47 protein-coding genes, 1 other RNA gene, 1 pseudogene and 1 CRISPR repeat array are annotated in these 46,949 nt (G+C 45.4%); of the genes and pseudogenes, 12 read left to right on the forward strand and 37 right to left on the reverse strand.

The features are described from left to right. The first annotated feature begins 214 nt into the window (after positions 1-214). On the forward strand, positions 215-2,017 hold the full coding sequence (ftsH3, locus tag P5683_RS04495; protein ID WP_006623490.1) for an ATP-dependent zinc metalloprotease FtsH3: 1,803 nt from the start codon (positions 215-217) through the stop codon (positions 2,015-2,017). 431 nt (positions 2,018-2,448) lie between these two features. On the opposite strand, the gene P5683_RS04500 is transcribed toward ftsH3, so the two are convergent. Further along, on the reverse strand, positions 2,449-4,077 hold the full coding sequence (locus tag P5683_RS04500) for a calcium-binding protein (protein WP_315641782.1): 1,629 nt from the start codon (positions 4,075-4,077) through the stop codon (positions 2,449-2,451). 176 nt (positions 4,078-4,253) lie between these two features. Between P5683_RS04500 and P5683_RS04505 the strand changes: the two genes are divergently transcribed. After that, positions 4,254-5,444, forward strand: coding sequence for a glycoside hydrolase family 10 protein (locus tag P5683_RS04505; protein ID WP_006669337.1), 1,191 nt, complete (start codon positions 4,254-4,256; stop codon positions 5,442-5,444). Here the strand turns inward: P5683_RS04505 and tatC are convergent. Both tatC and queC read right to left on the reverse strand, forming a co-directional pair. Next, on the reverse strand, positions 5,400-6,161 hold the full coding sequence (gene tatC, locus P5683_RS04510) for a twin-arginine translocase subunit TatC (RefSeq protein WP_396442554.1): 762 nt from the start codon (positions 6,159-6,161) through the stop codon (positions 5,400-5,402). The genes P5683_RS04505 and tatC overlap by 45 nt on opposite strands. A gap of 428 nt (positions 6,162-6,589) precedes the next feature. Further along, entirely contained in the window at positions 6,590-7,270 is a 681-nt protein-coding gene (gene queC / locus P5683_RS04515) for a 7-cyano-7-deazaguanine synthase QueC (protein WP_315639357.1), read from the reverse strand. 282 nt (positions 7,271-7,552) lie between these two features. Here queC and P5683_RS04520 point away from each other — a divergent pair, with 282 nt between their 5' ends. Next, entirely contained in the window at positions 7,553-8,077 is a 525-nt protein-coding gene (locus P5683_RS04520) for a DUF4149 domain-containing protein (RefSeq protein ID WP_006623485.1), read from the forward strand. A gap of 174 nt (positions 8,078-8,251) precedes the next feature. On the opposite strand, the gene P5683_RS04525 is transcribed toward P5683_RS04520, so the two are convergent. The 24 genes from P5683_RS04525 to P5683_RS04640 all read right to left on the reverse strand — a co-directional run bounded on the left by P5683_RS04525 (position 8,252) and on the right by P5683_RS04640 (position 26,872). Then, entirely contained in the window at positions 8,252-9,418 is a 1,167-nt protein-coding gene (locus P5683_RS04525; RefSeq protein ID WP_006670687.1) for a cysteine desulfurase family protein, read from the reverse strand. A 10-nt stretch (positions 9,419-9,428) separates the two neighbouring features. After that, positions 9,429-9,842, reverse strand: a complete 414-nt coding sequence (locus tag P5683_RS04530; protein ID WP_006623483.1) for an HNH endonuclease — start codon at positions 9,840-9,842, stop codon at positions 9,429-9,431. Then, positions 9,835-10,185: a hypothetical protein gene (locus P5683_RS04535; RefSeq protein WP_315644837.1), complete on the reverse strand. Its 351-nt coding sequence runs from the start codon at positions 10,183-10,185 to the stop codon at positions 9,835-9,837. Before P5683_RS04535 ends, P5683_RS04530 begins: the two co-directional genes overlap by 8 nt. Then, positions 10,137-10,433, reverse strand: a complete 297-nt coding sequence (locus P5683_RS26395; RefSeq protein ID WP_006623481.1) for a hypothetical protein — start codon at positions 10,431-10,433, stop codon at positions 10,137-10,139. The genes P5683_RS04535 and P5683_RS26395 overlap by 49 nt, the downstream gene beginning before the upstream one ends. 158 nt (positions 10,434-10,591) lie before the next feature. Further along, positions 10,592-10,804, reverse strand: a complete 213-nt coding sequence (locus P5683_RS04545) for a DUF5615 family PIN-like protein (RefSeq protein ID WP_006623479.1) — start codon at positions 10,802-10,804, stop codon at positions 10,592-10,594. Positions 10,805-10,911: 107 nt separating this feature from the next. Next, on the reverse strand, positions 10,912-11,253 hold the full coding sequence (locus P5683_RS04550) for a DUF433 domain-containing protein (RefSeq protein WP_006623478.1): 342 nt from the start codon (positions 11,251-11,253) through the stop codon (positions 10,912-10,914). Positions 11,254-11,433: 180 nt separating this feature from the next. After that, on the reverse strand, positions 11,434-12,489 hold the full coding sequence (locus P5683_RS04555) for a macro domain-containing protein (protein WP_315644836.1): 1,056 nt from the start codon (positions 12,487-12,489) through the stop codon (positions 11,434-11,436). Positions 12,490-12,524: 35 nt separating this feature from the next. Next, a complete protein-coding gene (locus P5683_RS04560; RefSeq protein ID WP_315644835.1) occupies positions 12,525-13,151 on the reverse strand; it encodes a DUF4433 domain-containing protein in 627 nt (208 codons plus the stop codon). Positions 13,152-13,308: 157 nt separating this feature from the next. After that, positions 13,309-13,584, reverse strand: coding sequence for a hypothetical protein (locus P5683_RS04565; RefSeq protein WP_228116406.1), 276 nt, complete (start codon positions 13,582-13,584; stop codon positions 13,309-13,311). A gap of 80 nt (positions 13,585-13,664) precedes the next feature. Further along, positions 13,665-13,862, reverse strand: a complete 198-nt coding sequence (locus tag P5683_RS04570; protein WP_006623474.1) for a DUF2283 domain-containing protein — start codon at positions 13,860-13,862, stop codon at positions 13,665-13,667. Between the two features lie 122 nt (positions 13,863-13,984). Further along, on the reverse strand, positions 13,985-14,263 hold the full coding sequence (locus P5683_RS04575; RefSeq protein ID WP_006623473.1) for a hypothetical protein: 279 nt from the start codon (positions 14,261-14,263) through the stop codon (positions 13,985-13,987). Between the two features lie 276 nt (positions 14,264-14,539). Then, positions 14,540-14,959 (reverse strand): type II toxin-antitoxin system VapC family toxin, encoded by a 420-nt coding sequence (locus P5683_RS04580; protein WP_006623471.1) that lies wholly within the window; start codon positions 14,957-14,959, stop codon positions 14,540-14,542. Further along, the gene (locus P5683_RS04585) at positions 14,956-15,195 is read right to left on the reverse strand and encodes a DUF2281 domain-containing protein (RefSeq protein WP_006670690.1); all 240 of its coding nucleotides are present in this window, start codon (positions 15,193-15,195) and stop codon (positions 14,956-14,958) included. The genes P5683_RS04580 and P5683_RS04585 overlap by 4 nt, the downstream gene beginning before the upstream one ends. 236 nt (positions 15,196-15,431) lie before the next feature. Further along, a complete protein-coding gene (locus P5683_RS04590; RefSeq protein WP_315639346.1) occupies positions 15,432-15,773 on the reverse strand; it encodes a hypothetical protein in 342 nt (113 codons plus the stop codon). Positions 15,774-15,885: 112 nt separating this feature from the next. Further along, a complete protein-coding gene (locus P5683_RS04595; RefSeq protein WP_315641786.1) occupies positions 15,886-16,494 on the reverse strand; it encodes a hypothetical protein in 609 nt (202 codons plus the stop codon). 101 nt (positions 16,495-16,595) lie between these two features. Continuing rightward, the gene (locus P5683_RS04600; protein WP_315639344.1) at positions 16,596-18,926 is read right to left on the reverse strand and encodes a DNA sulfur modification protein DndB; all 2,331 of its coding nucleotides are present in this window, start codon (positions 18,924-18,926) and stop codon (positions 16,596-16,598) included. 1 nt (position 18,927) lies between these two features. Next, positions 18,928-19,611: a hypothetical protein gene (locus P5683_RS04605; RefSeq protein WP_315639343.1), complete on the reverse strand. Its 684-nt coding sequence runs from the start codon at positions 19,609-19,611 to the stop codon at positions 18,928-18,930. A gap of 33 nt (positions 19,612-19,644) precedes the next feature. After that, positions 19,645-20,448 (reverse strand): phosphoadenosine phosphosulfate reductase family protein, encoded by an 804-nt coding sequence (locus P5683_RS04610; RefSeq protein ID WP_315639341.1) that lies wholly within the window; start codon positions 20,446-20,448, stop codon positions 19,645-19,647. A 67-nt stretch (positions 20,449-20,515) separates the two neighbouring features. Then, on the reverse strand, positions 20,516-21,124 hold the full coding sequence (locus P5683_RS04615) for a Uma2 family endonuclease (protein WP_315641783.1): 609 nt from the start codon (positions 21,122-21,124) through the stop codon (positions 20,516-20,518). A 23-nt stretch (positions 21,125-21,147) separates the two neighbouring features. Beyond that, positions 21,148-24,663: a hypothetical protein gene (locus P5683_RS04620; RefSeq protein WP_315639339.1), complete on the reverse strand. Its 3,516-nt coding sequence runs from the start codon at positions 24,661-24,663 to the stop codon at positions 21,148-21,150. 4 nt (positions 24,664-24,667) lie between these two features. Beyond that, positions 24,668-25,594, reverse strand: a complete 927-nt coding sequence (locus P5683_RS04625; protein WP_006623463.1) for a DUF4007 family protein — start codon at positions 25,592-25,594, stop codon at positions 24,668-24,670. 321 nt (positions 25,595-25,915) lie between these two features. Next, positions 25,916-26,068: a hypothetical protein gene (locus tag P5683_RS04630; protein ID WP_006623462.1), complete on the reverse strand. Its 153-nt coding sequence runs from the start codon at positions 26,066-26,068 to the stop codon at positions 25,916-25,918. After that, positions 26,065-26,319 carry a hypothetical protein gene (locus P5683_RS04635; RefSeq protein WP_006618799.1) on the reverse strand — a complete coding sequence of 85 codons (255 nt, stop codon included), beginning with the start codon at positions 26,317-26,319 and terminating at the stop codon, positions 26,065-26,067. Before P5683_RS04635 ends, P5683_RS04630 begins: the two co-directional genes overlap by 4 nt. Before the next feature lie 280 nt (positions 26,320-26,599). Next, positions 26,600-26,872, reverse strand: coding sequence for a DUF4007 family protein (locus P5683_RS04640; protein WP_008054236.1), 273 nt, complete (start codon positions 26,870-26,872; stop codon positions 26,600-26,602). An 85-nt stretch (positions 26,873-26,957) separates the two neighbouring features. On the opposite strand from P5683_RS04640, the gene P5683_RS04645 reads away from it, so the two are divergent. Further along, a complete protein-coding gene (locus P5683_RS04645; RefSeq protein ID WP_111892843.1) occupies positions 26,958-27,350 on the forward strand; it encodes a Fur family transcriptional regulator in 393 nt (130 codons plus the stop codon). Positions 27,351-27,367: 17 nt separating this feature from the next. On the opposite strand, the gene aspS is transcribed toward P5683_RS04645, so the two are convergent. After that, the gene (gene aspS / locus P5683_RS04650; protein WP_006623459.1) at positions 27,368-29,161 is read right to left on the reverse strand and encodes an aspartate--tRNA ligase; all 1,794 of its coding nucleotides are present in this window, start codon (positions 29,159-29,161) and stop codon (positions 27,368-27,370) included. 87 nt (positions 29,162-29,248) lie between these two features. Beyond that, positions 29,249-30,367 carry a hybrid sensor histidine kinase/response regulator gene (locus P5683_RS04655; RefSeq protein ID WP_006623458.1) on the reverse strand — a complete coding sequence of 373 codons (1,119 nt, stop codon included), beginning with the start codon at positions 30,365-30,367 and terminating at the stop codon, positions 29,249-29,251. 303 nt (positions 30,368-30,670) lie between these two features. Here P5683_RS04655 and P5683_RS04660 point away from each other — a divergent pair, with 303 nt between their 5' ends. Next, positions 30,671-31,381, forward strand: a complete 711-nt coding sequence (locus tag P5683_RS04660; RefSeq protein WP_006670859.1) for a response regulator transcription factor — start codon at positions 30,671-30,673, stop codon at positions 31,379-31,381. 350 nt (positions 31,382-31,731) lie between these two features. Next, the gene (locus P5683_RS04665; RefSeq protein ID WP_187758143.1) at positions 31,732-32,175 is read left to right on the forward strand and encodes a response regulator; all 444 of its coding nucleotides are present in this window, start codon (positions 31,732-31,734) and stop codon (positions 32,173-32,175) included. On the opposite strand, the gene P5683_RS04670 is transcribed toward P5683_RS04665, so the two are convergent. Beyond that, on the reverse strand, positions 32,166-34,100 hold the full coding sequence (locus P5683_RS04670; RefSeq protein ID WP_315641784.1) for an adenylate/guanylate cyclase domain-containing protein: 1,935 nt from the start codon (positions 34,098-34,100) through the stop codon (positions 32,166-32,168). The two genes, P5683_RS04665 and P5683_RS04670, sit on opposite strands and share 10 nt — an antisense overlap. A 113-nt stretch (positions 34,101-34,213) precedes the next feature. Here P5683_RS04670 and rnpB point away from each other — a divergent pair. Continuing rightward, positions 34,214-34,596: RNase P RNA component class A (gene rnpB / locus P5683_RS04675), an RNA gene on the forward strand. Between the two features lie 48 nt (positions 34,597-34,644). On the opposite strand, the gene P5683_RS04680 is transcribed toward rnpB, so the two are convergent. Further along, positions 34,645-34,848 carry a hypothetical protein gene (locus tag P5683_RS04680; RefSeq protein WP_006623454.1) on the reverse strand — a complete coding sequence of 68 codons (204 nt, stop codon included), beginning with the start codon at positions 34,846-34,848 and terminating at the stop codon, positions 34,645-34,647. Between the two features lie 72 nt (positions 34,849-34,920). Here P5683_RS04680 and P5683_RS04685 point away from each other — a divergent pair, with 72 nt between their 5' ends. Next, complete coding sequence (locus P5683_RS04685) at positions 34,921-35,487, forward strand: acireductone dioxygenase (RefSeq protein ID WP_006623453.1); 567 nt, start codon at positions 34,921-34,923, stop codon at positions 35,485-35,487. Positions 35,488-35,549: 62 nt separating this feature from the next. Continuing rightward, positions 35,550-36,920 carry a protein kinase domain-containing protein gene (locus tag P5683_RS04690; RefSeq protein ID WP_006623452.1) on the forward strand — a complete coding sequence of 457 codons (1,371 nt, stop codon included), beginning with the start codon at positions 35,550-35,552 and terminating at the stop codon, positions 36,918-36,920. On the opposite strand, the gene P5683_RS04695 is transcribed toward P5683_RS04690, so the two are convergent. From P5683_RS04695 to P5683_RS04705, 3 genes are all read right to left on the reverse strand, one after another. Continuing rightward, on the reverse strand, positions 36,921-37,667 hold the full coding sequence (locus P5683_RS04695; RefSeq protein WP_108615221.1) for a WecB/TagA/CpsF family glycosyltransferase: 747 nt from the start codon (positions 37,665-37,667) through the stop codon (positions 36,921-36,923). It abuts the gene before it with no gap. Positions 37,668-37,811: 144 nt separating this feature from the next. Then, positions 37,812-38,872: direct repeats of the CRISPR family, unit length 37 nt; unit sequence GTTTCCGTCCCCTGACGGGGAATTGGTAGGGTTGGAC. Positions 38,873-39,247: 375 nt separating this feature from the next. Next, positions 39,248-39,991, reverse strand: a complete 744-nt coding sequence (locus P5683_RS04700) for a sirohydrochlorin chelatase (protein WP_315641785.1) — start codon at positions 39,989-39,991, stop codon at positions 39,248-39,250. A 17-nt stretch (positions 39,992-40,008) separates the two neighbouring features. Further along, positions 40,009-40,218, reverse strand: coding sequence for a hypothetical protein (locus P5683_RS04705; RefSeq protein WP_006670650.1), 210 nt, complete (start codon positions 40,216-40,218; stop codon positions 40,009-40,011). 268 nt (positions 40,219-40,486) lie between these two features. On the opposite strand from P5683_RS04705, the pseudogene P5683_RS04710 reads away from it, so the two are divergent. Beyond that, positions 40,487-40,615: pseudogene (locus P5683_RS04710) on the forward strand (4-alpha-glucanotransferase); the annotation flags it as partial. A gap of 135 nt (positions 40,616-40,750) precedes the next feature. Here P5683_RS04710 and P5683_RS04715 read toward each other — a convergent pair. Continuing rightward, a complete protein-coding gene (locus P5683_RS04715; RefSeq protein ID WP_008054892.1) occupies positions 40,751-41,563 on the reverse strand; it encodes a hypothetical protein in 813 nt (270 codons plus the stop codon). A 315-nt stretch (positions 41,564-41,878) separates the two neighbouring features. Between P5683_RS04715 and malQ the strand changes: the two genes are divergently transcribed. Beyond that, on the forward strand, positions 41,879-43,390 hold the full coding sequence (gene malQ / locus P5683_RS04720; RefSeq protein WP_315639320.1) for a 4-alpha-glucanotransferase: 1,512 nt from the start codon (positions 41,879-41,881) through the stop codon (positions 43,388-43,390). A gap of 73 nt (positions 43,391-43,463) precedes the next feature. Here the strand turns inward: malQ and P5683_RS04725 are convergent, their stop codons facing one another. Beyond that, complete coding sequence (locus P5683_RS04725) at positions 43,464-44,375, reverse strand: UTP--glucose-1-phosphate uridylyltransferase (RefSeq protein WP_006623439.1); 912 nt, start codon at positions 44,373-44,375, stop codon at positions 43,464-43,466. Between the two features lie 85 nt (positions 44,376-44,460). Next, positions 44,461-46,422, reverse strand: a complete 1,962-nt coding sequence (gene speA, locus P5683_RS04730; protein ID WP_006623438.1) for a biosynthetic arginine decarboxylase — start codon at positions 46,420-46,422, stop codon at positions 44,461-44,463. A gap of 437 nt (positions 46,423-46,859) precedes the next feature. Here speA and P5683_RS04735 point away from each other — a divergent pair. Further along, on the forward strand, positions 46,860-46,949 hold a 90-nt coding region (locus tag P5683_RS04735; RefSeq protein WP_187758728.1), incomplete at its 3' end, for a MerR family DNA-binding transcriptional regulator.

Below are 46,949 nucleotides of genomic sequence, written 5' to 3' on the forward strand. Positions count from 1 at the left end.
CTATCGTCGCATTGTCAGGCAATAGCCGGATAAATGTCGCGTAAATGTATCAGTCGAATATAGGTAATCTGTTCCCAGACCCCGTATTTCTGAAAAATACGTTAAGATTGGTAAACATAATATCAAAGATACCAGAGAATCTGGGATCGACAAAAAATCAGTAGGAGGATAGACCCCCGTGAATAAACGGTGGAGAAACGCGGTCTTATATGCAATGCTGGCTATTGTCGTCATCGCCTTAGCAACGACATTGTTTGACAAACAACCCCAAAGCAGGGAAACCTGGAAATATAGTACCTTTGTCCAGGAAGTCCAACAGAACCGGGTTGAACGAGTGAGTATTAGTGCCGATCGCACTAAAGCCCTAGTTACAGCCCAGGATGGCTCCAAAATCCTAGTAAATCTACCCAATGATCCAGACCTGATCAACATTCTGAGTGAAAACAATGTTGACATTGCGGTACAACCCCAAACCGAGGAAGGACTTTGGTTCAGAGCATTAAGTAGCCTGTTCTTCCCGATTTTGCTCCTAGTGGGCTTGTTCTTCCTATTACGTCGCGCTCAAAACGGACCAGGTAGCCAAGCCATGAACTTTGGTAAATCCAAAGCCAGAGTCCAAATGGAACCCCAAACCCAAGTTACCTTTGGAGATGTAGCAGGTATTGAGCAAGCCAAACTGGAACTGAGCGAAGTAGTAGACTTCCTCAAAAACGCCGATCGCTTCACCGCCATTGGTGCGAAAATTCCCAAAGGCGTGCTATTGGTAGGACCTCCGGGAACCGGAAAAACCCTCCTCGCCAAAGCCGTAGCCGGGGAAGCCGGAGTTCCCTTCTTCAGCATTTCCGGTTCAGAATTCGTGGAGATGTTTGTCGGTGTGGGTGCTTCCCGCGTCCGGGACTTATTCGAGCAAGCCAAAGCCAACGCTCCCTGTATTGTATTTATTGATGAAATTGATGCAGTTGGTCGCCAACGGGGTGCAGGTCTTGGCGGTGGTAACGATGAACGGGAACAAACCCTTAACCAGTTACTGACCGAAATGGATGGGTTTGAAGGCAATACAGGCATTATTATTATTGCTGCTACTAACCGTCCTGATGTACTAGATGCAGCCCTAATGCGTCCGGGAAGGTTCGATCGCCAAGTAGTAGTCGATCGCCCCGACTATTCTGGTCGCTCCGAAATTCTGCAAGTCCACGCCAGAGGTAAAACCCTTGGTAAAGATGTAGATCTCGATAAAATTGCCCGTCGGACTCCTGGTTTTACTGGGGCTGATTTATCTAACCTGTTAAACGAGGCAGCCATTTTAGCCGCCCGCCGCAACCTCACCGAAATCTCTATGGATGAGGTTAATGATGCTATTGATCGCGTCTTAGCAGGTCCTGAGAAGAAAGATCGGGTGATGAGCGAAAAACGCAAAACCCTAGTGGCTTACCACGAAGCTGGTCACGCCTTAGTTGGCGCGTTGATGCCTGACTATGACCCAGTTCAGAAAATCAGTATTATTCCTCGTGGTCGCGCTGGGGGATTAACCTGGTTTATGCCTAGTGAAGATCGCATGGACTCTGGTTTATATAGTCGTTCTTACCTGCAAAATCAAATGGCTGTAGCCCTCGGTGGTCGTTTAGCCGAAGAGATTGTCTTTGGTGAGGAAGAAGTGACTACAGGTGCTTCTAATGACCTTCAGCAGGTTACACGGGTAGCCCGTCAAATGATTACCCGCTTTGGTATGAGCGATCGCCTTGGTCCGGTAGCTCTCGGTCGTCAGCAGGGTAATGTTTTCCTCGGTCGCGATATTATGTCCGAGCGTGATTTCTCCGAGGAAACCGCATCCGCTATTGATGAAGAAGTCCGCGCTTTGGTTGATGAGGCTTATAAACGCGCTCGTCAAGTCCTCGAAGAAAATCGCCCTGTTCTCGATAGTTTGGCAGAAATGCTCATTGAGAAAGAAACCGTTGATTCTGAGGAGTTGCAGGAGTTATTAGCTTCTAGCGATGTCAAAATGGCTGCGATCGCCTAAGCCTCCTTTTTAACCCCATTTTTCCTTCATTCACAGGCTATCCACTTTCAGGATAGCCTTTTTTTTCATCGACAATCCATTCCCCCCCAAAACCTACCTACCATCACATAAACTTTACTAATTTATGCAGCCCCATCGATTTGAATTTCCAAAGAACGTTAAGAATTAATACATTTTTATTGAAAATCCCTCGCAAAAAGTTGACGAGATTATAGGGGTTATGCTATCATCTCAGAAATCGATACCAAGGGCTTGCTCTGTCCTTATGCAAACATAAAGGCTACAACCCCGATTATATCGCCAGATAAATTATTCTCTCAGCAAAATATTAAATTCACGATGCACGAGTTTTGAGGCAAAAAGCGATCGCTTTTTTTGTCCCTGTTGACAAAAGCGCCATTATGTGCATACAGTCACTCCCTACTATTTGGCTAGATAAACCTAATCGGTCCATCATCAAGATTAGTGCCATCAAATTGAAGATCTACGACCCCTTCTAAGATAGCAATCAACTCATTTTCGCCGGGAGTCCGACGGAAAATAGCAGTCCCTTGTGGGAGTGGTTGGGGGATATCAGTAGAGAATAAATAATCGTCATTACTCAGTAAGATGACATCAGTAGCGCTGTTAAAATTCAAAATCAAAGCATAGTCAGCCACACCATTAATATCATCATTACCGTTATCGTAAAACGGTCCTTTTTCATTGCCTAATACAAAAGTATCAAAACCTTCTCCCCCAACCAGGGTGTCAATAGTTGTCAGTCCTGGGAAATCAGCGCTAGTATCAACACCAACCAGGAAATCATTACCGCGATCGCCACTTAAATAATCCCTACCTCGACCGCCATAGAGAGTATCATTACCCTGACCCCCATAGAGAGTATCATCCCCATCTCCGCCATATAGGATATCATTTCCCTGGTTTCCTAGCAGTATATCATCACCCTGGCTACCCAACAGAGTATCATCACCCTTACCCCCATAGAGAGTATCATCACCCGGACCCCCATCTAGGCTATCATTTCCCTGATTCCCAAACAAAAGATCATTACCATTGCCACCCAATAAAGTATCATTATCCTGACCGCCATAGAGCGTATCATTACCATCGCCACCATCTAAGAAATCATTACCTGCTTCTCCAAATAGCAGATCGCGACCAATTCCCCCCAATAGGGTGTCATCATTTAAACCCCCATAGAGTGTATTGTTACCATTCCCCCCATCTAAGAAGTCGTTATTTTGACCCCCATATAGGAGATCATTACCCCCACCTCCGATCAGGGTGTCATTCCCCGTAAAACCATAGAGGGTATTATTACCACCCCCACCATAGAGCAAATCATTTCCTTCTGTTCCCAAAACTAAACTATTACCGTCGCCACCCTCAAACACATAATCTGCGCTTGGTAGAGTCGGCGTGGGTGTGGGTTCAGAAGGTGTGGGTTCAGAAGGTGTCGGTGTGGGTTCAGAAGGGGTAGGAGTTGGTGTGGGTTGAGAAGGTGTAGGAGTCGGTGTGGGTTGAGAAGGTGTAGGAGTCGGTGTGGGTGTAGGAGTCGGTGTGGGTGTCGGTGTGGGTGTAGGTGTAGGAGTCGGTGCGGGTGTGGGTGTGGGTGTGGGTGGTGGTGTAGGAATGGGAACCGGAGGCGGCGGTGTCGGTTGAGCAACCGGAGGAGGTGTGGGTTCAAAAGGTGCAGGTGTCGGTTGAGGAATTGGTGGCGCGGGTTCTGGGATAAAAGGGATTTCCTCCTCCTCCTCCTCCTCTCCATTATCGCCATTGTCCCCATTATCGCCATTGTCCCCATTATCGCCATTGTCCCCATTATCGCCATTGTCAACGGGGAGGGTGTCATTATCGCCATTGTCCCCATTATCGCCATTGTCCCCATTATCGCCATTGTCAACGGGGAGGGTGTCATTATCGCTATTGTCAAGGAGTCCGATCTCCGGGTCTTCTTCTTCCTCGCGTATGGATTCCTGATCAATAATATCGGTAAGGTCAGATAATGGTGATATATTTATATCCTGTGCCATTGTGCCAAACCCGAAAGCACTCATCCAACTTACCTCACGATCAATACTGCTAGAGCCATTTTTTTCAGAATAGCATATTCTCTCCGAGAGTCTACCACAAGAAGATGGCAACCGATTCCCAGCCGAAATTTTAATAATTGACGATCATCGTTGATAATTAAGAGTGATTCACCCACAGACACAACTACCCATTATCGGAGATGAGCAAAACACCCTATAGATTCTGGAAACTGTTGATTTCATTGGTGGTAGCTGTTAGTGTTTTTGTGGCGATCGCCATTTCCTCTACTTCTCCAATTCCAGCCAGGTCTGTCACGGAAATCAGGGGAGTTTGGCTAACTAATGTTGACAGTGATATTTTATTTTCAAAATCCGGCTTAACTCAGGCTTTAGACCGCCTACGAAATCTGAATTTTAACACTATTTATCCGACCGTGTGGCAGGGAGGTTATACCCTATATCCTAGCCGTGTAGCTGAGGAGGTTTTTGGTATTTCCCTAGACCCCCACCCCGGATTACAAAAACGAGATATGCTCTCGGAGGTGGTGCGGGAAGGACATAAACGGGGATTAAAAGTTATCCCTTGGTTCGAGTTTGGGTTTATGGCTCCCATTGATTCAGAATTAGCCAAACTTCACCCGAACTGGTTAACACAAACCCAAGATGGTAGTTTCACGAAACCGGGAGGAAATCCTGAGTGGGTGTGGTTAAATCCATTTCATCCCGAAGTACAACAATTCATTTTAAATCTAGTGACTGAAATTGTCAAGAACTATGATATTGATGGCATTCAATTTGATGATCATTTTGGCTTACCTGCTGAGTTAGGTTACGACCCCTTTACGGTCCAACTATTTCAGGATGAACACGGTCAATCACCGCCAGAAAATCCCCTAGATACCTATTGGGTGAGATGGCGAGCCGACCAACTGAATCAGTTTATGGAGAGGGTCTTTTATGGAGTTAAAGCGATTCAAGAAGATTGTCTGATTTCCCTGTCTCCGAACCCCCTACATTTTGCGCTTCCGGCTTATCTTCAGGACTGGTTTACTTGGGAGAGAAAAGGTTGGATTGAACAGTTAGTGCCGCAAATCTATCGTTCTGATATGTCTCATTTTATCAGAGAAATAGAACGAGCAGAAATCGAATTAGCCAAACATCATATTCCGGTTGTCATCGGGATTTTAAGCGGTTTAAACAATCGTCCCACCGCGACCCATATCATAGAAGAACAGGTGATAAATGTACGCGATCGCCATTTTGCGGGAGTATCTTTTTTCTTCTATGAAAGCCTGTGGAATTGGGCGGAAGACCCCCCAGAGGAGCGAGAAAATCGGCTGAAAAAGTTATTTTCCCAGGAGTTTAACCGCTCCCACGCCGCCAAAGTATAAGAAGACAATAGCGCCTCCCAACAAACTTTGAGTCAATGGGTCAGTAGAGGGGGTTAAAAATGCCCCCATAATAGCGGCTCCCATCACCACATATCGCCAGATAGATAACATTTTCTGAGAAGAGACAATACCTAATATCCCCAACAAAATCTGAATAATCGGCACTTGAAATGCGATCGCAGTTACCAACAACAATTTCAGGACAAACTCAAAGTATTCAGCAATTGACCATAGCTGTTCTACCACCTCAGAACCATAATTAATAAAGAAGGTCAGAGCCGCCGGAACGATAGCCAGATAAGCAAAAACCAATCCGATTAAGAACAGAAAAGTTGACCCCAGAAAAACCGGACCCAAAAATCGTCGTTCTCGGAGGGTAAGTCCTGGTAAAACGAACTGGATAATCTGAAAAATAATAAACGGACTCGCCACCAGTAAACCGCTATATCCAGCCACTTTCAGGGAGACAAAGAAATACTCTCCCGGAGCCAATTGTAAAAGTTTTACCCCTTGAGCGGGAACCTTTAAAATTTGGACAATTGGTTTAACTGCGATAAAACAAATAACTATCCCAACGACCACAGAAATTAAGGAGTAAAAAATGCGCTGTCTTAATTCTTCCAGGTGGTCAAACAGAGACATTTCTACCTCATCAGGAATTTGGTCGAGGTAGTCATCATCATCGGGGGAAATTTGAGGTTTTGGTGGCTTAATCAGAGTGGCTGTTGATGAACTTTTAGCCCTAGTAGAGGTGGCGGGTTGGGAACCATTAACTGAGCCATTCCCGTTCAAGGGTGCTTGACCATTTTTGCCATTAGTATCGGCGGGTCTGGAAACCTGTTGAGGAGTCGCAGACATAGTCAAGCTATCTGGTTGAATTACGGGAGTTTTTGGGGGAGTGGGGTTCTCAGTTTTGGCAGTCTCTTTCGCCTCCAATTCCGCGCGTAGTTTCTGATTCTCCCGTTCTGTTTCTGCGAGAAGTTGTTTGAGATTGGTAATTCTTTGATGCAGAACAGTCGCCTCTTGACACAGAGCCTCATAAGCATCAGAATTAGGAGATTGTGAAAATTGGTCTTCCATAGAATTAACTGTTAGGGAACTGTTAGGGAGTGTTTGGCGCTATGAACAAGAGAGTGAGTTAGATGTTATCTTTTAGCATAGGAAATGGGATCAGTTAACCCCAAGGCTTCAAAAGCAGCCAGACGCAAACGACAAGCATCACATACCCCACAGGCTTGGGCTTCTCCCCCATAGCAAGACCAGGTATATTCCCAGGGAACCCCTAAACTGTTCCCCAATTGGATGATATCTGTTTTCTTGAGGTCAATTAGGGGAGTGTTGATGGTAATAGCATTACCTTCGCGTCCTTGTTTGGTTCCCAGACGGAACACGGACTGCATGGCGGCGATATAATCAGGGCGACAGTCGGGATATCCTGAGTAGTCTAGTGCATTGACTCCAATATAAATGCGATCGGCTCCGATGGTTTCCCCGTAAGCCAGCGCAAAACTCAGAAAAATGGTGTTTCTGGCGGGGACGTATGTAATGGGGATGGTTGCGGACATTTCTGCCAAAGTGCGATCGCAAGGTAAATCGATGTTATGATCCGTTAAGGCTGACCCTCCCCAACGCTTGAGGTCAAACTCTACCACTTGATGATCTGCTACCCCCGCCGCCTCGGCAATTTTGGCCGCCGCCTCCAATTCTCGTAGGTGTCGCTGCTGGTAGTTGAAGGACAGTGCATAGCATTCACAGCCATCAGCTTTCGCCTGATACAGCACTGTGGAAGAATCAAGTCCACCAGAGAGTAGAATTACTGCTTTCACGTTTTCTCGCCTTTACCCAACTTCATCTTTGTTACTTAAATTATAGAATTAATTGTAACAAAAGTTAATAACAATTACCTAGATCTATGGGCTATGACCCTAAGAGGGGAGCAAATCACCATCTGCTAGGGGATAGAAGGCGATCGCCTTTAGTTAAATTACTACAAACTTCTTAACAATTCTCTGCCGACGGCAAATCGCAAAAATACTTCATATTCACTTCCCCAAAAATTCGCTACACTGGTTAATAAGTAAACGACAAGTTACGAGGTATTATTAATCATGACATTTATACCTAAAGTTCAATACAGTCCCTCCCGCTGGCTAACTCTGGTTCTGATCACCATGGCATTTTGGGTCGGTGGCAGCCTGATTTTGGATGTGGTAATTATGCCAGCGATGTATGTATCTGGGATGATGCAAGAACCTAGTTTTGCCTCCACAGGCGGAATAGTTTTCTCGGCATTTAATCATATGGAAATCCTTTTCGCCGCCTTAGCCTTAACCGGAATGATGGTGTTAGGAATGACTCTACCTGAAGGGTTCAGTAATCGGATTCGTACCCTGACGGTGTTATCTTCTATCTTGTTGGCGATCGCTCTACTGTACACCTACAGCCTCACCCCCCAAATGACTGCCCTAGGGGTGAATTTGAATCTATTTAACCCTGTTGAATCGACTCCAGAGGGGATGAACCAACTACACTTTGGCTATTTAAGTCTGGAATCCTTAAAACTGTTCGCCGCCGGGACTATTTTAGCTTGGTGTTATCATAATCATAATTTTGCTGAAACCATCGAACAGTAATGACCCTAATATTACTATTAGGAATTGACTAGGTTATAACCCGCCAATATATCAGGATTGTAGCCTAGTTTTTTCATGGTTGACGTGATTTATTAGTGGATAATAGCACAGGATATTTGAGGCAAAATAGCCCCTGGGTGAGTGTGGCGTAGTTGAGGGAATTAGGCGATCGCCCTAGGCTTCCATCAACTGGCGGATAGTACCAATAGCACCCGCTAAAATCTCGGCGGCGCGATGAATTTCCGACTCGGTGGTAAATTTGCCAATACCAATTCGCAAGGCTCCTTCCATGGCATTTGGGGATAAAGCGATCGCCCGCAAAACATGGGATGGTGCTTCCACTCCAGAGGAACAAGCCGCCCCCGTAGAAATCGCCAGGCGATCGCGCACTCGTGCTATAATCGCACTATTCGGAACATCTGGAATCGAAATATGCAGATTTCCCGATAAGCGATGATTAATATCTCCATTAACCACCAAACCGGGTATTTTTTCAAGTAGTAAATCCTGTAATTTATCGCGCAAATTAGCAATTCTTGCCTCATCTTCTGCCATTTCCAAACCTCGCAGGCGACAGGCTTCTCCCAACCCCACAATTCCCGGCACGTTGAGAGTACCAGACCTCATTCCTCCTTGATGTCCGCCGCCAAACATCATCGGCTTGAGTGGATAACCTTTTCTAGCCACCAACGCACCGACTCCTTTTGGTCCGTAGAGTTTATGACCAGAAATCGCCAAATAAGTGATTCCCCATTCCTCAAAATTGATAGGTATTTTACCCACAGCTTGGGAGCCATCGCACAAAAAAGCGACCTGGTGAGTTTGGGCAATTTTGCCGATTTCTGCTATGGGATAAATCGTCCCAATTTCGTTATTAGCAGCCATCACACATAACAGAGAAACCCCATCCCGGCACACCTTATCCACGGATTCCAAGTCGATTTGACCCTGTTTATCAACGGACAAATAAGTGATATCAATTAACCCTTGTTTAACTAAAGCCTGACCGGTATCTAAAACGGCTGGATGTTCCACGGGAGAGACGGCAATTCTCGGCAAATATGGGGATTGATGATTAATGATGCTACCTTGAATAGCCAAATTAATGCTTTCAGTAGCGCCAGAAGTAAAGATGATTTCTCTTGGGGAAGCACCGACTAATTCCGCCACTTGTCGCGCCGCTTGGGATACAGCTTTTTGGGTGCGATCGCCATAAATATGGTCTATACTGTTAGCATTCCCAAATTCTACCGTCATATAATGCAGGATTTTCTCAGCCACTCTGGGGTCAACTGGAGTGGTAGCATGGTAGTCGAGATAGATGGGATAAGAGTCAGTCATTGAATATCTATCAAATCAAGTCTGAACTATTATACAATCGCCGTCTTTCGGTCAGCCGATCCTGGGTATTCATTTGAAGCAGTTTAACCGTCGTGCGTCCTTCTGGAGTCACCCCCAAAATTGTCAATTGTTCCCGAGTAAAGTGTTCTATCCACTCCTGGGTTCTAGGATTGAATAGAAAACTGAATTCTCCCGTTTCTGGATCGAAAGAACCCAGATCGCTACCTTTGTGGCGATTGCAACGCCAGCAGGTCAAAGCCAGGTTATTCGCCTCGGTGATACCGCCGTGTTTTTGGGCGATAATATGGTCGATTTCGTGAGAAAAAAATGCAACATTTGCTGGAAGCAAGCAATATTCACAGCGATAATTGGCTCGTTCTTCAACGAAACGGCGAAGTGATGCGCTGATATAGTTTTCACTCATTTACCCGGTTTAAATAATGAAGATTGCCAGCTTTCAGCATAATCATTAGATGTTCGATTTGTTCGTACTCATCCAATTCTTGCTGTTCGGCGGGTGTCAGTTGCCCCGTTTTGCTACGAGATAGCAACGTTTGTAAGCGTTCCTGCATTTCAGGTGTGGGTTTAAAGGCGGCAATTTCTTCGGGAGTGGGTGCGCTGGCGAGAAAATTGAGGATATAGCGATAAATATGGACCGGGAGTGCCGGTTGTTGGAGAAATTGGACCAGAAGTTCGGGCAGGCGATCGCCCATTTGTGTTAACTGTCCTGAAAGTTCATCTGGGACTTCAATGGTAATTCTAGGCATATCGAACCTCCAATCAAATCGTTGCTTGGCAGAGGGGATAACTTCACCTTAACGGAAAACTGCCGGGTGCGATCGCTTTTTTGTAACAACTCATCCTGAGTAAGAGTTTCGCGATCGCCATAAATATGGTCTATACTGTTAGCATTCCCAAATTCTACCGTCATATAATGCAGGATTTTCTCAGCCACTCTGGGGTCAACGGTCGTCGTGGCGTGGTAGTCGAGATAGATAGGGGGAGAGTCAGTCATCAGATATCAAAGGTTTGAGATTACTTCAGTGGGATGTGAATGATTAGGTCTTGAAATTCATTTTCCTCTGCTGCGATCGCAATAAAAATCAACTCTTGAATAACGACCCCAACTTCTGCTTTTGGACGCAAAACAAAAATTCCCGGTATGTGGTGACCTTAGGTTAGATGTTCCGCCAAATGTACTGGCATTGACCGGCGATTGTTCGTCACCAGAACAAACTTGTTGAGTTCGCACCACAACAATATTTCTGGATCTTGAGTCCCTCTGGGTGGAATTCCTGGGTCTCCCACCATCCAAACGGTTAAATCCCGGGTACGACGTAAAATTTGCTCTTGATAGAGAGGAGGTACAGCCTGTTCAGAAATCATCTGATCACCTCTCAAAGTCCCTCTCCCACAGAGGGAGAGGGATTTAGGGTGAGGGCAATGTATTAAGCGACTGGTGAACAAGCTGTAAGTTTTCATCAATTAAGTATTTAATGTTCATGGAAAACTGGCTTTTTTATCCCTCCTTCTGCTTTTAAATTTAAGAGTCTGACCACAGGCGGCGGAGGATTATTATCCTGTTCGCGCTCAGATTTTAGGCAATATTCCAACCAGTTACCCATGTAATTGCTTACGATGTCTCGATGGTGAAGATAGTACAGAATTGTGGCATAAACTTGCTCTAGAGTCAGCGAAGGATAAGTTTTCGCGATTTCCTCAGCCGTGCAACGGCGATAGATGTACTCATAGAGAATCGTTTCAATACCGATTCGGGAGCCTTTGATGCGAATTTCATCAGAGGAGAGAATGTCAAAGTAATCCTGAAGTTGCATTTTGTCTTAACTCAGTTTTCTGCTATTTTAGCTGAAAGGCTAACACTTAGAGGTGAAAAGATGAAAATAATTTTCAGGTTTTGGCATCCAAGTCATAGCATTGATAATTCGCCGTCTGATGACCTGCCGTATTCGGCGATCAATACTTATCCTTGGCTCATTTTTTTGGGGTCATGAACATTATGGGGTTTCGGCATCGCTATTGATATTAAACCAGTTCTGAGTGTCAAGGCGTTCCCAAGCTATTCGCAGATGGTTAGGTTTAAATAGATGGCGCTTGCGATCGCTCCATTCCTGTACTTTTTCAATAGCGCGATCGCAATCGATGGCAGCTTGCGGATCTTCCGTGGCCACCCAGTGAAGGGTTGCCAACATTTCCAGCCCGTAAGGGGTCTCAAATCCTTCAATTAAATCGCTGACTCGTTGCAGGCGCGCGCCCGTATCGGGATGTGCTGATAAAAAGCGATCGGCAGCGTCACGACCCTTTTCTAAGACATACATTGCCGAAGTTTCAGTGCGATCGCCATATCCGCGAATGTAATGACCTTCAATCTTTTGCAAAACATGATTAAGATTGTCTGCATAAGGTCCGAATTGATGTTTGACGTAGCGCAGTCTTAACGGTTCGCCAGCTACTTGCAAAAAATAGGCGAGTTTTTGAATTTCCAGCTTAGTTAAGCGATACCCAGGAATCCCGTACAATTCCAGCAAGCGAATCAATAAAGCACGCCCGATGGTCATTTTAGGGGTAGAGGTAGCCACCGGTATTTGGTCCGCCACCGGTGCGCCAGTCGGTTCAAAAATCATCACCTCAATATCGGGAACTTCCGCAAAAGATTGAACGATGAGAGGCTTAACTGCCGCCCAATCTAAGCCCCCATTTCCGCATCCCAGAGGAGGAATTGCGATCGAGGTAATTTCTAACCGTTTGACTTCCTCAACCAGTGCAATTAATCCCGCTTTGATATCTTCTATTTTAGATTTTCCCTTCCAGTGGCGCTTAGTGGGGAAATTAATGATGTATTTGGGGAATAGCTTATCCGTAGCAACTACAAACATCTGCCCCGGATGGATTCTCTTAGCATCACAAGCTGTTTTATAGGCTCGGAAATTTTCCGGGAACGCCTGCTTAAATTGCAAAGCAATCCCCTTCCCCATGACACCGACACAGTTAACGGTGTTCACCAGGGCATCAGCCTTTTCTGTCAATAGGTTGCCTTGCTTAAAGTGAATCATTGCCGGGAGTTGCTCTTTTGGTCAATGCCTTAATTTTAATAGTACCATTCCCGAAAAACCTTTACAGGTGTCGAAATCGTAAAGTTTTGTAATATTTCTTCAACCTCGGCTTTTCTTCCGGCATCTATCACCCGGATTTCTCGCACGAGTGTCCAAGGGAAGAACTCATAAACCAAGAATTCCGCTTGTCTGCGGCGCTTCCGGTCTCCATCCTCCAGGGTATCTGCCCAATACCGTGCATTCATAATCTCCCAATCAATCGCATTGAGAGAGTCGAGATTGTCATAAAATTCTGAATACCTAACAATTGCGTGACCGTCCGTAAATGCAAAAGGAAGACTTGCTGCTGCGATATCCTCCGCTGTTGCCACTAAGTGAATCACCGGACTTTGCCCCTGTTCATATCCTTGAACGTTGCCTCTGGATATGGCGTAAAGCATCGGAGAACGAGGCGCAAAATACCAAGGAACGTAATCATGAAGAGTGCCGCCCCTGGAACAAGGAATATTAATTTGAGCGCGTTTATTCTGGATGGTTTCGTGAGCAATATCTACATAATTGATCCGCTGAGATTTTAAGCGATTGTTAGCAAGGAGGTCCTCAGAACGCAAAATAGAGGGTAAATTTTTAAGATGGGTAATATGGTAGATATAGGTGGTCATCTGACAATCATAGGGGGACGGAGGAGGGTAAGCAGATCTCAATCAGGCGTGACAGCAGGATTTGAGGGTAAGCATCATGTACTCATCACTCATTCCCGCCCGTTTCATTTCCACATACTGTAAGCTAACTTTTTTGTCAATTAAATTTAATACCGAATTAGATGGGCTTACCCTGTCGATTATAGCAATTGGGGATTCGGGAAAGCTGCGATCGCATTTCTAGTTGACAGTGTAGCGATCGCCACTTCAGAAATCTGACAACTACTTCCTCCGGCGGAACTAAGGGAACCTTGCTCAAAACCTGTTTAAATTGTTCCCAATTCCCCCGTTTTGCTGGCTCCACGACATAATCTTGAGTCATCCAAGGGGAAACTTGAGCCGAAAAGGCGATCGCCACCCATTGGTCAAGGGAGATATTGTCTCTTTCTGCCAATTTGGTAATTTGGTGGTACAATGTATGGGAAATGGTTAGGTTTAACTAACGCATTTAAAGTGGGAACGTCAAGCTAAAGGTCAATTTTCACAACTCACTTCAGCAGTGGAGTTTTTAGCCATAAATTCTTTGACATCTAAAACCTCGATTGTCACTACCTCTCCACTGGAAGAATAGTGAAGAATTAGGGAGCCTTCATCTTCAGCATAGGCAATGGGTTCCTCTGATAGTTCAATCAGCAAAGCATCCACATCTGGACTATATCGAATCCGTTTCATATCGCGACCTCCTTCCTGGGTAGTGGGTAATGACTAAAATGCGATCGGCATATTCTCTGTAAACGACTCTGAGAACTAAAGTCTCATTTAATCTTTTTTGAGCGATGTATTTTTCTCCTCCCCTAGACTCTACTTTGTCTGGCGCTCGGATTGTGTCTTGAATTATCTCTGGAGAAGTGGTTTTGAATCGCCATGAGAGACATTTGCCAAACCCCGTTTGTCCAACCGCTGACTATCTCTGCTTTTTTCCATAAAGGGAGCGATCGCCACAATTTAAACTGATGGAGTTCAGCATTGATATCAGTATCGATAGACTGGGTTCTATAGTTGGGCTGAATCTCGCTTATTTGTGTCAGTTGTCCCGAAAGTTCATCCGGCACATCAATGGTAATTCTAGGCATATCGAACCTCCAATCAAATCGTTGCTTGGCAGAGAGAGAGGTGGTCGAGATAGAAGGGAAAGGTTTAAAGCATCTGCCATCACCCTGAAATTTAACCCCCTGAATACGCTCTGTAGATCAAGAGAAATATAAGAGGAACTTTCCAGCGAACACTCCCTAAACAAAGTCAGGACTAAGTAGGTAGGCGAAAATATTTCCAGATTCGTTTTGCCTAAAACCCTTTTGCTGCCAGGGTTATGCCGGTTGCTCAACTTCGGGTTAATTCCGCCGACCTACTTAGCTGGGAGGCATAATGAGAGGAATTTCTTGATTTCGGTTTTTGCGGTAAATCGTAAAATCGCTGTCGAGGGTTAACACCATACTTTGAGGATATAACTCAGCCATCCTAACGATACAGGCATCTGCAAGGGACATCGGCACCGACTGGTAGCGCCTCGACAGTTCTTGTATGGAAGCGGCTTCTTCATTCAAGCGAAAAGAGATTTGAATCGTGCCGTTATTTAGTAAATAAATAACTGACTCTTGACCGTTATGTAGGTTTTTTAAAAGAAAACAAGCCTCTGAAATTACCGATTCACAAGTCAATAAAGGCGGTTTAACTTGAGCCACTTCCTGTTTTACCCACTCATGCCAACTATCGCGTTTATTAAGTAACGCAACCAATGGCCCCGTATCGATGATGATTCCCCGTCTCATGACCTGCCGTATCCCTCAAGATAATTTTTGTTTGTTGAGAGATCCGCTGGTCCTTCCACACAGCCAATAAATTGTGCCGCTTTAGTGAGAACTGATTCGGCAGTTTCATCTTCTTGAGAGAGATCTGTATCGGGTGCAATTTGTAAGTGTAACAATTCTACGAAATTAAGCACTTCCTGCTGTTTTTCAGGAGGTAAATTTTCCAATTTTTCCACAATGGTCTGAACAAGGCTCATGGCGGATCTCCATTTTTAGTTTATTGAGTATTATATCAGCTTGAAAGTGATTGTGATCCATCCAGGCATAGAATCGCGATCGCTGGGTGGACATGGTGAACGGCTAAACGCAGGAATTCGACAATTGGAAGAGGGAAATTTTCATCGGCATCAAGACGCACCCTATTTCAATCATCCTCATTTCTTTGAATTGCCGCTTCCATTTCCTCTAGCCTGGGAATAGTTCCAAGCATTGACTAAATCTTGGGCGCTGAGTTGAGGAAAATCTTGTAAAATACGACCATTTGAAGAGGTGGTACTATTTGATCAGAGGAAGGGTAAATCTGCGATCGCCACTTCAGAAATCTGACAACTACTTCCTCCGGCGGAACTAAGGGAACCTTGCTCAAAACCTGTTTAAATTGTTCCCAATTCCCCCGTTTTGCTGGCTCCACGACATAATCTTGAGTCATCCAAGGGGAAACTTGAGCCGAAAAGGCGATCGCCGCCAGTGGGTCAAGGGAGATATTGTCTCGTTCTGCAAATTTTGTAACTTGTTTGTACAAAGAATCGGGAATTTTAACAGTTAAGTCGCTCATTTTATTTCTCTGACTTCTTGCAGAAACTCTTTAAATGATAAAATTAAGAGTTGGGCAGGGTGAATTGGGCGCTGGGAGCAGAAGTATGATTTCAGCTTTAACTTTGAGAAAATCACCCTGGATCAGAAACCTTAGTGATTTCTGGTGGCGACAAGGTTCTGTAGGCTTGCTGAGGATGAGTGGGTTCGTTAGGATATCTTGCCTCTAATAAGCTCTGCTTTAACATCGGATTTACATAGTGGTTCCTGATGCTGTCTGGTTCGCGCTTCAATAAGTCAGCTAATGTTCGCAGTGGTAAGTAATGTTCGGAACATAATTTTAAAATAACCTGCTCAACAATCTCTTTACTGATGCGACTTTTGGCACGGACAGGAGCTGCAATCTCTTCCAAGCGCTGATAATGTTCGGAGCTAGGCTCGTAATGTTCGGAGTTAGGCTCGTAATGTTCGGAGCTAGGCTCGTAATGTTCGGAGCTAGGCTCGTAATGTTCGGAGCTAGGCTCGTAATGTTCGGAGCTAGGCTCGTAATGTTCGAAGCTAGGCTTTGGGTTGGTTGGCACCTTCTTCATCCCCAGTACATTAGAAGGGTCATCAAAAATCCACACTGCCTCGGTGGGTAAATCCTTCTGGAAAAACACCACATTCGCTTTTACCCCTTGAAAATCCGGCGTAAAGGTTTTGCGAGGCAAGCACAACACCGTATGCGCGTTGCAATCCTGCATCACAATTTTAACCCACCTTCCGCCGGTTTAATTGTCGATTTTTTATTTTTTAAACCCTTGGACCCTGAAGGGTTTCAGCCCCACCCCATTTTATTTTGCATTTATTCCACTGTTTCTTCAAGATCCCTACCAGTAGGATTCTCTAATAGACGGTTGGTAATTTTATCCTCTTTCGCAAATTCCCCTAAACTGGCTTTAATATTTTTTTTGCACTTTTCTCCTATTTCTGCTGTTTTTTCGGATTCTCTTTGACTAATCAGCTTCTCTATTTCTTCTTGAGTTTTACCTTCACCCTGGCAGCGAGCTCTCAAAAGCTGAATCTCTTGTTTAAATTCTGTAGAATTCAGGGATGAATTGACTGCCGCATCTATGTATTGGTTCCGCATCTGAATCATGGCATAGACCGAGTCAGGCAAATTTCTTCTATATGCTTCAGCAAGGGAAACATCGGTAGCTGTGTTTAATCCATGTAACAGCGTCTCATAAGCGTGTTGGCAGTGAACCATCTCTAAAATGGCATACCGAAAGAAGCTCCATTGACTCTCATTAAGTTCTTTCACACTTTGAGCTAAAAGGCCGCGCAAACCTAGTTCATTGGGAGCGAAGACTTTTGCTCTGGGTTCATTCACAAAACCTTTTAGAGTACGATGCTCCACCTCTGTTCCCGATGAAAAGTAGGTGTTCATCGCGTTGAGGTACAGATTGGAAACAAATTCAATGACCTGAAGACGCCGATCGTAGGGTGTACCTGTATCTAGCATCAATTCTACCACTGAATGAACCGCCATCAAGTATCCGAGTTGGAAAGCTTGTGTGGAAACTGTATCAAAAATTGACTTGGCTCGATTGATCAACTCTTTTCGCTCGGCTTCATTGCCTTCAGCAGAGAAAAATTTCTCATAATCGATACTAAAGAACCTTGCGGCTGTCCGGCTTTTTATCTCATTCTCATAGCCATTGAGTGTTGAAGCCGTTGTTTTAGCATATTTTAGCTGGTTCTTTACATAATCTCCAATTGATCGCCCTTCTTCTTGAAGTGTTTCTTCCCGTTCTCGAAGCCGCTTAATATGTTCTTCAAAAACACTTCGGACTCCACTCCCTTCAAAAAGCAGACTATAGCACTTGCGCTGAATCGGATCTGCTCTCAAATCTGGATCCATTAACCGAGTGCGTAAGGCTCTCATTTCAGAGTTATGTACGGCAAACGGACGAAACCCATCAAAGAGTGGAAGCATCACAGCATCCGAAACATTCCCCAATAGCTCGACCGCTTGTTCTACTTCATCCGGGGGATGAGATCTACCCGAACGGCGGGAAAGTGTAGACCACTTCTGAAGATCCGTTCCTACCAAAATTGTAGCTGGACGCTCTGAGTTTTGGATTCTTCTGCCATCGGTGATATCTTGTTTGGACTTAAGATCGAAAGCGGAGGGTACACCAAAAGCAACGGCTGCGTGCATTTTGTGTAAAGCTACTGCAGAGGTGTATTCAAGTTGACCCGCTACCACTTCAGTCCTGCGGTGTTGAGCTTCAGAAACTGAATCTCCAAAAGCAAAGGAATAAATATGAGCAATTGAAGCGTCTGACTCCCCACGACCTTTCAATTTGGAAAGGGTTTTACGCATCATCCTAGCTGCCAAGTCTTCATCGTCCAGTAAAAGTTCTCGGGATTGACTGACTGGCTTGGCGTTCTTATTGACAACTAAAAATATTTCTCGGCATACTGCTGGCAAGCTGATTCCTTTCTGCTTGAATTGTTCATTGTTGTTGTGTAAATCGGGAAAGAAAACAATGCAAATCGGTAATTCGATATTTTTGATTTGATTTTCCGTGAGGTGGAGGTGATTATAAAATCCGGCAAAGTTATTTGCAGCCCAGCTATTGTTTATTTGTCTATGTAGGGCTAATACAGCCATGGCTCGATGTTGACCATCAACGATAATGAATGCCGTTTTTTGTCGGTTATATTTGATGACTCCTAGGGGAGTAATGGAGCCGTCAATTTTAGCTTTTTCAAAATCAAATAAGTCACCAAAGCTGATTGACAGTTCACTGACTTGGCGCGGTGCTGGGTAGTAAGACTCGATTCCCGTTTTTTCTGATTTTTTGGGGACTAATACTGCAAGAATTGGAGGGAAAAATCTGGCAAATGCCCCCGATTCTCCTAGTAAATAAGGTATTAAATCGTGAGCAACGCGAGAATCATCTAAATCCCTTTGGAGAAGTTCATCAAACGTTAAGTCTTCTATATTAAAAACTTCCCGCCAAGGAACCATCTGAGAAGCGAGAGAGTTTTCCCAAATCCCTTCTGATCCGGGTTTCATTTTTGTTAACAAAAACTGAGCGCGTACTCGGTTATCGTCTGAACCGATAGTAAACTCGCCGTAGGTTCCGTAAATCGGCTCTTTTTGAACTCCAAAGCTAAATGACATATCAGCGTCTCCCACAAATTGGATCTGCAACAAGTTGAAGTAGCTTCTCTAGAGCGCGTCTAGAAGCTGAATCTGATTCGATATCTTCAGTATCCGGCCCAATATCAGATGGAAGTGCATTAGTAGGATAAATATGCACTACTAAATCTCTTAGCGGTATCTTTCTGATTCGGGCTTCAAGTGCAAATGAATGCGGTAAGTTTAGGGTTTCCATTGTCAATTGAACTGTTGCATCAGGACACAAATTCAAATATTTGCTTACAGGGGAATCCTCATTCCACAATTCATCTAAACACAAGTAATGCTGACGATACACTCTTTGTTTAAGATTTTTTGCTATCCCTATATAAATGGGTCGTGTAAAAAAATATACTGAATTAGATTTTAGGAAATTTACCAATAAATTATCTGCACTATCAATGGCGTTTGCAATGACGGCAGAGGCTAATTGTCTTTTAAAACCATAAACAACGTCTAAAGACGATTTTGCCACTAATCGAACTCCATAACGCATTTGAATTTCTGTCGATATTTCTCCGGGAGGGTCAAGGAAAGATGAAATTATTTGTTCAACTGATTTAGGCTCGATAACTAGCGGCTTGTAGTACCAAGCATACAAACCTGATGTCTCAGGAATACGTGCAATTTCGATTCCCCCTTGAAACTCCAGCCGATCGCTTGGCATTCGTTTACCCCTCCTAGACTATTTGCTTCTGTTTCACAAATGACAGGCCAAACATGGTAAATCCTCATCTTCCTCATCTAAGACTGAAGACAGGACATCAGCTAAAGGTCGATTGGGGACTGATTTTGTTGTTTCCTTGGCCATTGCTTTCTCATGGTTGGCAATAATTTCCTCCTTGCGTTCGAGTAGTTCGAGCAGCGTTTCCCCATCCGTCCAAGTGTAATGCCTGCCGTCACTATGATTCTGCTCGTAGTCAACCGCCTGAGCAAACAGATCCGGATGTTCCTCCGCCAGCTTTACCCATTCATATTTTCGCTGAAAAAAACAGAAAAAGCAACCGGAGCGACTGCGCCAACGATAATAGTCGGGGAGTCCAATGCCGCTCTCTTCTAGCAACCGTAGGATATCAGCTTTTACCAAACCCTTTTCTTTAAACGGATATACTGGGCGAATATTTGGTTTGGTGGAGATGTAACCATCGCGGTTTTCGTCGGCGCGGATGCCAATATAGCTTATGGTTTCGTCGTCCCCGACAAATTCCTCTAGGGGCTTGATTTTCATCATCACCGTACACCAGCGCTTTTGGGGTGAGGGAAGTAACCCGCCATGAATGTCGAGCCAATGGTCAAATCCTCGCTTGGCACTCAGATAGTGAATTTTAATCCCTAAGCGAGCTTTGATGCGATCGAGATACTCGTAAGTTTCGGGCAACTCCTTATGAGTGTCGCAGAAGAAGTATTCCATCTGCGGCACCTGTTTGTGCAGGAGTACGGCGAGGGCCGTGCTGTCCTTGCCACCGGATAAACCGAGGATATGTCGAAGGGGTTTGTTGCTCATATCTCCTGTAATTTTCCCACATTTCGGGCTGCTCACCCTAACTTTAGCAAGTTTTTCGAGGGCTTTTTTACCAAATTTTGCTTAAATCCAGAACAAACCCAGGCAAGATTGGCTCGCCACTAACTGTAGCCGGACTATTGAGGCATTCTACCGCATTTCCGGGACGATATATGTAAACTCGACGCTGTTTGCAGTCTATCAGCCATCCCAGTTGCACCCCATTATCGATGTACTGTTGCATTTTGTCTTGGAGTAGTTTTAAGGGGTCAGATAGCGATCGCAATTCCACCACAAAATCCGGCGCAATCGGTGCAAATTTTTCCTGTTCTTCTGCTGTAAGGGCGTTCCATCGTTCCAACTTCACCCAAGCAGCATCGGGAGAAATTTGCGCTCCATTCGGTAAAGTAAAACCCGTACCCGAATCAAACCCAATTCCCGTCTCGTCTCCTTCAGTCCAGTTATAAAGCTGGCCGAGTAGTCTAAAATTGCGTCCACCCGTTTCGCTGCCAGTGGGGGGCATAATCACTAATTCTCCTGTGGCTGTGCGTTCAAGGCGTAAGTCTCGATTGAGTTGACAAATTTCTAAAAATTGCTCTGGGGTTAACTCGATCGCCGGATGGAGATGCAACACCACGGGATGATTTTCCATAGTCTGAGGAGTTTTCGTCGGATTCATGGTAAACCTCCTGGATTTGGCGATTAATTCACACTGATTTGATCGGCTTCAGGCTTCAGGGTTTGACGCTTTCCCTGCATTTGAGGAATATTCTCGGGGGAGGTTGCTGCCAAAACTCTTTCGGTTAGTTTAGCAACAAAGGCTTGCTGGAGTTGAGGATTATCTCGCAAAATCGGTTTTTGCAATATTTCTTCAACCAACGCCTCGATTTTACCTTGGGATTCGCGATCGCTCCAGACTATGCCGTGGGTTTCCTTGCCGTCGGGACGGGTAACCGTAATCCGCCGCGCCTCAAATCCCTCTCCTTTGGCGGCGACTTCTTTCTGCAAGGCTTCCAGGTTCTTAAACCTTCTGGCGATGTCGCTGAGTTTAATCTCGAATCCGGTGGCATCTTCATCAGTCCAGGACTCGGCAGGTTTATCGGCAACTATCATCACCAGTGCTTCTAACCACTGGCGATCGCTTTTATTCTCATCTGCTGCCGCCTGAGCAAAACTGGTTAGGCGACGTTCCAGAGATTGACCGCTAATATAACTCGCACGCACTCGCAAATCTTCCCGCAGGCGAGTTTCGGGGCTTCTGATGCCAAACGCCTCGTATAAGCGCGTCTGACAGTCGTTGAGCAAGCAATCATAAGCAGTCTGAATCTCTCGCAGGGCTTCTACTAGCTTGGTGCGGAGGGTTTTGGCAATATTGGCATCCTCTCCCTCTTGGCTGGTAATTGCCGGCAAACCACAGGCTTGCGGTAAAGATGTAAACACCAGTTCGTCCGGTTCCTGGTCTCGCTGCAACGCCTGCAACACCCCCACTGCTTGGGCGCTGAGGCGCTTAGTTTGAGTGGTGTAGGGGGGTAATGCTTTGGCGAATTGAAACAAGGGTTTAACGACTGTTAACAGGGTGATATTACGAAGCCCCGGTTTATTGAGGGGTTTGCGTTTCCCCCAAATTGCCTCCAATTCTTTAAAGACTTGCGATCGCACTCCGAGGACTTCAAAGTATTTCACGGAAAAGCGATCGGGATACCTCACCAATATCTCGAAATGTTCCAATCCCAACACGGGGATAAAGGAGCCATCTTTATAAACCCCCACGTCGTCGATAAGGTAAAGCAGCACCGCCGCTAACAATATGGCGATCGCCCCTTGTTTCATGCCGTAGGGAGGCGCTTGCAGGCGCTGATAAAGCAAATCTAAGGTTTGCTGTTGTTCTTTCGCTTCCAGACAAAAGGTTTCAATCGCCTTCCAAACGTTGAAAATCCCCGCATCTTCCGGCGGCGGGTAAAATCCCCACTGGTCATCCTCGCAGCGATGGATTTTGGTTTCCGACAAAAGGGAGTAATAGATACTCACTTCCGGGCTGTATCCTGTCAATTCTAACCGTTGGCGATCGCCGTATTGCAACATTGCCGAAATCAACTCCAGTCTCGCCTTAGCGCCTTGGGAGGTGAGGTCGCGCCGATTGATTAGTTCATTCCACAAAATCGGGGTTTGAGGATAAACCTGATCGCACACCCGCGACAGTTGGGCGTGAAAATGGGTAATGTGGTTGAGGGTTTCTTGTTTTCCCAAAATCCAGCATTGGTTGGGATTTTCCGCGAGGTCAAAAGCCTGACTAAGGCTATCATCAAATAACTCCTCGGCTTGCACTAAACGGTAACGCACTTCTCGCCGCGCCACCCCGTCGCTTTGCAATTCGGGAGCATTATTTTCAATGTGTCGCAATGCAGCCAATTCCCGCGCCTGTATCCGCAAGGTTTCCAATTTGGCGACACCAACCACGATTAAAGGTTTGCCGTCGGTGGTCATTTCTGGCATAACATTGGGCAATTGTTCCCCCACCCAATAAGCGATCGCACCGTCGGCATCTTTCAGGGTACAAGAAAGAGCGGAGAGATGTATAGGATTATCAAGATAGCGCCGTTCAAAATAGCGCAGGGTTCCTGTAACATAACTGTGTCGTTGGGCGACTAGGGGTTCCAAAGGGCGAATTTCCGACAGAAGTTCGACTAGGGTGGTGCGATCGCTTCCCAAATAGTCGGCTACGGCGCTATCTACATTAAAATCAGACCCTTCCCAAATCCGCAACTCATCAACTTGTCGCCGATAGGTAACGATTCCTTTTTGCAGCAGGTTCTCGATCGCTTTTTCCCACTCCTGGGACTCGTCCACACCGTCACACATTGCCAAAGCCACAAGCGATCGTGTAGCTTTCAGCCCCCCGGTGGTGGTGACAATATTTAAGGTTCCGATAGTTTTCAGCACCCGTAAACTGTCAGGATCCAAGGTTTTGGAAACATCGTTAATTAAGCCCTGCACTTCTATCCATCGTTGCAGTTTCGGGCGGGAGGTGATACCCATCCCCACGGCTTCGATAAAATAGTCGTAAACACGGTCGAGTTTCAAGGTCGGCAGTTTCGTATCATCTGCGATCGTCTCTTCTAAATAGCGCCTAAAGGAATAGGGTTCGGCACTGGTGAGGAATGTAAATAAGGAGCGATCGTTTTGGGCGTATTGGGTGCATAATTCAGGTAATACTAACGCCGCCAACGGATGCAGGGGATAGGTTGCACCCAGCACCTCAGTAGTGATGTCTGAGGTAAGTGCGACAGGTAGTGAATCAAACCATTGTCTAGCCCTGTCATTAATCGCGCCTGTATAGGTTTTGGCATTTGAAGCATCGATCGCCTTACCCACCAATCGAAGCATTTGAGGGGAGGAATCTTTAAAGGGGATATCTTCAAACCTGCCTTGAATTTTCGCCCATTCGTTGCGTTGAACAGAACTCAATCTTTCCCCATAGTCTGCAAAGGCTTGATGTAGCAAACCAATTAAATAAATGGGAGAATTGCTATCACGAGGAAGTTCTGCTAATTGTTGCAACAGATATAAATCTTCTGCCCCTTGATTTTGGGCGACAAATTCTAGGTTTTTTCCTAACTCATCAATGATAATTAACAGGGGAGTTGCGGCGGCTTTACTAATTTCTTTAACTAGGGTGACAACATCTTTACTATTGACAGAGTTTTGGTGGTCAATTTCTGCATTTAAATCTACTAAGTCTCGGTATACTTGGGGTCTTTTCTGTGGGTTTTTGTCAGCCCAAAAACTTTCACAGCCACGATATAAAGCCCTAATAATTGTATGGCTTAAAGGTTCCCTTTGTGCGGTGACAATCGCCCTAAAAAAACCTGCTTTGGGGATAGTTTTAGTTAATGATAAATACTCTTTACTGTCGCTACCAAGGGTAGTTTCAATTAGTGCTAAGGCTTCCTGGTGGGCGGAATTTTTTTCGTCGCCACAGGCGGCAATTAAGAATTGAGCAAAGGATGATTTTCCGGTTCCATAGACTCCGGTTAGCGTCCAGGCGCGGTTAGCTTGGGGGTTAGTAAATCCGGTCAAAATTCGCCGCAGTGCATCTAGCGATCGCTCTGTTAGAATATATCCGGCTAAGGCTTCCACATTGTCAAAATCCCGCTCGATATTGATAGACCGAGAATAGCGACGATTGAGGCTAAAATAATCTGATAAAAGTTTAGGCATTGGATTAATCAACTCTCCTTTTATTGTAATACATTCCCAGCAGATGATCCGCTAATTCTTGGGGATTTTGGGTAAAGTAAAACTGAATTAATCCGGCGGCTTCCGATAAACCGATCGCATCCCACCCCCGCGCCACCCGTTCAATGGCATCACAGACGGCACTTTCTGGCAACTTAAATACCATACCGGGGCTACCGATATCATAAAGCAGCCGAGACAGGGCGATCGTGCGTTGTTCACGCCCCACAAATTCAGCGTATTCTAAGCAGGCTGCTACTACAATTTCCGGGGGTAAATTCCGCTTCTGGTTGACTCGGAAGGTGTAATATTTAGAGTCGCCAGCCCTAGTAATTAAACCCAATTCGGCAAAAGGACAATCAATCGAATCCTCACTCACTTGATGATTTCGGCTTTGTTTAACGTACATCCTTAGCAGACAGCTAACATCTTTATTAATTGAAGAATCAGCCAGATTTTTTTTGAGAGTTTTCCCATAGTCGGACACCGCCAAGAACAAATCATTTTGGGAAAATTCCACCCGCCGAAACTGATTAAAAGTGTAATGCCATGCTGCCGCGTCGCAGGGGGGTTTGAGCAAATTCCAGTGTAGCAACCACAGAGAAGCTGGATCTTCCAAAAACGGATCCCAGCCGTCATCTTTTAAAAGATTTTCGCCGAATACTGTAGGGCGATCGCCTTCTAAAATCTTAAAGGCTTGACACCAATAACGAAGCGATCGCACCATATTTTTCCCCACACCGAGACGCACTGGCGCATCTTCCGCCAAAAATACCCCAGGATCTTCCTTAGCTTTATCAAAACCCTTTTTCAGCCAGCCAAACCGAGGGTGAAAGGTCTCGTGACGGGCAAAAACCGGATTCACGCTTTGGGGTGGATCGATGATATGACGATTGAGGCTGGTTTGAATCACGATGGTTTCCGGTGACGTCTGGTAAACAAAACCCTTATTGTTACCCAGTCTGTGCCTGGGCGATCGGCCTGAGCAATAAAATTTTACATTCTTAACTCAGGGACTGGATCAGCTTGTTATAGCGGTTCGGTGGACTCATTATGTACTTTTCAAAGCCCCTCTCCCTTTCTGGGAGAGGGGTTTGGGGTGAGGGCGTATTCCTTATGGACATGAGAAACGCTATATGTCCATCGTCCATAGTACCGCGCTGGAGCAAAAAGTCAACCTACCGGCGGCTATAGAGACCCTGCCATCGTCCTCCTATTCCAGAAGCGGTAGAGTTCACACCAGGGCGATCGCTTCAATCTGTTGGCGGATCAACCGGGTTTTCCCGAGGCGATCGCCCTTGGTGGGGAAAAATTTCTCCTGCCATGGCTTCTCATCCTGACGATTTAGGTACAGAATACAGACATTTGTATCCAGTAAATAAATCACTCGATTTCTTCCCTCACCTGATATTCCCCTGGGTCATATCTGACCAACGGTTCATCGGCTAAACAGCCTGCGGTTTGTTCAAAAAATCCCGGAGGCCAGCCTAATTCGTCTGGGGTTTGAGTGGCGGAAGGTGGAGAAGCGGATTGATAGATAACAGCTATCTCTAACTCTTGATTCGCTAAATCTTGAGGCACTTGTAAAATAACTTTTCCTTCCCCATCCGCCCGGATTTTGAGTTTGATAATTTCCATCGTATATTTTGCCTGTTCAATTGATAGATTTTGAACAAATTATAACCAGATTTTATGTGACCTTTTGCACCAGGGGTACGCTGGAGGTTTGATCACCCGCCAGGTCTTCCCACTACTTAACCCTCAACGTGCGATCGCTTTCACGGAAGATTAAACGTCACTGAAGACAGTTTTTTTCCATTGGTCAATCACAATCAACCGCATATCTCGGAGTGTTTCCCCACAGTGCATATCCCCCTGTTCACAGGTTCAAAAATCTAAGTTTTTTCTCTGCCTTGGACTAAAAATTGAGGGATAACAACGGTGTAAGTCTGATTGGGTCTAAGGAGCGATCGCCTTCTAAAATCTTAAAGGCTTGACACCAATAACGAAGCGATCGCACCATATTTTTCCCCACACCGAGACGCACTGGCGCATCTTCCGCCAAAAAAATACGATCATCTTTTTCGGCTTGATCAAACCCCTTTTTTAGCCAGCCAAACCGAGGGTGAAACGTCTCGTGACGGGCGAAAACCGGATTGGGGGACTGGATACTTGAAGGGCTTTGAATCATAATAGTTGTAGACAGCGGTTGCTATTGTTATCATTAATGATAGCCTATAGATAAGCGCCAAATTGAGCAATGGTAATGGGAAGTAATGAACACTCGTCGGACTCGTAGTCAAGAACGAATTTTGAACAAACTTAAAACCCTGAGGCGATCGCTTTCGGCTCAGGATCTGTATATGGAAATGCGTAAAAATGACCAGGCTATGGGACTAGCCACAATTTACCGTTCCCTCGATGCACTGAAAAAGGAGGGTTTGGTTCATGTGCGGCTATTAGGGACTGGGGAATCTGTTTATGGTCTGGTACAGGAGGATGAACACTATCTGACCTGTGTTGAGTGTGGTTACTCAATTGTGATTGATGAGTGTCCAGTGCATCATTTAGAAACCACCTTACAAGAATCCCACCATTTTAAGATTTACTATCATACCCTGGAATTTTTTGGTTTATGCGATCGCTGTGCTAAGAACAGCAAATCGTGATGGTCTCCACCACCAAATCACTCGGATTTTTTCGGCTTATAGGTAGAAGCCACCTGTAGTTCTTTTAACTGTTTTTGATCAACCCCAGACGGTGCATTGGTCAGCAAACAACGGGCTTGTTGTGTCTTAGGAAATGCAATCACATCTCGGATCGAATCTTCCCCAGCTAATAGCATCACTAAGCGGTCTAAACCGTAAGCAATACCGCCATGGGGGGGTGTTCCATATTCAAAGGCTTCTAATAAAAAGCCAAATTTATTGTAGGCTTCCTCCGTAGATAAACCGATCGCATCAAACACCTTCTCTTGAATTTCCCGCTGATAAATCCTGAGACTACCGCCGCCAATTTCCGTACCATTTAGCACCAAATCGTAAGCCTGAGCCCTCGCCGTTTTCAAATCGTTAATATCATCAGGATGGGGAGAAGTAAAGGGGTGATGGATAGCTTCCAGGCGTTTTTCATCCTGGTTCCACTCAAACATAGGAAAATCCGTCACCCACAGCAGATTAATTTGGTTCGGGTCAATCAATCCCAACCTGTTACCAATCACTAATCGCAGTCTGTCCAAGGTTTTATTAACCGTGGCTACATCCCCCGCACCAAACAGTAATAAATCCCCCGCTTTAGCATTAGTGCGCTGCAGAATTTCCGCTTTTTGGTCATCACTCAGGTTATCTTTAATCGCGCCGATAGTATCGATTTGTCCATCGGCTTTCACCCTAATATAAGCCAATCCTTTCGCCCCGGCTTCGGTGGCTTCTTTAAACAAATCCCCACCGGGTTTAATTTGCACATTAGAAATCAAATCATTTCCCCCAGGAATCGGCAGGATTTTCACAATCCCCCCCGATTTTATGGCGGCGGAAAATACTTTAAAACCGGAATCTTTCAGCAGGTCAGAAACATCAGCCAGTTCTAAGCCAAAGCGGGTATCTGGTCTATCACTCCCATAGCGTTCCATCGCCTCACTATAGGTCATGCGCGGGAATGGGCGGGGTAAATCAATATTTTTGACAGTCTTAAAAATATGACAAACCAGGTTCTCATTTAAGGCGAGAACTTCCTCCTGAGACATGAAACTCATCTCCATGTCTAATTGAGTAAATTCCGGTTGTCGGTCAGCCCGTAGATCTTCATCCCGGAAACAGCGGGCGATCTGATAATAGCGATCGAACCCGGAGACCATCAGCATTTGTTTAAACAATTGGGGAGACTGAGGAAGGGCGAACCACTCCCCGGGGTTAACCCGACTGGGAACCAAATAATCCCGTGCGCCTTCGGGAGTCGATCGCGTCAAAATTGGGGTTTCCACCTCAATAAAATGTTCTTGATCTTCCAGGAAGCGCCGCATAGCCTTAATCACCTCATGGCGCAATTGTAGGTTACGGGTCATGCGTTCCCGTCGCAGGTCCAAATATCTATACTTGAGGCGTAATTCTTCGCGGACCGATTCGGTATCATTACTAGATACCAGGAATGGTAGAGGCTTTCCTAGTCCGTTGAGGATCTCGATTTCATCAGCATATACTTCTATATCCCCCCCAGGTATTTTGGGGTTGATGGACTCTTCGGGACGCTGTGAAACCCGACCAGTGATGCGTAAAACGTATTCATTACGGACAGAAGTAGAAAGGCTGTAGGAATTAGGGGTGCGTTCAGGATCGCTGATAATTTGTACCAGACCACTGCGATCGCGCAGATCCAGAAATACCACCCCCCCATGATCGCGATAGCGATCGACCCAGCCGCAGAGGGTGACTGTTTCTCCAATATTAACACTTCTTAGGTGTCCGCAGTAGTAGGTTCTCATGGTTATCGCGGGTAGGTTCTCAATTGAAAATTTTAGTCTCGCAGTGTACCAGTATACGAGATTATGCTGAAAACTCGCACTAATTTTTTAGGCCAACTTTTTAGGTAATTTGACCGTAAAACAGCTACCCTGACCCTTTTGGGATTTCACATCAATACTGCCATGATGGGCGGCAACAATTCGGGAGACCAAATGCAGTCCTAAGCCACTTCCCGATCGCTTATGGTTTCCTTGACGAAACCGATCAAAAATAATGGCGCGATCGCCATCAGACATTCCCTCTCCGGTATCCTCAACTTGTAAAATTATCTCAGGTGTGCCATGGGTCGGCGTGGCTGCTACCTTTAGAAGGACGGTAATTTTGCCCATATCTGTAAATTTCACCGCATTTCCCAACAAATTCATCACCACCCGCCGCAATTCTAAGGGGTCTCCCACCATTGATATCCCCGCTTCCACCTGGTCTATATCTATGGTTAAGCCTTTTTCCATAGCCAGGGGGGTCAATTCTTCCACTACCTCTTTGACTAATGCACTCAAGTCTAGGCTAGAGAAGGCAATAGTTTTGCGATCGGCTTCATAGCGATATACTTCCAGTAGGGTATTTACCATCTGTAGCAGATTTTGGTTACTGCTAATCATAGTAGCGATCGCCTCTGACATTGTTGGGGTCACTTGTCCTAATGCACCCTGCTGGAATAGTTTTAACATTCTATCCGCCGCCACCAGGGGGGTCCGTAGGTCGTGGGTGAGACGAGAGACAAAATCTTCCCGTTGGCGTGCCATTTGCGCCTGTTCATCGATACTATGTTTAAGTCTGAGTAGCGATCGCACTCTGGCTAGGAGTTCGTCAATTTCTACCGGTTTACGGATAAAATCGTCCGCCCCCGCGTCCAGTCCTTCCACTACACTAGACTGATCATGGGCTGTAATCAATAAAATCGGGATAAATGGCAGATTGGGATTATTGCGGATACGGCGCGTCACTTCATACCCATCAATTCCCGGCATCATCACATCCAATAATACCAGTTGGGGGGGCTTCTCTAATATCGTTTTTAGGGCTGACTCCCCGTCCGGTTGACAATAAACCGTGTATCCCTCGTCAGCTAACATTGCTTCAATCAGAAATAGATTTTCTGGGGAATCATCAACCGCTAAGATATTTGGGCGGGAGTGTGTTGAGGGTACAGCAGAAGAATACATAGTTATTGTATTTTGTCAGAAATTATCCAAAAAGCTAAAGTTTGCCACACTATCGAGTCCGTTTAGACCACCTTAACAGTTAATGGGTCAAATCGGGTTGAGATACTCCCGCCTTGTCTCTGAGATGATGACCCATCTCCTATTAATGATACAATCATTGTTTCGTGGCTGACAATAACTCAGGGTCAGCCTCCTACCAGCACATTATGGCAGATTTTGCCTAGTGCTGTTTTCCGACAAAGCAGTTACAACTCCCCTAAGATTGATTTACTGGTATTGATAAAATTTTCTGGAGGTAAAATCATGAAAAAAATTCGGGTGGTTTTAATTGAAGATCATGATTTAACTCGTGTGGGTTTAAAAACAGCCTTACAACAGAGTGAACAGGTGGAAGTTGTGGGGGAAGCCTCCAACGGTCGCCAGGGTTTACAAGTGTTGAAATTGACTCGACCTGATGTGGCAATTGTTGATATTGGTTTACCTGATATAGATGGCATTGAATTAACTCAACAGTTTAAAGAATATCTGCGGGTAAAAGGGGGACAAAATACTAAGATTTTGATTCTGACTATGCACGATAATAAAGATGCTGTGATGGGTGCTTTTTCGGCGGGGGCAGATTCTTATAGTGTTAAAGATGTGAGTATCGATCGCTTAATGGAAGCTATCCAAGTCACCAGTGAAGGCAATTCCTGGATTGACCCCGTGATTGCTCGCACTGTCTTACAACAGGCTCAAAATCTACCAGGTGAAAATAAGGATGCGGCTACTGTTACTATAAATGCCGTTGAACCAGAGTATAAAGAATTTTTATCTACCTGTCCCCTAACTGAACGGGAATTGGAGGTCTTAGAATTGATTGTCGGCGGACGCAGTAATGCCGAAATAGCTGAAAAGTTATATATCACTGTGGGTACAGTTAAGACTCATGTTCGCAGTATCTTAAATAAGTTATGTGCTGACGATCGCACTCAGGCGGCGGTCAGGGCTTTACGTTCCGGCTGGATTGAATAATTGCCTTAATTCCTATTCCCCACCCCCTCTGGCTTTCTGCGATTGTCTCCTCTCTAATCAAATGGGTTTTACCCTGTTGACACTATCGGTTGATTTATGTTAATCAGCCGCTTTTTAGGTGCGTTGACATCAAATCTTGACATAGGTATTTTTATACTTCCCTAGATAGAGGATAGATGGGGGTATTGTATATTATAAGTTATTGAGTATGGAATGGGTAACTGTAAATCGGCTACCATCAAATTCCGTGCCATCTCGATGATACTAATAACCCAGATATAAGTTAAGAGTTTTCCCCCTGGCTTTGTCTGGGTAAATTGCAGAAAATTTGGTTGGATATTGTCAACAAAATGACTATGAATATTTATGATAGTGTAATCCCCCAAAACCCGGCTAATATCCTGATAGTAGATGACTCCATAGATGGCAGATTATTAGTAGAAATTCTGCTGCAAGATGCTGGCTACAACGTGCAAACAGCCGAGAGTGGTCAGGTGGCATTGCAGATGGTTGAGTCATCACCGCCGGACTTAATTATCTTGGATTTGATGATGCCAAAAATGAGCGGTTATGAGGTGATAAAAATCTTGAGGTGTCAACCAACCATCCCGTTTATTCCGGTCTTGATTATGACGGCTTGTGGCTATTTGGAAGAAAGAGAACAGGCACAGATTGATGTGGATGGTATCATTTACAAACCCATTAATTTGGATTTATTATTGTCTCAAGTGGAGGGGTTGTTAAAGAAGACAAAAAAGCCTAGAAATGAATATTGTCTGGGTTCCTATGGTTGAGGTGGAGATTGCCAGCCTAAAATCCGGTAAACATCAATAAGTTGCTGTTTGCCTTTGAGAGGAATCAATCCCCAAGATTCTACCTCAAATACATCAGGAAGATAGACTAAAGTTTGATAAGCAATGAGGATGCGACAGGGTTCAGACTGTCTATCTTTCTCACAACTTTCCAGGCGAGAGGCAATATTAACGGAATCTCCCAACAAGCAATATTCTAGTCGATCGCGACTGCCTAAACTGCCAGCAACTATGGGTCCGGTAAAAATCCCAACTCTCATTTCAATAACGGGTAGATTTTGGGATTGCCAAAGTTTATTTAACTCCATGAGACGATCGCCCATTTCTAAAGCACAAGCCACCGCCGCATAGGCATCTTGAGCAATTTCTGCCTCCGTAGTGCGGGCGATAGGAACCCCAAAAGCAGCCATAATCCCATCTCCCATAAACTTGTTGATAATACCTCGATGACTATGGACACATTGAGTTAAGGTAGCCAGATACTCATTCAGCCATTCGATTAATTGTTCTGGGGGTATTTGCTCGGAAATTGTGCTAAAATTGCGGATATCAGTAAATAGCATAGTAGCCACCAGTTTCTCCCCGGGTAACTTGCCATTAGTCATCAGGCGATCGCGACTATTCCATAAAGCCTTGGCGATTTCCGGGGAGGCATTTTGTCCGAGTAATCCCATCACCACCTGTTGCTGTCGCTGGGCGCGAAATCCCAGGTAAATAATCACAATCACAGAAGTAAACAGGAGAGTAAGGCTAGGGGTAACCATGGGAACCCAGACACTGTTTAAAAATAGGTAAAATCCCCCCATCCACAAAACCCCTAACATTAGTAGGGGGCAAAATATCCACACCAGGGGATGACGCACCACCACCACCACCATGACACCTACCACCCCCCAAGCTATAGCCCAGACAAATTCTGCCCAAGGTGGCCAAAACACAAACAGAGAACGTTCTCCCGCCACCACATCTAAAAGTTGACTAACCATTTGGGCGTGAATTAACACTCCTGGCATTTTCGGGGAAATTCTGCGGCTGGGACTATAGGGAGTCAGAAATAGATCTTTTCCGCTGGGTGCGATCGTTCCGATTAACACGATTTTATCCTCTACCCAGGAGGAGGGGATGTTACCATAGAGAACCTCGCTCACACTCACCACCCTAGCCAAGGGTTTACGGGAACGGTAATCGAGGAGAATTTGATATCCTTGGTCATCAATGGTCTGATATCCGCCGCTGGTGCGGTCAAGGGGTAAAAATTCCGCCGCCCCCCAACGAATATCATCAGGGTGAAGGGGGCTATTGGTGGGTTCTATTCCCTGTTTTTGCCAGTATCTGAGGGCGAGTCGCATGGAAAATGAGTAGAAGGGTTCGTCTTCAATGGTGGCTAACATTAAATTGCGGCGCACTACTCCATCAGGGTCTAGCAATAAATCATTGAATCCGACCCGACTGGGGGGGACGGTGGGAGGGGCGGGGGTTCCCTGAAAGTCTGCATCTCCTAGGGTTTTGATGGTGATAATTTTGGGGTTGTCAAGCTGTTGGATTAATGATTGATGTCCGGGTTCATAGGGAATGTCGCGATAGATATCTAAACCGATCGCTTGAGGTTGTAGCTGGGAGAGGCGATCTAAAAGTTGGGCGATAACTTCATCAGATAAAGGCCAGCGATTGAAGGCGACTATATCTTCCTCGGTGATACCAACTATCAATAATCGCGGATCTGGCTCTAAATCGTTGCGCAACCGCACCATAATATCAAAGGCTATCAATTCGAGGGTTTGGAGTCCTCCCGCCTGTTTCAGGAGCAAAATTGCCAGGATAACGATCGCATTGGCGATCGCACAGGCGATAATCTCTTTGAGATCTGCGCGTTTGTTTTTGAAAACTTGCAACCACTTCCCACTCACGGTTAATCCCCATTTGGTCTAGCCATTCCCATTATTATTATTACCCACACGGGGAAAGACTGGGGGAAATTTAACCGGGGAATGCCGATATTTGTTATAATTACCCTAGGGCGAGAGTTGGCGCAGGCGGTTGCGGATTCATTAATTTGGATCTGAGGAAAGTCCGGGCTCCCCAAAGACCAGACTTGCTGGGTAACGCCCAGTGCGAGCGATCGTGAGGATAGTGCCACAGAAACATACCGCCAAAGGGGCTAATTTGGCTCACTGGTAAGGGTGCAAAGGTGCGGTAAGAGCGCACCAGCGATATCGTGAGGTATCGGCTCGGTAAACCCCGGTTGGGAGCAAGGTCGCAGGGATGACGGTTGGTCTTTTACCGATCCCGTTTATGGTGTACCGCTAGAGGTGTCTGGTAACAGACATCCCAGATAGATAACTGCTATCTTGATTGCTATTGGCAGTTGAGACAACAGAACCCGGCTTATGTCTGGCTCTTGCCTTTTTAACAACCCACAAAGAAAGGGGATTTCTCGGCGACGGGGAATTGTTAATCATCGGGAAATTGCCAACAGGATATTCTCTCGATATTTGTGCTTCCACAACTGGCGCAGTTTTCGTCCCAGGCTGAACTTACCCATTCGGCTTCACAGTCTCGACAGTGACAGAAAACGTTATTAATATCGGCTTGGCGAATTTGCGATCGCCAAATTTCTAATAACTCCTGATGGTTGCTTGATGTATCTTCGGACATAAGTGATGATTTCTGGGTTGGGCTATTATGTCAATATGCTATAATCAGGGGCGCTGATTATCAAGGACAACCATGGCAATTTTACACCTGGAAAATGGGGCTACCTATACTGACCTAGAAGATATTAGGCGAGAACTTTCCGCTTTGAATGTTAACCTAAATAGATGGCCTGTGGGAGAAGATCCAGAAATTCGCCGCCTATTGGGTGAGGCGAGTTTGGATGACAACCAAAAACAACAGGTGCTACAATCTCTGGATGGGTATTTTAAGGAACTTCAGGAAACGGCTGGTTATCAGTCCAGGGATTTAATCGTTTTACATCCTGATATCCCTAACTTAGACGGCTTACTGGCTAAGTTTGAGCAGTGCCACACCCACGCTGATGATGAAGTGCGCTATATTATTGAAGGGGAAGGTGTCTTTGGTTTTGTGGGTGTTGATGGTGGTCAAATGGAGTTAGTCATTGAAGCAGAAGAATATATTAATGTTCCAGCAGGGACGGAACACTGGTTTCACTTGACGGATACTAAGAGAATTAAGGCGGTGCGCTATTTTAGTAATACGGAGGGATGGACCCCGGAATATACTAACACTAAAATTCGGATTTCCCGGGATTCGGCGGCGGCGGTTTTGGGTTGATGGCGCGATCGCACTGGGATTAGGTAAGATAAGGTTAGGGGGTTGTCTAGGAGGGAGGGTCAATGAGTCAATGTCTCAATCCTGACTGTTTGGCTAATAACCCACCTGATAGCAGGTTTTGTCAGCGATGTGGTGCTAAACTGTTATTAAAAGAACGCTATAGGGCGATCGCCATTATCGGTCAAGGTGGCTTTGGTCGCACTTTTAAAGCCGTTGATGAGGACAAACCCTCCAAGCCTCTTTGTGTGATTAAACAGTTTTTTCCCCAAGGGGTGGGGACTCAGGGAATTGAGAAAGCTAAACAACTGTTTGAACTGGAAGCGGTGCGTTTAGATGAGTTAGGACATCATCCCCAAATCCCGGCACTTTATGCCTATTTTACCCAGGATAATCGCCAATATTTAGTGCAGGAATATATCCCGGGTAAAACGCTGCTAAAGGAGTTGGAAACCCAGGGAAAATTCAGCCAGCAACAGGTGATTAATCTGCTGGGGAGTTTATTACCGCTGTTGGATTTTATCCATAATAAGCAGGTAATTCACCGGGATATTAAACCGGATAATATCATCAGAAGACACCCGGACCAGCAACTGATTTTAGTGGATTTTGGGGCGGCAAAATTTGCCACAGCGAAGGCTTTAACCAGTCCGGGGACTAGCATAGGTTCCTCGGGATATGCGGCACCGGAACAAACGTTGGGACAGGCTAACTTTAGCAGTGATATCTACAGCTTGGGTGTGACCTGTATTTATTTATTAACCCAAGTACCCCCCTGGCAATTATACAATGTTCATGATGGGGAATGGAATTGGCGCAAATATTTAGGCGATCGCCTAAATTCTCCCCTCGCAGATATACTAGATAAAATGGTGATGACCAGCAGCAATAAACGGGCTTCAAGTGCGTCGGAAGTCCGAGACGACCTGAAAGCATTGTTATCACCATCTACCGACTATAGTTTCCTAGAAAAGCTGCTGAAAAGTGGCAGATGGAAGGATGCCGACCGAGAAACCACCACCTTAATTTTAGCAGTAGCCCATAGGGAAAGTCAAGGTTATTTGGATATAGAGAGTTTGGGGAAGTTACCCTGTGATATATTCCGCACCATTGATCAGCTTTGGTGTCAATATAGTAATGGTCGATTCGGATTTAGTGTCCAGTATCGAATTTGGCAAGAAATCGGGGGTTCTACCAGTGCGGATATAGAGACTTATAAGCTGTTTGGGGAAAAGGTGGGATGGCGGCGACCGAATGACTGGTTATGGTACAATAACTTAGTGTTTGAAATAGACAAAGCACCCCCCGGTCATCTCCCGTCGGGGAGGGTGGGGGATATTGCGATCGCCAGTAGATTAATGGGGAAATTAGGAGGGTTTGGATTGACGAGAGTTCTGGCAATTATGGCAAAATTAGAGGAGTGTGGCATCCGCTAATCAAGACCTAATCCAAGCCTTCCAAGCAAAATAGGGTAAAGCCAACATTCTCCGCCACCGCCAAGGTTCCTGATACAAACGATAAAGCCATTCTAAATGATGTTCACAAAACCAAGCGGGGGCGCGTTGTTTTTCTCCCCCCCAAATATCAAAACTGCCACCAACTCCAATCCACACAGCATCAGGACATAAATGGCGATTTTTAGCAATCCAAAACTCTTGACGGGGAACCCCTAAACCCACTAGAATTAATTGAGGTTGTAATTCCTGGAGACTGGCAAGCATTTCCTGTTCTTCGGAGTCGGACAGATAGCCGTGATAAGAGGCGATCGCCAAACCTTTAATCCGGTGCTGAAAATGCTCTGCGGCTTTTTGAGCAATGCCAGGTTTTCCACCATAAAAAAACACCAATCCAGAGGGTATTAGCTGGTTAAACTGATGGAGGAGGGTTTCGGCTAATTCAATTCCCGGACAACGCTGGATAGGGTGTCCTTTGAATTTTAAATAAAGCACGACCCCCGCACCGTCAGGAATTACTAGGTCGGCGTTTCGGATTAATTCGGCTAGGGGTTGATTAGATTCGGCGGCGATCGCCATTTCAGCATTGAGGGTGATGACATTAGTTCCCAAACCCTGACTCAGCCGCGATGACAGCCACTGGCTATAATTATCAGCCAGATGTACTGGTAATCCCAAAACGGGGAAAGTTGGTAGGTGTGTTTCTGGTGTCAATGAACTTGGTGCCATGGATTGAGTTAATTCCCTCACAGAAAATTATACTGGCGATCGCTCTCCAAATTAACTAATTTCTGCGGTTTCGCTTTCCTCGTCTGGGAAATGCGATCGTCCGGTTGGCTCAATGGTCTGGTTGGCTCAAAAATAGCGGAAACGGTTTCCGTCCCCTGACGGGGAATTGGTAGGGTTGGACACAGCTTGACCACCACCACCGCCACTTCCACCGCCGTTTCCGTCCCCTGACGGGGAATTGGTAGGGTTGGACTGCTTAGTTAAAGCAGTGCAAAGAATTTAACTACATTAATAAGAGTTTCCGTCCCCTGACGGGGAATTGGTAGGGTTGGACTTGTCGAGAGATGATGCTATAAGCAGTGCCATGTTCCCACCCGCAGTTTCCGTCCCCTGACGGGGAATTGGTAGGTTTGGACTATCGACATTGCTGTTTGCGTTGTTGTAATCTACATTGTTTCCGTCCCCTGACGGGGAATTGGTAGGGTTGGACAACCAAGAACAGCAATGGAATCAATTGGAGGGTAATAAGTGGCGTGTTTCCGTCCCCTGACGGGGAATTGGTAGGGTTGGACTTACAAGGGCACGAATATGTCCATTGTCGGATCTTTCTGTTTCCGTCCCCTGACGGGGAATTGGTAGGGTTGGACCAGTCAAGATCTGATAACCTGGCGGGATATCGATATCACTCGTTTCCGTCCCCTGACGGGGAATTGGTAGGGTTGGACAAAGAAATGAATAACATCTTTGTTATCGTGATTCCTGCAACTGTTTCCGTCCCCTGACGGGGAATTGGTAGGGTTGGACAAAGGACCTGAAATCACCAATTGTTTGAACCTAGTGATTCAAACCATAGAGTTTCCGTCCCCTGACGGGGAATTGGTAGGGTTGGACAAAGAAGAAAAAGAGAAGGAGGAGATTGGTATATATTAGAGTTTCCGTCCCCTGACGGGGAATTGGTAGGGTTGGACAAAAAAAGATGTTAAACTTAAGAAAAAGTGAAATCCTAAGAGTTTCCGTCCCCTGACGGGGAATTGGTAGGGTTGGACTCCTCAAAAGAGGGCTGTTTCCTCTCAAGGGGAGAAAAAATCGTTTCCGTCCCCTGACGGGGAATTGGTAGGGTTGGACTCGTCGAACATCAACAAATAAGACTAGAGTGTGAAGATGAATGGTTTCCGTCCCCTGACGGGGAATTGGTAGGGTTGGACCCTATACCTTTGGAAACGTTGCAGTATGGGGTTTTCAAGGTGCGATCGCGCGAGACTACCTAGAAGGTGCTTAACAAAACTTTACAGGCTGTTTTTGTCGAAGCAAATTCCTTTGTTTTCACGTAAATTAATACTATCAGAGACAGCGCCAGACTGTCAACCCCCAAAAACAAAAACTTTTCTGTTGTTGGCTCCAGTTTACTTGAACGATCGCCCTATTCAAACTCGCGCGAGGTTATGAGAATCTGTAATATAACTTTACAAACCCCGAAACTATTACCCCCAAGGCAACAGAGCCATTAGGGAGTGTCGATCGCCTCTCAAAACCGAAAGAATTATGAGAATCACCACCCACTGCAGCAGGCAGGTGGTATCCTAGAGGCAAGATTCCGCCCAAGTACAAATCAAATCGCCCAGGTGTGGGCTATGGTCTAGGGGTGGCGTGAGGTGTAGTTGGCTGTGGGGAAACCTGTCACCAAGATTAGCCACCAAATCAACGATCGCATCAGTAGTGCGACCGGAGAACAGGAAATAAGGCAAAATCCCAATCCGGTGATATCCTGCTTGTAGCAACTCCCGAACCCGTGACTCCATCCCCGGAGCCACAGACCAATAAGCCACAGAAGCCTTGATTTTATGGGCTAGGTGAGCGATCGCTTCATTTCCACCCGCGCGGCGACTCCCATGGGAAAGTAGAATCCAAGCATCAACATCGTAACCAATCATAACATTTTCCAGCAGTACAGACAACTGCTGGCGTTGGCTTCCCAGATAAGGTTGTAGGTGAATTTCTATCTCGGTTCCCAGGGATTTTTGGGCTAACTCCACCTCCGTGGGGATATCTTCTCCCACATGGACCCCAGGTAACAGAAACAACGGCAGAATTTGGACTCGATGAATCCCTAAACTCAGGCTATACTCAGCGAATTGGTGAATTTGTGCAGATAGCGGAGTCGGTCCCAACTCCAAAACCGCACTTCCCACCAAAGAATCAGTTAAACTATCCCCACCCTGAGTCACCTTGAGGCGATCGCTCAACTGTTGTGCTAACTTATCTACAGCTAATTGAGGGCGGCGATCGCGACTACCGTGGGACACAAGCAAAACAGTGGATAACACGGGTTACTAATGAAACTTCAGTCAATCAGTCTAACCCATCCCCGGCGTACATTGTACAACAAGCGGTTAATAATCGCCTGTTCATCCTCGGTGATGGTTTCTTTGAGGAGGGTAGCTTTCAACTTTTGGCGGTCTTCAGTCGTCACCACACTGGAAAACATCACTTGACCAAACATTTCCTCAAGGGAACCGCTAGAATTGGTCATACTGTTATAGTAGCTGCTCATGTGCCTAACCTCAATGCTCCACTATATATATATCTTCCCTCAAGTGGCTGATTTTTTCTGTGATTATACAGACGACTACATATGAGTTGGATCACCTTAACAGGTGATCCCCATCGCTCTTAGTTGTGATTTGCATCAACCGTGCTGGGGGATACCCTCTATTATACCCCACAATTCATTTAAGTTTAACCGAGGCAATAATCCCCCCAAAAAGGCGATCGCTTTGTGATATAAATAGAAGCGGTTTCTACGGGAATATATCTTAATTATGCACCTTGAACGAGCCAGCGGTATCTTGCTACACCCCACCAGCTTCCCCAGTCGCTTTGGTCTTGGTGACTTGGGACGTGCCGCTTATGAGTTTATCGATTTCCTGGAACGCATTGGCCAAAAAGTTGGGCCATACTATCTCGAAGCCCCTCTCCCCCCCGGGATTCGGATTTAGGGTGAGGGTAATGTTTTCAGAAAGTGGCTTCTAAGCTAGAAAGCCACCTCTGTAGTATAGGGGGTATTCCTAACACAGGTTTTTTCCCTATAATCTCAAGGTCAGTTGGCGACCAAAACTAAAGCTAATTAACCGCCAAGGAACTCTACTATTTCGGAGTGTTTTGATTCTGACAAAATAACCTGCTAGTAATCGCAGTATGCCTTTAAGGCGGGCTTTAGCGCGTATCAGTTGGGGATTATATGCCTGGGTATATAATGGATCAAAGGCTATTTCTCCCCAGAGAACATCGGCTTGATGACCAGGACTTAAACCATGTTTGCGGTGTTCAGGGTTAGCCAAACCTCCGTGTTCTCCGTAATTGCGGAAAGGAATAAAGTTTTGCAAATTATGAGAGCGCAAGAATGTATCTATTTCCGAATCCCAAGTAGAATAAGTTTTTCCCTGAGTTGTTTCGGTGATTTTCTCGGAGAATTTAATGAGAAGTTCTGCGGCTTTGGGGCTGACAATATAAGCGACCGTACCGACTGAAAAACCTTCGGCATATCCTTCTGGAGAGACCCAATATACTTGAGGGCTGCAAGTATAAATCCAGGTAATTCCGAGATTAGGCAATTCCTTATCAAAAGGTAAAGGCAGTTGTCCAAATTCTAAAACCGGAACAAAATCCGCTTCCACAATTAAACTAGGCTGGCTCTGCTGAGTCGCTATTTCCCAAGCCTGACGGTGGTTGAGCATACACCTATAACTTGGAGAAAATTGTTGATATTCTGGCTTATCTTCTTGGCGAATAACTAGACATTCAAATCCTTCTTTGGTCAAGTATTCTTCTAATTGTTGAGTAGGCTCTTTATACGCAATAATCAAAACTTGACTCAGAGTATCAACTAAACTATTCATATTCGCTATTACCTCAAGTAAGTGGCTTGACATGAGAACATCCGTCCACAAGAGATTTCAGCAGCCGTGGCGATCGCCATAAGCGTTTCATCATATTTCCGCCCTCATGGCTAGTAAAAGACCCCGATTTTTCGCCCCTACCCATGTTGTACACTGTGGGGACACAAAATCCAAGTTCTCCCTGGTGGGTTTTCCTGTTCAGGAGTTGGGTAAAAACTATATCGGTCAGCTTTTTTGGTCATGTTATACATGGTAGATCCAGCATCATTTGTGTGATATAAATAAAAGCGGTTTCTACGGGAATATATATTAATTATGCACCTTGAACGAGCCAGCGGTATCTTGCTACACCCCACCAGCTTCCCCAGTCGCTTTGGTATTGGTGACTTGGGACGTGCCGCTTATGAGTTTATCGATTTTCTCGAACGCAGTGGCCAGAAAGTTTGGCAAATTCTGCCTCTCGGTCCGACCGGTTATGAGCATTCCCCCTACATTATGAACTTTAGCACCTTCGCGGGAAATCCTCTGTTGATTTCTCTCGATCGCCTAGCGGAAGAAGGGCTGCTAAATAGCCGGGAATTGCTACCCCTACCAGATAACCATAACCCCCAGCGGGTTGACTTTCCCAGGGTCATTGCTCATAAAGGACAATACCTCAAACAAGCCTTTGATTGCTTCTGGGAGTCCCTACAATCACAACCTAACCATCCTTTCGAGGAGTTTTGTCAACAAAAAGCCTCCTGGCTCAATGATTACGCCCTATTTATGGCACTCCTAGAGCAGAACGACGGTAAAGACTGGAATCAGTGGGAACCTGCGATCGCTCGCCGAGAACCCCAAGCCTTGCAAGCCAAAACCGAAGAACTCCACACCCAGATTATATACCATAAGTTTCTGCAATTCAAGTTTTTTGAACAGTGGAGTCAACTGCGACGCTACACCAACAATAAGGGCATTAAAATTATTGGTGACATCTCGATTTATGTGTGCTATAATAGTGCTGATGTCTGGTTTGCGCCCAACAACTTTCAACTAGACCCAGAAACCCTGAACCCTGCCTATATTGCCGGAGTACCGCCGGACTATTTTAGTGCTACCGGACAACTTTGGGGGAATCCGGTTTATGATTGGGATGAACTAAAACGGACTAATTTTGCTTGGTGGATTGAAAGATTCCGCGCCACGTTGGAATATGTAGATTGGGTTCGGGTTGACCATTTCCGAGGCTTTGAAGCCTATTGGCGGGTTCCCTTTGGGGAAACTTCGGCTTTGAATGGGGAGTGGGTGACCGCACCGGGTGCGGAATTTTTTGAAAGTCTCGGTCAACAGTTAGGAAGTTTACCAGTTTTAGCGGAAGATTTAGGAATCATTACCCCAGAGGTGGAAGAGTTACGCGATCGCTTTGAGTTTCCGGGAATGAAAATCCTCATGTTCGCATTTGGGGAAGATTCTCGCCACCCCTATCTACCCCATAATTATACCAGAAATTCCATTGTTTACACGGGAACCCATGACAATGATACTACAGTGGGTTGGTGGCAAACCGTGAGTCCCGAAATTCGTCAGCACGTCGCTGGCTATTTAGGGTATGCTTTCCCAGAAGCCATTGAGGATATTAATTGGGCGTTAATTCGGTTAGCCCTAAGTTCCATTGCTGACCTGGCGATTTTCCCGTTTCAAGACCTGTTAGGATTAGATAATCGAGGGAGGATGAATGACCCTAGCACCAATGCGGGAAACTGGCGTTGGCGCTACGAAAGTTCGACATTGTTAACGCATCCTTTGTGCGATCGCCTGCGCTATTTAACCCAAATGTATAGCCGCTAAATTCCCCTTTTTTTGAGGGAAGGTTGGGGAGGGTAACTGATAAACCCCCCCCTGATTAAATCGGCTGTACTCCCTAGGATTTAGTCTTGATATTGCGGAATTCTACCAGAGTCTTAAAATAGGTTTCTGGTAGACCCGTATCAAAACAGCGACCTGGGACAAGATACCCAGTAATTTGTTCTTTTTCTAGGAGAGTTTGCAAACAGGAAGTCAGTTGATATTCTCCCTTTTCCCGGACATCATGGCGGATATTGTCGGCTAAGAGGTCAAAGATTTTCGGTTCAATGATATACAGCCCAAATATAGTCAAAAACCGATCCCATTCCAGTCCGGGAACTCGCATATTTGTCCGCGCATAATTGAGAGTTGGCTTCTCATAGATTTCCGTCAGGTCAAATAAATAATCAGAATCTTTAACCGGAGTTCCGGCTACACAACCATAGTGCTGAATGCGATCGCCGGGAGTAATTCGCACACCGATAACACTCTGTTGAACTTTCTCATAAACCTCCAACAATTGACGGGCGCAGTTTACCTCCAAATCGGAAGCATAAACATGGTCACCCAATAGTAACATAAAAGGCTCATCATGCACCCAGGGGGCGGCACAAAAAACCGCATGACCGAATCCTTCTTGTTGTTCCTGGGTTAAAATAGTAATCCGTTCCCCCAAGGTTTGTAAATAGTGGCTATAGTCTCGACTACTGGGGGACAATTTCCGCCAAAATTCCGGTTTAGGAGACCCTTGGAAATAGTCCTCAAATAAGGAGCGATCGCCCGATTGAACAATAATTCCGACCTCTTCAATTCCAGCATTAATAGCCTCTTCCACGACCACCTGAATCACAGGTTTAGCGATTCCCTCAGCATCAACTATAGGGAAAAACTCTTTTTTAATCATTTTGGAGGCTGGGAACATCCGAGTACCAAATCCTGCGGCTGTGATGACAGCTTTGCGAACCCGACGATTTTCTTGTGCTTTCATAGTCTCAAATTATCCCCTTTAGGGAAACCTGTATATTTTAACTTATTTTATGCTGAAATTGGGGTCATTCCGTAAAATTTGAGCATCAGTGAGAGGTCAAATAGGTATATTGGGTCAAACTGCGTTCATAGTTTTGTAGGAGAAGCTGAGATTCTTCGATGGTAATTTTCTGGGACTGAAGGGCTTTTTCAGTTTGGCGGCGGATACTTTCCACCAAATCCTCACTGTCATATTGTACATAACCCAAAACCTCATTCATAGTGTCGCCTTTGATGACATATTCTACCTGATAACCTTGAGGATTGAGTTGAATATGAACCACATGGGTATCGCCAAATAGGTTATGTAAATTCCCCATAATTTCCTGATATGCGCCCGCCAAAAACATCCCCAAATAGTAGGGCTGTGAAGGGGTTAAGGGGTGCAGTTCCAAGATGGGTTTAGAATCTCCCCAATTGATAAAGCGGTCTATTTTACCATCACTATCACAGGTCAAATCTGCCAAAGTCGCCCTTTGAGTTGGTTCTTCATTAAGGCGATGAATTGGCAAAATCGGGAAGAGTTGGTCAATCGCCCAGGAGTCCGGCGCAGACTTGAACACGGAGAGATTTACATAGTAAATAGAAGCCATAATCTGCTCAATAGACTTTAAATCATCCGGGATAATTTCCAAGTCTCGAATAATCTCGCGGATTTTATGACAACAAGCCCAATATAATTGTTCAGCTTTGGCGCGATCGCGTAAATTCAAGTAACCGAAATTAAAGACACTAATCGCCTCCCCTTTAAACTGGATCGCGTCGTGATAGGCTTCTTGGTAATTATCGGGATTAATAGATTGATAGGTTTCGGCTAAATTCCTGAGTAGGAGATGGTCATCATCATTAATATTCGGAGGGTTGGCGGTGCTGGGTTCACTACTTCCCAGGATATCAAAAACCAAGATAGACTGATGAGAAGCGATCGCCCTTCCACTTTCGCTAATTAAAACAGGCGCATCAATTTTTCCCTGTTCGCAGGCTTCCTTAACTTCCGCCACAATATCATTAGCATAGTTTTGCATATTGTAGTTTTTGGAAGCGGGGGCGTTAGTTTTAGAACCATCATAATCTACCCCCAAGCCGCCGCCGACATCCAGATATTGCATATTAGCGCCTAATTTAGCGAGTTCCACATAAATTTGACTAGCTTCTCGGATGGCATCTTTAATCGCACTAATAGAGGAGATTTGTGAGCCAATATGGAAGTGTAGAAGCTGCAAACAATCCAACATTCCCAAACCCTGGAGGCGATCGCATACTTGGATAATTTCGGGAATAGTTAAACCAAACTTAGCGCGATCGCCGGTGGAACCTCCCCAACGTCCTACACCTCGGCTTCCCAATTTCGCCCGCACTCCTAAAATCGGTTGTATCCCCAGATTTTGACTAGCGGCTATGGCTAATTCCACTTCTTCTAACTGTTCCATCACCACAATAGTTTTACGTCCCAACCGTTGGGCTAACATGGCGGTTTCGATATATTGTCGGTCTTTATAGCCATTACAAATCAGTAAAGCACCGGGAGTAGTCAGACAAGCCAAAGCAATCAACAATTCCGGTTTAGAACCCGCCTCTAATCCCAATTGATAAGGCTCCCCAAAGCGCACCAAATCCTCAATCAGATGACGTTCTTGGTTACACTTAACCGGATAAACTCCCCGATAAACTCCCGGATAATTATAGCGGGCGATCGCCTTAGAAAAACAAGCGTTTAGGCGTTCAATGCGGTCTTCCAGGATATCAGGAAAGCGGATCAGTAAAGGTAGCCCCAGATTTCGTTTTTTCAGAGACTCGACCAACTCATATAAATCAATAGACCCACCGCGATCGCCTTGTGGGGAAACCGTGATATGACCCGCAGCATTAATAGAAAAGTAGGGTTCACCCCACCCCTGAATGTGGTAGAGTTTCTCGCTATCTTCAATAGTCCAAGTTCCCATTTGGTCAGATACCCCATGATCAGAAACCGAGTCCGAAGCAGAAGGGGTCAGGGGTTGTAATTTCATAATCGCGAAGTTCCTTACTGTTAGCGTCTATGAGACAGTGTAGCTTGACAAGTCGGGGATCTTCATGAAAACTATAGTTGGGGTCAATAATGTTTTCGGAGCGACATGGCATCGTTAGCTAAACTTTGATCAACTTTGATTAACTTTAGGATCGGTGTTGGTGTAGCGATCGCCTGAAATTGTACCTCACAGGTTAGTTGATCCAGATCACCACGGAAGCGCATAATCTGATACAATTCGGGTCCAAAATTTATGCGACGATGATAGACGGCTCAAGAATATAGCTATCAAGATATTCTTGAAGATATATCGGCTGAAAATATATCACAGAGTATTCATGTAGAAATCTATCCTAGGAGAGCATGATTTAATCTCAAATTAGGTTAATATTTTAGGGCAATAGGGTCTAATAAGCGAGAAGAGTTGAGGATAAACCTATTGCCAGATATGTCAAACCCAAGGAAGCGGCTCAAATCCTTGGAGTCCATGAAAGAACACTCCGCAGATGGGACGACAATGGCTCAATA

Source organism: Limnospira sp. PMC 1279.21, assembly GCF_032349615.1.
Lineage (GTDB): Bacteria > Cyanobacteriota > Cyanobacteriia > Cyanobacteriales > Microcoleaceae > Limnospira > Limnospira fusiformis.

Bases quoted from the DNA above. Each gene is read 5' to 3' on its own strand.
- P5683_RS04575 (WP_006623473.1), bottom strand. From the start codon at position 14,263: ATGCCTAGAATTACCATTGATGTGCCGGATGAACTTTCGGGACAACTG.
- P5683_RS04635 (WP_006618799.1), bottom strand. From the start codon at position 26,319: ATGGAAATTATCAAACTCAAAATCCGGGCGGATGGGGAAGGAAAAGTT.
- aspS (WP_006623459.1), bottom strand. From the start codon at position 29,161: ATGAGAACCTACTACTGCGGACACCTAAGAAGTGTTAATATTGGAGAA.
- P5683_RS04615 (WP_315641783.1), bottom strand. From the start codon at position 21,124: ATGAATCCGACGAAAACTCCTCAGACTATGGAAAATCATCCCGTGGTG.
- malQ (WP_315639320.1), top strand. From the start codon at position 41,879: ATGCACCTTGAACGAGCCAGCGGTATCTTGCTACACCCCACCAGCTTC.
- P5683_RS26395 (WP_006623481.1), bottom strand. From the start codon at position 10,433: ATGACTGACTCTCCCCCTATCTATCTCGACTACCACGCCACGACGACC.
- P5683_RS04690 (WP_006623452.1), top strand. From the start codon at position 35,550: ATGAGTCAATGTCTCAATCCTGACTGTTTGGCTAATAACCCACCTGAT.
- P5683_RS04500 (WP_315641782.1), bottom strand. From the start codon at position 4,077: ATGAGTGCTTTCGGGTTTGGCACAATGGCACAGGATATAAATATATCA.
- P5683_RS04600 (WP_315639344.1), bottom strand. From the start codon at position 18,926: ATGTCATTTAGCTTTGGAGTTCAAAAAGAGCCGATTTACGGAACCTAC.
- P5683_RS04660 (WP_006670859.1), top strand. From the start codon at position 30,671: ATGAAAAAAATTCGGGTGGTTTTAATTGAAGATCATGATTTAACTCGT.
- P5683_RS04560 (WP_315644835.1), bottom strand. From the start codon at position 13,151: ATGACCACCTATATCTACCATATTACCCATCTTAAAAATTTACCCTCT.
- P5683_RS04580 (WP_006623471.1), bottom strand. From the start codon at position 14,959: ATGAGACGGGGAATCATCATCGATACGGGGCCATTGGTTGCGTTACTT.
- P5683_RS04590 (WP_315639346.1), bottom strand. From the start codon at position 15,773: ATGAGCGACTTAACTGTTAAAATTCCCGATTCTTTGTACAAACAAGTT.
- P5683_RS04570 (WP_006623474.1), bottom strand. From the start codon at position 13,862: ATGAAACGGATTCGATATAGTCCAGATGTGGATGCTTTGCTGATTGAA.
- ftsH3 (WP_006623490.1), top strand. From the start codon at position 215: ATGCTGGCTATTGTCGTCATCGCCTTAGCAACGACATTGTTTGACAAA.
- P5683_RS04550 (WP_006623478.1), bottom strand. From the start codon at position 11,253: ATGCAACTTCAGGATTACTTTGACATTCTCTCCTCTGATGAAATTCGC.
- P5683_RS04585 (WP_006670690.1), bottom strand. From the start codon at position 15,195: ATGAGCCTTGTTCAGACCATTGTGGAAAAATTGGAAAATTTACCTCCT.
- P5683_RS04545 (WP_006623479.1), bottom strand. From the start codon at position 10,804: ATGATTTCTGAACAGGCTGTACCTCCTCTCTATCAAGAGCAAATTTTA.
- P5683_RS04715 (WP_008054892.1), bottom strand. From the start codon at position 41,563: ATGAATAGTTTAGTTGATACTCTGAGTCAAGTTTTGATTATTGCGTAT.
- P5683_RS04535 (WP_315644837.1), bottom strand. From the start codon at position 10,185: ATGCCTAGAATTACCATTGAAGTCCCAGATGAACTTTCAGGACAGTTA.
- P5683_RS04530 (WP_006623483.1), bottom strand. From the start codon at position 9,842: ATGAGTGAAAACTATATCAGCGCATCACTTCGCCGTTTCGTTGAAGAA.
- P5683_RS04505 (WP_006669337.1), top strand. From the start codon at position 4,254: ATGAGCAAAACACCCTATAGATTCTGGAAACTGTTGATTTCATTGGTG.
- P5683_RS04525 (WP_006670687.1), bottom strand. From the start codon at position 9,418: ATGACTGACTCTTATCCCATCTATCTCGACTACCATGCTACCACTCCA.
- P5683_RS04645 (WP_111892843.1), top strand. From the start codon at position 26,958: ATGAACACTCGTCGGACTCGTAGTCAAGAACGAATTTTGAACAAACTT.
- P5683_RS04685 (WP_006623453.1), top strand. From the start codon at position 34,921: ATGGCAATTTTACACCTGGAAAATGGGGCTACCTATACTGACCTAGAA.
- P5683_RS04620 (WP_315639339.1), bottom strand. From the start codon at position 24,663: ATGCCTAAACTTTTATCAGATTATTTTAGCCTCAATCGTCGCTATTCT.
- P5683_RS04605 (WP_315639343.1), bottom strand. From the start codon at position 19,611: ATGCCAAGCGATCGGCTGGAGTTTCAAGGGGGAATCGAAATTGCACGT.
- P5683_RS04595 (WP_315641786.1), bottom strand. From the start codon at position 16,494: ATGCAGGATTGCAACGCGCATACGGTGTTGTGCTTGCCTCGCAAAACC.
- P5683_RS04680 (WP_006623454.1), bottom strand. From the start codon at position 34,848: ATGTCCGAAGATACATCAAGCAACCATCAGGAGTTATTAGAAATTTGG.
- P5683_RS04610 (WP_315639341.1), bottom strand. From the start codon at position 20,448: ATGAGCAACAAACCCCTTCGACATATCCTCGGTTTATCCGGTGGCAAG.
- P5683_RS04640 (WP_008054236.1), bottom strand. From the start codon at position 26,872: ATGATTCAAAGCCCTTCAAGTATCCAGTCCCCCAATCCGGTTTTCGCC.
- P5683_RS04555 (WP_315644836.1), bottom strand. From the start codon at position 12,489: ATGATTCACTTTAAGCAAGGCAACCTATTGACAGAAAAGGCTGATGCC.
- P5683_RS04705 (WP_006670650.1), bottom strand. From the start codon at position 40,218: ATGAGCAGCTACTATAACAGTATGACCAATTCTAGCGGTTCCCTTGAG.
- P5683_RS04725 (WP_006623439.1), bottom strand. From the start codon at position 44,375: ATGAAAGCACAAGAAAATCGTCGGGTTCGCAAAGCTGTCATCACAGCC.
- P5683_RS04655 (WP_006623458.1), bottom strand. From the start codon at position 30,367: ATGTATTCTTCTGCTGTACCCTCAACACACTCCCGCCCAAATATCTTA.
- P5683_RS04695 (WP_108615221.1), bottom strand. From the start codon at position 37,667: ATGGCACCAAGTTCATTGACACCAGAAACACACCTACCAACTTTCCCC.
- speA (WP_006623438.1), bottom strand. From the start codon at position 46,422: ATGAAATTACAACCCCTGACCCCTTCTGCTTCGGACTCGGTTTCTGAT.
- P5683_RS04665 (WP_187758143.1), top strand. From the start codon at position 31,732: ATGACTATGAATATTTATGATAGTGTAATCCCCCAAAACCCGGCTAAT.
- P5683_RS04520 (WP_006623485.1), top strand. From the start codon at position 7,553: ATGACATTTATACCTAAAGTTCAATACAGTCCCTCCCGCTGGCTAACT.